49 protein-coding genes and 1 pseudogene (1 of these 50 running past the window's edge) are annotated in these 57671 nt (G+C 61.9%); 20 read left to right on the top strand and 30 right to left on the bottom strand.

Going from position 1 to position 57671, the window contains the following annotated elements; all coding sequences use genetic code 11:
- The 5 genes from FB009_RS03560 to FB009_RS03540 all read right to left on the bottom strand — a co-directional run.
- On the bottom strand, positions 1–649 hold the 5' portion of the coding sequence (locus tag FB009_RS03560; protein WP_018208854.1) for an HAD family hydrolase. 62 nt of this gene lie to the left of the window's left edge; only the first 649 of its 711 coding nucleotides appear in the window; it begins with the start codon at positions 647–649; the stop codon falls past the left edge of the window.
- Between the two features lie 15 nt (positions 650–664).
- On the bottom strand, positions 665–1984 hold the full coding sequence (gene waaA, locus FB009_RS03555) for a lipid IV(A) 3-deoxy-D-manno-octulosonic acid transferase (protein WP_011974628.1): 1320 nt from the start codon (positions 1982–1984) through the stop codon (positions 665–667).
- Positions 1985–2021: 37 nt separating this feature from the next.
- The gene (locus tag FB009_RS03550; protein ID WP_011974627.1) at positions 2022–2258 is read right to left on the bottom strand and encodes a DUF4170 domain-containing protein; all 237 of its coding nucleotides are present in this window, start codon (positions 2256–2258) and stop codon (positions 2022–2024) included.
- A 60-nt stretch (positions 2259–2318) separates the two neighbouring features.
- Complete coding sequence (locus FB009_RS03545) at positions 2319–3137, bottom strand: 3'(2'),5'-bisphosphate nucleotidase CysQ (RefSeq protein WP_011974626.1); 819 nt, start codon at positions 3135–3137, stop codon at positions 2319–2321.
- A gap of 156 nt (positions 3138–3293) precedes the next feature.
- Positions 3294–4640: a TldD/PmbA family protein gene (locus FB009_RS03540; RefSeq protein ID WP_011974625.1), complete on the bottom strand. Its 1347-nt coding sequence runs from the start codon at positions 4638–4640 to the stop codon at positions 3294–3296.
- Between the two features lie 153 nt (positions 4641–4793).
- Here FB009_RS03540 and FB009_RS03535 point away from each other — a divergent pair, with 153 nt between their 5' ends.
- Together FB009_RS03535 and FB009_RS03530 are read left to right on the top strand one after the other, a co-directional pair.
- A complete protein-coding gene (locus FB009_RS03535; RefSeq protein ID WP_024312313.1) occupies positions 4794–6626 on the top strand; it encodes a monovalent cation:proton antiporter-2 (CPA2) family protein in 1833 nt (610 codons plus the stop codon).
- A gap of 593 nt (positions 6627–7219) precedes the next feature.
- Complete coding sequence (locus FB009_RS03530; protein ID WP_145161448.1) at positions 7220–7897, top strand: outer membrane protein; 678 nt, start codon at positions 7220–7222, stop codon at positions 7895–7897.
- Positions 7898–8106: 209 nt separating this feature from the next.
- Here the strand turns inward: FB009_RS03530 and FB009_RS03525 are convergent, their stop codons facing one another.
- The 3 genes from FB009_RS03525 to FB009_RS03515 form a co-directional block, all read right to left on the bottom strand.
- Positions 8107–8991, bottom strand: coding sequence for a patatin-like phospholipase family protein (locus FB009_RS03525; RefSeq protein WP_011974622.1), 885 nt, complete (start codon positions 8989–8991; stop codon positions 8107–8109).
- Between the two features lie 89 nt (positions 8992–9080).
- On the bottom strand, positions 9081–9641 hold the full coding sequence (gene rsmD, locus FB009_RS03520) for a 16S rRNA (guanine(966)-N(2))-methyltransferase RsmD (RefSeq protein ID WP_011974621.1): 561 nt from the start codon (positions 9639–9641) through the stop codon (positions 9081–9083).
- Between the two features lie 6 nt (positions 9642–9647).
- Complete coding sequence (locus FB009_RS03515) at positions 9648–11378, bottom strand: pseudouridine synthase (RefSeq protein WP_011974620.1); 1731 nt, start codon at positions 11376–11378, stop codon at positions 9648–9650.
- Positions 11379–11451: 73 nt separating this feature from the next.
- Between FB009_RS03515 and FB009_RS03510 the strand changes: the two genes are divergently transcribed.
- Positions 11452–11901, top strand: a complete 450-nt coding sequence (locus tag FB009_RS03510; RefSeq protein WP_011974619.1) for a nucleoside deaminase — start codon at positions 11452–11454, stop codon at positions 11899–11901.
- Between the two features lie 496 nt (positions 11902–12397).
- Here FB009_RS03510 and FB009_RS03500 read toward each other — a convergent pair whose 3' ends face one another.
- The 5 genes from FB009_RS03500 to FB009_RS03480 form a co-directional block, all read right to left on the bottom strand.
- Complete coding sequence (locus FB009_RS03500) at positions 12398–12877, bottom strand: GNAT family N-acetyltransferase (RefSeq protein WP_011974618.1); 480 nt, start codon at positions 12875–12877, stop codon at positions 12398–12400.
- 72 nt (positions 12878–12949) lie between these two features.
- A complete protein-coding gene (locus FB009_RS03495) occupies positions 12950–13570 on the bottom strand; it encodes a hypothetical protein (protein WP_011974617.1) in 621 nt (206 codons plus the stop codon).
- A gap of 133 nt (positions 13571–13703) precedes the next feature.
- Positions 13704–16613, bottom strand: a complete 2910-nt coding sequence (gene ileS, locus FB009_RS03490; protein WP_018208858.1) for an isoleucine--tRNA ligase — start codon at positions 16611–16613, stop codon at positions 13704–13706.
- Between the two features lie 281 nt (positions 16614–16894).
- The gene (locus FB009_RS03485; protein ID WP_011974615.1) at positions 16895–17878 is read right to left on the bottom strand and encodes a bifunctional riboflavin kinase/FAD synthetase; all 984 of its coding nucleotides are present in this window, start codon (positions 17876–17878) and stop codon (positions 16895–16897) included.
- A 13-nt stretch (positions 17879–17891) separates the two neighbouring features.
- Complete coding sequence (locus FB009_RS03480) at positions 17892–18740, bottom strand: TIGR01459 family HAD-type hydrolase (RefSeq protein WP_011974614.1); 849 nt, start codon at positions 18738–18740, stop codon at positions 17892–17894.
- Between the two features lie 304 nt (positions 18741–19044).
- Here FB009_RS03480 and groES point away from each other — a divergent pair, with 304 nt between their 5' ends.
- Both groES and groL read left to right on the top strand, forming a co-directional pair.
- Complete coding sequence (gene groES / locus FB009_RS03475) at positions 19045–19341, top strand: co-chaperone GroES (RefSeq protein WP_011970827.1); 297 nt, start codon at positions 19045–19047, stop codon at positions 19339–19341.
- A gap of 77 nt (positions 19342–19418) precedes the next feature.
- Complete coding sequence (groL, locus tag FB009_RS03470; RefSeq protein ID WP_011974613.1) at positions 19419–21056, top strand: chaperonin GroEL; 1638 nt, start codon at positions 19419–19421, stop codon at positions 21054–21056.
- Positions 21057–21376: 320 nt separating this feature from the next.
- Here the strand turns inward: groL and FB009_RS03465 are convergent, their stop codons facing one another.
- The 5 genes from FB009_RS03465 to hisS all read right to left on the bottom strand — a co-directional run bounded on the left by FB009_RS03465 (position 21377) and on the right by hisS (position 26858).
- Positions 21377–22603: an NAD(P)/FAD-dependent oxidoreductase gene (locus tag FB009_RS03465; protein WP_153423362.1), complete on the bottom strand. Its 1227-nt coding sequence runs from the start codon at positions 22601–22603 to the stop codon at positions 21377–21379.
- An 81-nt stretch (positions 22604–22684) separates the two neighbouring features.
- Entirely contained in the window at positions 22685–23392 is a 708-nt protein-coding gene (locus tag FB009_RS03460) for a glutathione binding-like protein (protein WP_011974611.1), read from the bottom strand.
- Between the two features lie 120 nt (positions 23393–23512).
- Positions 23513–24208, bottom strand: a complete 696-nt coding sequence (hisG, locus tag FB009_RS03455) for an ATP phosphoribosyltransferase (protein WP_011974610.1) — start codon at positions 24206–24208, stop codon at positions 23513–23515.
- Positions 24205–25338 carry an ATP phosphoribosyltransferase regulatory subunit gene (locus FB009_RS03450; RefSeq protein WP_011974609.1) on the bottom strand — a complete coding sequence of 378 codons (1134 nt, stop codon included), beginning with the start codon at positions 25336–25338 and terminating at the stop codon, positions 24205–24207. The genes hisG and FB009_RS03450 overlap by 4 nt, the downstream gene beginning before the upstream one ends.
- Before the next feature lie 5 nt (positions 25339–25343).
- The gene (gene hisS / locus FB009_RS03445) at positions 25344–26858 is read right to left on the bottom strand and encodes a histidine--tRNA ligase (protein ID WP_024325488.1); all 1515 of its coding nucleotides are present in this window, start codon (positions 26856–26858) and stop codon (positions 25344–25346) included.
- Positions 26859–27086: 228 nt separating this feature from the next.
- On the opposite strand from hisS, the gene FB009_RS03440 reads away from it, so the two are divergent.
- The 3 genes from FB009_RS03440 to FB009_RS03425 all read left to right on the top strand — a co-directional run bounded on the left by FB009_RS03440 (position 27087) and on the right by FB009_RS03425 (position 30135).
- The gene (locus FB009_RS03440; protein ID WP_011974607.1) at positions 27087–27512 is read left to right on the top strand and encodes a hypothetical protein; all 426 of its coding nucleotides are present in this window, start codon (positions 27087–27089) and stop codon (positions 27510–27512) included.
- Positions 27513–28047: 535 nt separating this feature from the next.
- Complete coding sequence (gene copM, locus FB009_RS03430; RefSeq protein WP_011974606.1) at positions 28048–28428, top strand: CopM family metallochaperone; 381 nt, start codon at positions 28048–28050, stop codon at positions 28426–28428.
- A gap of 255 nt (positions 28429–28683) precedes the next feature.
- Positions 28684–30135 (top strand): NCS1 family nucleobase:cation symporter-1, encoded by a 1452-nt coding sequence (locus FB009_RS03425; RefSeq protein WP_011974605.1) that lies wholly within the window; start codon positions 28684–28686, stop codon positions 30133–30135.
- Positions 30136–30204: 69 nt separating this feature from the next.
- On the opposite strand, the gene FB009_RS03420 is transcribed toward FB009_RS03425, so the two are convergent.
- A complete protein-coding gene (locus FB009_RS03420) occupies positions 30205–30840 on the bottom strand; it encodes a DNA-3-methyladenine glycosylase I (protein ID WP_011974604.1) in 636 nt (211 codons plus the stop codon).
- A 279-nt stretch (positions 30841–31119) separates the two neighbouring features.
- Between FB009_RS03420 and FB009_RS03415 the strand changes: the two genes are divergently transcribed.
- On the top strand, positions 31120–31860 hold the full coding sequence (locus FB009_RS03415) for a L,D-transpeptidase (protein ID WP_011974603.1): 741 nt from the start codon (positions 31120–31122) through the stop codon (positions 31858–31860).
- Between the two features lie 189 nt (positions 31861–32049).
- Positions 32050–32742: a L,D-transpeptidase gene (locus FB009_RS03410; protein WP_024312368.1), complete on the top strand. Its 693-nt coding sequence runs from the start codon at positions 32050–32052 to the stop codon at positions 32740–32742.
- 124 nt (positions 32743–32866) lie between these two features.
- On the opposite strand, the gene glcF is transcribed toward FB009_RS03410, so the two are convergent.
- From glcF to FB009_RS03395, 3 genes are all read right to left on the bottom strand, one after another.
- Positions 32867–34159 carry a glycolate oxidase subunit GlcF gene (gene glcF, locus FB009_RS03405; RefSeq protein WP_011974601.1) on the bottom strand — a complete coding sequence of 431 codons (1293 nt, stop codon included), beginning with the start codon at positions 34157–34159 and terminating at the stop codon, positions 32867–32869.
- Positions 34160–34283: 124 nt separating this feature from the next.
- A complete protein-coding gene (glcE, locus tag FB009_RS03400) occupies positions 34284–35501 on the bottom strand; it encodes a glycolate oxidase subunit GlcE (RefSeq protein ID WP_011974600.1) in 1218 nt (405 codons plus the stop codon).
- A complete protein-coding gene (locus FB009_RS03395) occupies positions 35498–36937 on the bottom strand; it encodes an FAD-linked oxidase C-terminal domain-containing protein (RefSeq protein ID WP_011974599.1) in 1440 nt (479 codons plus the stop codon). The genes glcE and FB009_RS03395 overlap by 4 nt, the downstream gene beginning before the upstream one ends.
- A gap of 106 nt (positions 36938–37043) precedes the next feature.
- On the opposite strand from FB009_RS03395, the gene FB009_RS03390 reads away from it, so the two are divergent.
- Entirely contained in the window at positions 37044–37940 is an 897-nt protein-coding gene (locus FB009_RS03390) for a LysR family transcriptional regulator (protein WP_102045018.1), read from the top strand.
- 19 nt (positions 37941–37959) lie between these two features.
- Here FB009_RS03390 and FB009_RS03385 read toward each other — a convergent pair whose 3' ends face one another.
- Positions 37960–39228, bottom strand: a complete 1269-nt coding sequence (locus tag FB009_RS03385; RefSeq protein ID WP_011974597.1) for a DUF3422 family protein — start codon at positions 39226–39228, stop codon at positions 37960–37962.
- Positions 39229–39438: 210 nt separating this feature from the next.
- Here FB009_RS03385 and FB009_RS03380 point away from each other — a divergent pair, with 210 nt between their 5' ends.
- The 6 genes from FB009_RS03380 (at position 39439) to FB009_RS03355 (ending at position 45962) form a co-directional block, all read left to right on the top strand.
- Complete coding sequence (locus tag FB009_RS03380; protein ID WP_024325483.1) at positions 39439–40230, top strand: FadR/GntR family transcriptional regulator; 792 nt, start codon at positions 39439–39441, stop codon at positions 40228–40230.
- A 273-nt stretch (positions 40231–40503) separates the two neighbouring features.
- Positions 40504–41010, top strand: coding sequence for an NUDIX hydrolase (locus FB009_RS03375; protein WP_011974595.1), 507 nt, complete (start codon positions 40504–40506; stop codon positions 41008–41010).
- A gap of 202 nt (positions 41011–41212) precedes the next feature.
- On the top strand, positions 41213–42718 hold the full coding sequence (locus FB009_RS03370; protein ID WP_011974594.1) for an inorganic phosphate transporter: 1506 nt from the start codon (positions 41213–41215) through the stop codon (positions 42716–42718).
- Positions 42719–42736: 18 nt separating this feature from the next.
- Positions 42737–43474, top strand: coding sequence for a 16S rRNA (uracil(1498)-N(3))-methyltransferase (locus tag FB009_RS03365; protein WP_011974593.1), 738 nt, complete (start codon positions 42737–42739; stop codon positions 43472–43474).
- A 159-nt stretch (positions 43475–43633) separates the two neighbouring features.
- Complete coding sequence (locus tag FB009_RS03360; RefSeq protein WP_011974592.1) at positions 43634–45007, top strand: glutamate--cysteine ligase; 1374 nt, start codon at positions 43634–43636, stop codon at positions 45005–45007.
- 109 nt (positions 45008–45116) lie between these two features.
- Positions 45117–45962, top strand: coding sequence for a DUF937 domain-containing protein (locus FB009_RS03355; RefSeq protein ID WP_011974591.1), 846 nt, complete (start codon positions 45117–45119; stop codon positions 45960–45962).
- 303 nt (positions 45963–46265) lie between these two features.
- Here the strand turns inward: FB009_RS03355 and FB009_RS03350 are convergent, their stop codons facing one another.
- Positions 46266–46562: a DUF1127 domain-containing protein gene (locus FB009_RS03350; protein ID WP_011974590.1), complete on the bottom strand. Its 297-nt coding sequence runs from the start codon at positions 46560–46562 to the stop codon at positions 46266–46268.
- Between the two features lie 206 nt (positions 46563–46768).
- On the opposite strand from FB009_RS03350, the gene FB009_RS03345 reads away from it, so the two are divergent.
- On the top strand, positions 46769–47719 hold the full coding sequence (locus tag FB009_RS03345) for a LysR substrate-binding domain-containing protein (RefSeq protein ID WP_011974589.1): 951 nt from the start codon (positions 46769–46771) through the stop codon (positions 47717–47719).
- 83 nt (positions 47720–47802) lie between these two features.
- Here FB009_RS03345 and katA read toward each other — a convergent pair whose 3' ends face one another.
- On the bottom strand, positions 47803–49287 hold the full coding sequence (gene katA / locus FB009_RS03340) for a catalase KatA (protein ID WP_011974588.1): 1485 nt from the start codon (positions 49285–49287) through the stop codon (positions 47803–47805).
- A gap of 116 nt (positions 49288–49403) precedes the next feature.
- Between katA and oxyR the strand changes: the two genes are divergently transcribed.
- Complete coding sequence (gene oxyR / locus FB009_RS03335; RefSeq protein ID WP_011974587.1) at positions 49404–50357, top strand: hydrogen peroxide-inducible genes activator OxyR; 954 nt, start codon at positions 49404–49406, stop codon at positions 50355–50357.
- Here the strand turns inward: oxyR and FB009_RS03330 are convergent, their stop codons facing one another.
- The 4 genes from FB009_RS03330 to FB009_RS03315 all read right to left on the bottom strand — a co-directional run bounded on the left by FB009_RS03330 (position 50358) and on the right by FB009_RS03315 (position 54486).
- Complete coding sequence (locus tag FB009_RS03330) at positions 50358–51233, bottom strand: dienelactone hydrolase family protein (RefSeq protein ID WP_127582213.1); 876 nt, start codon at positions 51231–51233, stop codon at positions 50358–50360.
- A gap of 85 nt (positions 51234–51318) precedes the next feature.
- On the bottom strand, positions 51319–51735 hold the full coding sequence (locus FB009_RS03325) for an MAPEG family protein (protein WP_011974585.1): 417 nt from the start codon (positions 51733–51735) through the stop codon (positions 51319–51321).
- 77 nt (positions 51736–51812) lie between these two features.
- Positions 51813–53315 carry an IMP dehydrogenase gene (guaB, locus tag FB009_RS03320; RefSeq protein WP_018010861.1) on the bottom strand — a complete coding sequence of 501 codons (1503 nt, stop codon included), beginning with the start codon at positions 53313–53315 and terminating at the stop codon, positions 51813–51815.
- 190 nt (positions 53316–53505) lie between these two features.
- Positions 53506–54486 carry an MBL fold metallo-hydrolase gene (locus FB009_RS03315; RefSeq protein ID WP_011974583.1) on the bottom strand — a complete coding sequence of 327 codons (981 nt, stop codon included), beginning with the start codon at positions 54484–54486 and terminating at the stop codon, positions 53506–53508.
- 348 nt (positions 54487–54834) lie between these two features.
- On the opposite strand from FB009_RS03315, the gene FB009_RS03310 reads away from it, so the two are divergent.
- Entirely contained in the window at positions 54835–56247 is a 1413-nt protein-coding gene (locus FB009_RS03310; protein WP_011974582.1) for a DHA2 family efflux MFS transporter permease subunit, read from the top strand.
- A gap of 48 nt (positions 56248–56295) precedes the next feature.
- On the opposite strand, the pseudogene FB009_RS03305 reads toward FB009_RS03310, so the two are convergent.
- Positions 56296–57260, bottom strand: a pseudogene (locus FB009_RS03305) (IS110 family RNA-guided transposase).
- Positions 57261–57671: the final 411 nt, after the last annotated feature.

Genomic DNA, 57671 nt, shown 5'->3' with positions numbered 1-57671 from the left:
CGAGCGACTGGCGCGATCCGGTGCCGGTCAAAACGGCAACCGTCATGCCGACGCCGGCACTGCGGCCCATATGCATGTCGTGATTGTTGTCTCCGACAACGGCCACCTCATCGGGTGCAAGCCCAGTTGCGGCACAAAATCCGAGCACCATGCCGGGCTCCGGCTTTGTTCCGTAGCCGCTGTCGTAACCCGCGATATAGTGCAGGTAGTTCTCGAAACCGAAGCGTTTCGCCGTTTCGCGGATCGAGCGCTCGTTGTCGCTCGAAGCAACGCCGAGCCGGTAACCTTTTGCGTGCAGCCCGGCAAAAAAGGACGCCAGGTCGGTCACGGGCACAGCATAGTGCGCCGATTGTGCAAAGAGTCCGTCGAACAACGACGTCAGTTCTTCCACGGTAAATGGCGCGCCGGCGCCGACCATGCCGGTGGCAATCTCCACCGTATTGCCGGCCGCAAGCAGGCTGTCGGGAACGACATGTCCGGAATCCGGGTCCATGCCGCCGGCACGCAGGAGGACATGTGCGAGATCCTCATCGCCCTTGGCAGCGATCCGCGCCAGTTCGTAGTTCACCGGGACCCAGCTCTTCACATAATCGAGAAGGGTACCGTCCTTGTCGAACAATATGCCGGCGATCGGCTTCAATACGGGCATGGTCCCTTCCGGAAATCAGGCTTCGGGCTTTGGGCGCGGCTCCAGCCGCGCCTTCACTACCAGCGGGTTGATATAAGGCTCGAGCCCTTTCATCGTCGCCGAGAGCGCGCCGCGCATCTGTTGCACGGTTTCAAGACCGGCGTCGATCATCGAACGACGCATGTCGTCGTTGGCAAGCAGGTAGTTCACCCCCTTGGCCAGCATCTCCGTATCGCGCACGATCTTGGCACTGCCGTTCTTGGCGAGCATCTGGTAGGTCTCGCGGAAATTCTGAACGTTCCCGCCCGAAAGAACGGCGCAGCCGAGCATAGCCGGTTCCAGCGGGTTCTGCCCGCCTTCCGCGAAAAGCGAGCGTCCGACGAAAGCGACCTCAGTCAGTCTGAGAAAGAGCCCCATCTCGCCGATCGTATCGCCGAGGAGAATGTCTATGTCAGGCGTGACCGGATCGCCGCGCGTGCGGCGCGCGACCTTCATCCCCTTGGCAACCAGGGCCGACTCGATGGCATCGCAACGCTCCGGGTGGCGCGGGACGATGATCGTAAGCAGCCCGGTTCTTTCCTTCAGCGCCTGATGGACCGTCCCGGCCGCATTCTCCTCTCCCTCGAAGGTCGAGATTGCAGCCCAAGTCTTTCGCGCGCCGATCTGTTGCCGGTATTCGCGCAGATCCCGGGGATCGTGGGGCGGAGCCTCATTGTCCACCTTGAGATTGCCGGAAACGGTGACCGGGAGCGCGCCGAGCGTGCGAAACCGCTCCGCATCCACATCGGACTGGGCGATGACGAGCGCGAGGTTTTCAAAGAGAGCATCAGCCAAGGACGGGCGCCGCCGCCAGCGGGCGAAAGTGCGATCCGAAAGACGGCCATTGACCAGTACCTGCGGAATGTGGCGCCTGCCGAGTTCGATGATCGTCATCGGCCAGATTTCCGATTCGGCGATGATCGCCAGGTCCGGCTGCCAATATTCCAGGAAGCGGCTTACCGCGGGCTTGAAATCGAGCGGTACGTATTGATGCACGACGGCCGAGCCCAATCGCTCTGCCGCGACCCGCGCCGAGGTCGTCGTGCCGGTGGTCAGCACCACGGCTATGCCGCGACGACGGATTTCCTTGATCAGCGGAGTAACCGCATTCGTCTCTCCTACGCTGGCGGCGTGGAACCAGACGAGGGGACCCTGCGGACGCGGCGCGCTCGGATAGCCATAGCGCTCCCGCCTGCGTGCCGGGTCCTCCTTGCCCTTTGCCGCGCGCAGAGCAAGATAGGACCAGAAGAAGGGATAAATGGCAGTTCCAAGCCAGCGGTACCCAGCAAGTGCCATCCGTGCACGCACGCTACTCATGAACGCTCGTCCTCAGCTGCGTCCGGCGCCGTCGGCATCATTTGACTTCCGGATCGAGCAGCCGATGCATGTGAACGATGAAATAGCGCATATGCGCATTGTCGACGGTCATCTGGGCCTTGGCTTTCCAGACGGCGTGCGCGCTCTCGTAATCCGGGAAGATGCCGACGATATCCAGATTTTCGAGGTCGCGAAACTGCACGTCGGCGAGCGTCGCCAACTCGCCGCCGAAGACGAGGTGCAGCCGTTGTTTTTTCTCGGAGTCGTGAGCCATGGAATTTCCATCTGTGTTCTTACTGGTATGGGGGTGGTTTGCGGCATTCGCCCCTAAAGGTCAATGGGGCTCAAGAGGCCTGGAAGCGGCCAGCAAGGCCGGTAGCGCCGCCCCCGATGCCGCGGCAAGAACGCCGTGGGTGACGGTCGGGCGATTGTAGAACAAGGGCTCGTTGTCGAGACCGCAAAGCGCGCCGCCGGCGCGCGAAAGAATGAGGTCGGCGGCCGCGAGATCCCAATCATGCGAGTTCCGCTTGACGATCGTTCCGTCGATACGGCCGTCCGCGATCATCGCAAGCCGATAGGCGAGCGACGGTACATGTGATACGCGCATCATCGTCTTGCGATAGGGCAGAGCCAGCTTGCCCATGATATCCTCGGCCGCTGCCACCTTCAGCACCGCGCCCGAGGCCGTCTCCCGCACCGCGATCGGTTTGCCGTTCTTCCGCACTTCGCCGTCGCGGGTCGCCTGGAATATCTCGCCGAGGGACGGTGCATAGAGCACGCCAGCCACGGGAAGTCCGCGATGAACGACGGCGACGCTGACGCACCAGAGGTCCTTCCCCGCGATGAAGGCCCGGGTCCCGTCGATCGGATCGACAACGAAGACAGTCTCGCGAAGGAGACGGCTTTCATCGTCGTCGGTCTCCTCCGAAAGCCAGCCATAGTCCGGCCGGGCAGAGAGCAGCCGACTCTTGAGGATGTCGTTGGCGGCAAGGTCGGCCTCGCTGACGGGAGAGCGTCCTTCATTTTTCCAGCGAACGTCCAGCGTCTTGCGAAAATAGCCGAGCGCCGTGTCACCCGCCGCGACTGCTGCCGCAAGAATGAGCTCGAGATCCTGGCCCCAGGCGGGCACGATCGAATGGGCTGTTTCTGACATGCAACTCCTTACGAGCGGCGCCTTTAGATCACGATGTTTAGGTCGGATCGACCCAAAAAATGAGCGCGATCGATTCCAAAGAGTTTAGACGCGGGGCACGGGCGGAAAATCCGCGCACACTTCCCTCATCCCCATCATGCAACGCGCCGCCCACATTCATGTTCCGGCGAGCGTCATGCCTTCGATCGCGAGGGTCGGCGCGGCAATACCGAACTTCCTGTCGATGTCGTCGGCAGGCGTCAGGGCCATGAACATCTGCTTCAGATTGGAGGCGATCGTTACCTCGGACACGGGATAGAGGACTTCGCCGTTTTCGATCCAGAAGCCGGAAGCGCCGCGGCTGTATTCGCCCGTCACCATGTTGACGCCCTGGCCGATGAGCTCGGTGACATAGAAGCCCGTGCCGACGCCGCCGATCAGATCCTCGCGCGAAATTGAGCCGGGCTCGAGAGCGAGATTGGTCGAGGCCGGGCTGACCGACGGACCACCGCGAACGCCCCGCCCGTTGGTTTCGAGGCCAAGTTCCCTGGCTGCGGACGTGGACAGGAACCAATGGCGCAGCACACCGTCCTCGACCATCGACAGTTTCGAGCCGCTGACCCCCTCCCCGTCGAAGGGACGCGATGAGGCACCGCGGACGATCAACGGATCGTCGGTTACGGCAATACCCGATTTCATGATCTGCTTGCCCATCATATCGCGCAGGAAGCTCGTCTTGCGGGCGACCGACGCACCGTTGACGGCTCCTGCAAGATGGCCAACGAAACCGCGCGCGATGCGAGGATCGAAAACGACGGTCAGGTTCTTCTGCGTCGCGACGCGGCGGGGATTGATGCGCGCTGCCGCCCGCTCGCCCGCCACGCGGCCGATATCCTCGGCCGTGCGGAGCTCGTGGAAATAGAGACGGCTGTCGAAATCATAGTCGCGCTCCATCTTGGTGCCTTCGCCGGCAATCGCGCTGACGGAGCAGCCGAAACGGGTGGCCATATAGGACCCGGAGAAACCATGCGACGTGACGAGCACGAGCCCGCCCATGCCGGCCGATGCACCGGCCCCGCTCGAATTGGTGACGCCGGTGACCGAGAGTGCGGCCTCCTCTGCGGCGAGCGCCCTCTCGGTGAGGGTCTCGGTGGATACGTCGCGGCTGTCGAAAAGATCGAGATCCGGATAGGACTTCGCCAGGCGATCGGGATCGGCGAGAGATGCGTAAGGATCCTCCGGCGATGCTTTCGCCATCGCCACGGCACGCTCCGCAAGGAGCTTCAGATCGAAACCGGGATTGGCGGAAACGCTGGCGACGCGGCGCCCGACAAAGACCCGTAGCGAGAAATCGTCGCTCTCGGAAGCCTCGGTCGCCTCCACCTTGCCGAGCCGCACGGAAACGGAACGCGAGCGCCCGCGCACCACCACCGCATCTGCTGCATCCGCGCCAGCGCGGCGGGCCTGATCGACAAGCTCGGCGGCGCGCTGCTCGAGGACGGCGGAATCGATCGTCTCAGACATGATTTTGACCTTTCAATCCTGTCCCATTTATTGTGCACTGAAGCATGCATCAAGGGCATCATCATGATTCCCGTCCCAGCAGCAAAATGATACTCGGCCACATGCGCCCCTCTCCTAAGGGTGTCCCCGGCCGTTATAGCGGAAGCACCGAGCATGGAAACGACGACGATCATCTATTCGCAAGCGCTCATGCTGCTTGGAGGCGCCGTGATCGCCGCGCCGCTGTTCAAGCGTCTCGGGCTCGGCACCATTCTCGGATATCTCGCCGCCGGCATCCTGATCGGGCCCGTCGCCCAGCAGATCACCGAAGGCGAAGAGATCCTGCATGTCTCGGAGCTCGGCGTCGTCTTCCTGCTGTTCATCATCGGCCTTGAGCTAAAACCGTCGCGACTCTGGCAGATGCGACGCGATATATTCGGGCTCGGCACCGCACAAGTCGTGGTCACCGGCCTCGCTCTTTCGTTCCTGATCGCGCTCAGCGGTCTTCTCGAAGGCGCCGCCAGCGTTGTCGCCGGCTTTGGCCTGGCGCTTTCTTCCACCGCCTTCGCCATGCAGATCCTGGAAGAGAACAACGATACCAATACACGCTACGGCCAGCGCGCCTTTTCCATTCTCCTGCTCCAGGACCTTGCGATCGTTCCTCTGCTTGCAATCATTCCGTTGATGGCGGCGCAAGCGCCGGAGGATACGACGACGCCGCTCCAGGATTTCGCGATCGCAATAGCTGCCGTTGCCGCACTTTTCGCCGCCGGCCGTTATCTTCTCAACCCGCTCTTTCAGGTGATCGCGCGTACAGGCGCGCGCGACGTGATGATCGCAGCCGCGCTTCTCGTCGTGATGGGCGCGGCCACGATGATGCAGCTCGCCGGGCTTTCGATGGCAATGGGTGCCTTTCTCGCCGGCGTGTTGCTGGCCGAATCGTCCTATCGGCACGAGCTGGAAGCCGATATCGAGCCCTTCCGCGGTATCCTGCAGGCGCTTTTCTTCATGGCGGTTGGCCTGTCCCTCGAGCTCCACGTCGTGGCGGAGAACCTCCTGAACATCATGATCGCCGTTCCCGTTCTGATGCTGGTAAAAAGTCTCGTTCTTTACGGGCTTTGCCGGGCGTCAGGCTCACGGCATAACGACGCCGTCCGCATCGGCCTGCTTCTGCCGCAGGGCGGCGAATTCGGTTTCGTCCTCTTTACCGCTGCCGCTGCGGCCGGGGTCTTTTCGCAGGCGACCGCCTCGCTGCTGGTCGCGATCGTCACGCTCTCCATGGCATTGACCCCGGTTGCGGCCATGCTCTCCAGGCGTCTGATGCACCAGCAGGATGAAACGGCCGAGGAGATCGAAGAGAATTTCGAGGGCGCCGGCGCCGACGTGCTGATGATCGGCTTTTCCCGCTTCGCGCAGATCGCTTCGCAAATCCTGCTGGCCGGCGGACGCGAGGTGACGATCATCGACCATTCCGCCGCCCGCGTGCGCCAGGCCGCGACATTCGGATTCCGGATCTATTTCGGCGACGGCACGCGCCTCGACGTATTGAGGGCTGCCGGGATCGAAAAAGCAAAGATCGTCGCCGTCTGCACGCAGAAGAAGGAGGTCACGGACAGGATCATCGATCTCGTCCACACAGAATTCCCGAATGCACGCGTGTTTGCGCGCTCCTACGACCGCCAGCACACACTGGAGCTGCGCGCACGCGGGGTCGACTACGAATTGCGCGAGACCTTCGAGTCGGGTTTGCTGTTCGGCCGCAAGACGCTCGAAGCACTCGGCGTGAACGGCGACGAAGCCATCGGCATCATGGACGATATCCGCCGCCGCGACGAGGCAAGGCTGGTGCTCCAGGAAGCAGAGGGCATTACCGCCGGCCGCGACATGCTGCACTCAAGACCGGTACGGCCGGAACCGCTGGTCAAGCCGAAGCGCGAGGTCACTCACCCCGCCGATGCCCTGCCGGGCAACGTCGCCGGGAGCGAGACGTTGGAAAAGACGGAGTGAAACGGCTGTGTGTGTGACTGCGCTCACAACGTTGCTTGCCACCGGGCACGTTGACTGAAACATCACCCGGAATTGATTCCGCCCGCCTCGTCTTCATCGATGAGGCGGGAACGAACATGGGCTAGCGCGCGCCGTGCCCAAGCCGGCCAAGCCGACCGAGCGAACAGGCCGCGCGCTTCGGCCGACCCGTCGAGCCAGACATCTTTCAATTCAGACAGGAAACGCTCTATCTCCAGAAGGCTCTGGTGCCAGAACTCGATGCCGGCGCCGCCTGTCTTCCTGCCTGAATATTATTCCGAAATAACTGCGCTCGTAAATAACTTCGTCTTAAAGAGGGCGCCTCTTGTAATTGTATCTTTCAAAATACGGAACATACAGCTTAAAGTTTTACATAAATAATACTTCTTAAGGTAGTATATTATTGGTAACTAGTTATAAGTATAAGCAACTTATATAGTCATAAGCCTTCCTTAATTGTGGCTTTATCGCATCAATCTTAACTTTATGACAAAACATACTTGATAAAAATATTAAATTTCGCGATAAACGATTTAGGACGCTCAAGGAGGCGCCTTTGACGAGGGGACCATAGTATGAAAAGATATTTCTTAAGTGCGGCATTTCTTGCTGGAGCACTTTCACCTATCGTGGCCGCCGATCTTGCGCCGGTCGAGTCGCCGCCGGCCATATCCGCGCCGGCAGCGTTCGACTGGAACGGCTTTTATCTCGGCGGTAACGTAGGCGGCGGCCGTGCGGATGTGGATTGGACGTATCAGCCTTTCGGCGAGACGGCCCATCACGACGGTAAGGGATTTCTCGGCGGCGTTCAGGCGGGCTATAACTGGCAGATCGACGGCTTCGTCATCGGTGCAGAAGCGGACTTTCTGGGTTCCAGCATCGATGGAGACACGCCCTGCCCTAATCCGGCTTACTCATGCACGAGCGATACGAAATGGCTGTCCACCGTCCGCGCCCGCGCAGGCTACAGCTTCGATAACCTGCTTGTCTACGCGACTGGCGGATTGGGAATAGGCCGCTTCGAGATAAAAACGGATGACGGAGCCGGTACAAGCGGTAGCACCATACGCAACGACACCGGCTGGGTCGCCGGCGCTGGCGTCGAATACGGCTTCTCGCCGAACTGGTCGATCAAGGCCGAGTATATGCACCATGATTTCGGCGAGCGAACCTATACAGTCGATGGCGGCAATCCTGTCGATGCCGACTTCCGCTTCGATACGGGCAAGATTGGCGTAAACTACCGCTTCTGAGCATCCAATATAAGCGAAGCAGCAGACGCCCTCTCCAGGTGGCTAACGCCTGGTTCAAGCATCCATCAGCAGTCGGCGAGGACGGATTTCCTTCGTAATCGCCGGCCATCTTCGGCGGTCCATGAATGAGCCTGCTACGATTGGCCTGGCCGTCGCAAGCGCCTCCCCCTGATTACTGGTGCGGGCGCCCCATAGGGCTCATCGTCTGTCTACATTCCCTTCTTCCACTGTTCTATGCGTTCTGCCAACGCGCGCTTCGTTTCATCCTTGGTACGGCTGGTGGCGGTAAGCAACTCCTGCGCCCGCAGGAAATCGAGCACGCGGAACCGCCCCACATCGGGCCTGAGGAGAATGTCCGGAGCGCCGGCCTGCATCTTCATGGTGATGATCGACTGCATCATCAACTGGGTCGCGCCGAACAGGCTGTCGATGCGGCTGGGGATCGTCTCGCCATCCCCATCGGGCCCGCCGACGACATCGACGGCGATGACGATGTCGGCCAGTCCCCGCAAGTGATCGAAGGGAATTGGATTGTAGATCCCGCCGTCGATCATCACGCGGCCATCGATCTTCACCGGCATGAAAACCGCAGGTAGGGCGCAGGAGGCGGCAAGCGCCTTGTAAAGATCGCCGCTCTCGCAGACGCTTTCCGTCTGCCCGTAATAGTCCGTGACGATGATTTTCAAGGGGAGGGCCAGATCGGAGAAGCGGACGGGCACTGCGTCAGGCAGAAAGGCCTTCAGCACGCGCTCTATGTTGAACTGGCCGAAGCGGAAGCCGCTCGCCATGGCTTCAGCAAGACTTGCCGGCCTTAATCGCCACAGCCGGTTGAGCACCTCCCCGCGGCGACCGACGGTCGAAAGCACATGCTCGCGAATTTCCTTCCCGCTCATGCCGGCCGCCACGCCGGCTCCCATGAGCGCGCCGATCGACGAACCGGCGACCACCGCCGGCCGAAGGCCCATCTCGTCAAGCGCGTCGATGACGTGAATATGGGCAAGCCCACGGGCACCGCCGCCTCCCAGCGCAAGCGCGATGGTCGGCTCCCCCTTGTTCGCCGCAACCTTGCGAGTCGTGGATAGCTTCTGGTCCATCAGCATCCCTCCGTCACCGGCCATCCTGCACAATAGGCAGGCCGAGATCACGCGGAATCTGAGCAGCTCCGGCGGACTTTGCGCCGATCTCAGGCGCCGCGAAAGCGAAGAAAATGCATGAGCGTGTCGCCGAAGGCGCGTTCATCGACCGATTCGAAACTCTCGGAAAACTGCGGCCGGACATCCGCGCGTTCCTCCAGGATCGCAAGGGCGCCGGCAACGAGCCAACCGCCGCGGGCGGCCGCGATCAGAGCGCGCTCGCCAAGGCCTTTGCCATAGGGCGGATCTGCAAACACCAGATGAAATGGCTCCATCGTCCCGACGGGGCCGAGGTCGGTCGCGTCGCGACGGAAAATCTTTGCCCGCCCCTGAAGGCCAAGCGCCTCGATGTTGACACGCAGCAGTCCACGTCCCTCCACCCCCTGTTCGACGAAAAGAACCTGACGGCAACCGCGCGACAGCGCCTCGAAGCCCACGGCGCCCGTGCCGGCGAAGAGGTCGAGGACGCGCGTCCCGTCAAGGACCTCGGGATAGGCGTGACCGAGAATGTTGAACAGGCTCTCGCGCGTCCGGTCCGTGGTCGGGCGGATGTCGTTCGACTTCGGTGTGGCCAGCGTGCGGCCGCGGAATTCTCCCCCGACGATGCGCACGGCCGGCTACTTCCCCCTGCCCTGCGGTCCCTTGCCCGAGGATTTGCCGCCACCAGGGCGATTACCGGGTTTGCCGCCACCCGGGCGATTACCGGGCTTGCCTCCACCGGGCCGCCTGCCGCCGGAGGGTTTGGTGCCTGCGGGTTTTCCGGCGCGCGATTCGGACGAGCGATTGGCGGAGGGGTTTGCCGCCGCCGGCTTGCCGCCAGCGTTCGCCCGTGGCCGGTCGTCGGCAAAGCGCTTCTTGCCGTCGCCGCGCGGTGGCCGAGCGGTCTCCTTGCGGCCGCCGGAAGACGCGCGGTCATCGGCCGGGTCGCGTGCAGCCCGCTCCCCCTCCGGACGGCGCGGCGGACGATCGCCATGGTCGCGTGATTTCCGCTCTGCGCCTTCGAGCGGGCGACGCCTTTCGAAGCCACCGGCGGCGTCCTTGCGGCCGGCGGATTTACCCGCCTTGCCCTTACGCTCCTCATCAAAGCCGGCTGCCTTCGCCGTGGCGGGGTCCTTAGCACGGTCGCGGCGTTTAACGTCCGCCGGCGCGCGCCGCGTGGATTTCGGAGAAAGCTCGTCTTCCGCAGCCTTCGGCTTTTTCTCGACCGTCGGACGCGCACCCGGCGCCATCCAGACGTTGGAAGAGCGGTTGCGTCTCAGAGGCGGGCGAGCAGGACGTTCCTCCGCCTTTCCACGACTGCGGCCTCGGTCGTTCGGTCGGCCATCGTCGCGGCGGGTGTCGAGGCGGGCAAGAGCACGCTCGCGCTTGTCTCCGGCCTTCTCGCGCTTGCTGCCCCATTCCGCCTTGCCGTGATCGGCGACAGGCTCTGCTTCAGGCTCGGCAGCAGTCGACTGGTCGTTATAGATCGGCGCGTCGAAATTCGCTTTGGCGTCGGCGATCAGCCGGGGGCCCAGCTGTTCGCGCAGCGTTCGGCCGCGAATCTCCTGAACCTGACCAATCGGCAACTCGCCGAGCTGGAACGGACCATAGGAGATGCGGATCAGTCGGTTTACGTCGAGGCCAAGTGCGCCAAGGACGTTCTTGATCTCACGATTCTTGCCTTCGCGCAGGCCCATAGTGATCCAGACGTTCGAGCCCTGTACCCGATCCAGAGTAGCCTCGATCGCCCCGTAAAGGACACCTTCGACCGCGATACCCTCTTTCAGGCGGTCGAGCGCCGCCTGATCGATTTCCCCGTGTGCGCGCACGCGGTAGCGGCGCAGCCAGCCTGTCGACGGCAGCTCAAGCACGCGGGCAAGCCCGCCGTCATTCGTCAGGAGCAGCAGGCCTTCGGTGTTGATGTCCAGCCGGCCGATCGACAGAACGCGCGGCAGATCCTCGGGCAGGTTTTCGAAGACCGTCGGCCGGCCTTCCGGATCGGCATTGGTCGTCACGAGCCCGCCCGGCTTGTGATAGAGCCAAAGCCGCGTCCGTTCGATGCCGCGGATCGGATGGCCGTCCACTTCGATCCTGTCGGCGAGCGTCGCGTTGACCACCGGTGTGTCGAGCACGAGGCCATTGAGACTGACGCGCCCTTCCATGATCATCCGCTCGACGTCGCGGCGCGATGCAACGCCTGCGCGCGAGAGTATCTTCGAGATGCGCTGTGGCTGTTCCGCACCCGCAGCCGACGCGGCCGGCGCGCTACCGGCTGCCCGCACTGCAGCCTTCTCGCCGCCGGAATGAGGTTTCGTGTCGCGACCCTTGGCCTTGCCGCCGGGCCTCGTGGGCTTGTCTTTGGATGTCATTTGTGTTGCCTGCCTTTTGCGGCTGTCCTATCAGGTCGTAGGCCGTGGGTTAAGAGGAAATTGTCGAACGAAGATGACGGATACGGCGCCCTTCATGCAGGCGGCCCTTCAGGAGGCCCGAAAGGCCGCGGCACGCGGCGAAGTGCCGATCGGCGCCGTCATCGTGCATGAAGGCGAAGTGGTCGCCGCGGCGGGCAACCGCACCCGCGAACTCAACGACATCACGGCGCATGCGGAGATCGAGGCGATCCGCATGGCGGCGACGGCCATTGGCGGCGAGCGGCTCTCGGGAGCCGATCTCTACGTCACTCTCGAGCCATGCACCATGTGCGCCGCCGCGATCTCCTTTGCTCGCATTCGTCGCCTCTATTACGGAGCAGAGGATCCGAAGGGCGGCGCGGTCGACAACGGGGTCAGGTTCTATTCTTCTCCCACCTGCCATCATGTTCCGGATGTCTATTCCGGACTTGCTGAGCGGGAGGCTGCGGATATTCTGCGCGCATTCTTTGCCGCCCGGCGTTAAAGCAATTCCGCTCTCGATCACGTTGCGACGCGGGATGCGGGCGGAAAACCGCATACACTTTTCCTCATCCCGCCCTATGGGCTGTTGAGATTCGGGGTGCCCGCCGCGACTTGCTTGATTTCCTCATTCCTGTGCTCGTCACAGGCATCCAGCCAGACCAAGTCCTTGGGCTAAAAGAACTTCCCGCGCAGACGCGGCGCTGCTGGTTTTCTGTGACGAGCACAGAAATGAGGGAAGAAGAACGACCGCGGCCCTGCGATCCGTTTCCTACTGCATGTTTCCTTTAATCGGATTCGATTGAAGGACAAAACATGCAGCAGATCGAAGTGCTACAGCGACCTTTGTGCGTCTGATAAGACGCACGGCGCTGTAGGCCGCGCAGCCGGCACTCAAGGGAATTCTAGCGCATCGCCATACGCGCCGACAAACCAGAGCTCCAACGCCATCATCCATCGCACAGCAGCCGTGATAAACTCAAGATGAATCTCAACAGGCCCTAATCCGCAGCAAACGTCTCCAGCCCTTTGCCGGCAAGCCGGTAACGCGTCCATTCCGACATAGGCTCCGCCCCGACGGCCTCGTAGACGCGAATGGCGGGCTCGTTCCAGTCAAGCACGCTCCACTCGAAGCGACCGCAGCCTTCGGCAACGGCTGTCCGTGCCAGATACTTCAGCAGCGCCTTCCCAGCGCCCGAGCCACGAAATTCCGGAGAGACGTAAAGGTCCTCGAGATAAAGTCCCTTGCGCGCCTGCCAGGTGGAATAGCTGAAGAACCAGATGGCAAAGCCCGCGGGCGTGCCGTCGGCCTCGCAGATCACTGCGCGCGCAACCGCATCGGCTCCGAAGAGCGTCTCGTGCACGCGCTCAACGGTCGCCTCAACCTCGTGCGGCGCCTTTTCATATGTCGCGAGCTCCGTGATGAACCGGAGGATCGTCGCAGCGTCATCAGGAACGGCATCGCGAATGCTGATGGCCATGGCTTAGGATCGAGTCCAATATGTTAAAGCGGATGGGAGCGGAAAACCGCGGCCCAGTGTTCTGATTACGTCTTAAAACGGCCAGTACCACTTGGATCCGGAATTCTTGATCTGCGCCTCCTTCTTGCGGCGGCGCGCCTTGTCCTTCTCGGGCTCACCGAGATCGGCTTCGGCTCCTTCCGGCAAGCGGCGATATTCGAGCGGCGGATCGCTCAGGAAGCGGCGCTTATCCGAATAGGCGCCCTGCTCAATCTTGCGTGCCTGACGATAGGCTTCCTGCTGCTCCTTGGCCGAAAGGCGGCGGCCGTTGGCATTCGCTTTTGCCAGCGGCGAGACATAGTTGGGATCGTTCTTGTTGGCGTCCGCCTCTTCACGCAGACGCGCGCGCGTTTCCTCGGGAGACTCGACCCAGGCCGGATTTGCCTCGCGGCTCGCAAGCGACTGCTGCGGCTGTACGAGAGCCGTCTGCTGCTGTTCGGGGGGCAGTACCAGGCCGGGGCGCGGCTGATACTTGACCGGATCCCGTTTCGGCGGAGCGAGGCTGACGGCGCTGCCGAGGTCGTCGAGCAAATGCTCGCCAGCCGTCTTGTCCGTGCCGTAGGTCGGGCCGCCAATGCAGCCGGAAAGCACCAGCCCTCCCGCCAGGATGGCGGCAATGCCGGCGGCCACTCGCAACTCTCGCGTCATTCCCATGAGATTCCTTCCAGCCGGCCGCGTCTCGCATGCCGCGGCCACTCAGCGCCCCATGGCGGAAAATTCCGCCAAATTTCGGGCAGGTTTTACCGGATGAACGCCTTAAGTGCAATTCACCCGGTAAAGAGGTCGGTTACGGCTTGAAGCCGAGCTCCCGCAGGGCGGCCGCGTCGCGCGCGGAGACGTCCGGATAGAGCGGATCGGAGCCCACATCCGTAGTGATTCGCCAGGAGCGAGCGCATTTGCGTCCCTCGGCGAGTTTCGGCACGACTCTAACCTTGGCGACCTCCGGCAGCGTGAAGGCGCCTGCAGGACCTTCGCCCCCGTCGATCTCGATTGCCGAGGTGATGCAGATTTCGGCGAAGTCCTGGCCGTCGAGCGCTCCGAGCAGATCCGGGTCGGCGACGTGGACGACGGGAGCCGCCTCGAGCGAAGAGCCGATGCGTTTTTCCTTGCGCTCGATCTCGAGCGCGCCGGTCACGACTTTGCGGACCTCGCGGATCTTCCGCCACTTTTCGGCAAGCGCGTCGTTGCGCCACTTCGCGGGGACCTCGGGGAACTGTTCGAGATGCACGGAAACGGCTTGTGGATTGCGCGAAAGCCAGGCCTCCTCGGCAGTGAAGGGCAGCATGGGTGCAAACCAGGTCACCAGGCAATCGAAAACGGTGCGGATGACCTGCAGCGAAGCGCGGCGGCGCAGCGACGACGGAGCATCGCAATAGAGCGCATCCTTGCGGATATCGAAGTAGAAGGCGGAAAGTTCCACATTCGAGAAATCGATGAGCGACCGGGCGATCCTCTTGAAGTCGAAGGCATCGTAGCCTTCGCGAACCAGCCGGTCGAGTTCGGCAAGGCGATGCAGCATCAACCTTTCAAGCTCCGGCATTTCGGAAAGCGCAACGACTTCGCCCTTGTCGTGCGCGAGCGTGCCGAGCATCCAGCGCACGGTGTTGCGCAACTTTCGGTAGGCGTCGATATTCGTCTGGATGATGGTCTTGCCCAGGCGCTGGTCTTCCCAATAGTCCGTCGTCATGACCCATAGACGCAGGATGTCGGCGCCTGCATCCTTCATCACTTCTTGAGGCGTGACCGTATTGCCCTTCGACTTCGACATCTTCTCGCCCTTCTCATCCATGGTGAAGCCATGGGTGATGACGGCGTTATACGGCGCGCGCCCGCGGGTCGCGCAGCTTTCGAGCAGCGAAGAATGGAACCAGCCGCGGTGTTGATCTGAGCCTTCCAGGTAGACGTCAGCGGGCCATTTCAGGTCCGGGCGGTCCTCCAGCGTGAAAGTGTGGGTCGACCCGGAATCAAACCAGACGTCAAGAATGTCCATGACCTGGTGCCAGCGCGTATGATCGTGATCCTTGCCGAGGAAGCGTTCCTTCGCACCTTCGGCGAACCAGGCGTCCGCTCCCTCCTTCTCGAACGCATCGAGTATGCGGGAATTGACCTCGTCGTCGGCGAGGATCTCGCCTTCGTCGCTGGCGAAGATTGCGATCGGCACGCCCCAGGCGCGCTGGCGCGAAAGGACCCAGTCGGGACGCTGCTCGATCATCGCCCTCAGACGATTCTGGCCGGCGCCGGGGACGAAACGGGTTCCGTCTATGGCGTTCAACGCACGCGAACGCAACGTCGTGCCATCGCCGAAATCCTTGTCCATGTACACGAACCATTGCGGCGTGTTGCGGAAGATGACCGGCTTCTTCGACCGCCAGGAATGCGGATAGGAATGCTTCAATCGGCCCCGCGCAAAGAGCGCATGCCGGCCGATCAGGGCTTTTATGACTCGCTCGTTGGCATCGCCCTTCTTGCCCTTGTCGTCGATGACCCGGCCGGCGCCGCCTTCCGCATCCGGACCAAAGCCGGGTGCATCGGCCGTGAAGTAGCCCGCATCGTCGACCGTGAAGGGGATGGCAGAGGAGATGCCGCGCGCTTCAAGTGCCCGGGCGCTGTCCATCCAGGCATCAAAGTCCTCGCGGCCATGGCCGGGAGCCGTGTGAACGAAGCCAGTGCCGGCATCGTCGGTCACGTGATCGCCGTCGAGTAACGGCACATGAAAGGCATAGCCGCCGCCGAGCCCGTGCAACGGATGCGCGCAAGTGACCGCCCCGAGCTCGTCCGCCTCGATATCGCGTACGAACTTGAACGTCACCTTCGCCTTGGCAGCCGACTCCTCGGCGAGCCGCTTGGCGAAGATCAGCTTCTCGCCCGGCTGAGGACCATAATCGTTCTCGGCGGCCGCGACCTCGTAAAGCCCGTAGGCATAGCGTGACGAATAGGCGATCGCTCGGTTGCCGGGGATCGTCCAGGGGGTCGTGGTCCAGATGACTACAAAGGCGCCGGCAAGCGCATCGGGCCCCTGGGTTACCGGGAACTTCACCCAGATCATATCGCTTTCGACGTCGGCATATTCGACTTCGGCCTCGGCAAGGGCCGTACGTTCGACGACCGACCACATGACCGGCTTCGAGCCGCGATAGAGCTGACCTGACCTGGCGATCTTCATCAACTCGCCGGCGATGCGCGCCTCCGCGTGGAAGTTCATCGTGGTGTAAGGGTTTTCGAAGTCTCCCTCGATGCCGAGACGCTTGAATTCCTCCGTCTGGACACCGATCCAGCCGCTGGCGAATTCACGGCATTCCTTACGGAACTCGTTGACCGGGACCTCGTCCTTGTTCTTGCCCTTTTCCCGATATTTTTCCTCGATCTTCCATTCGATCGGCAGGCCGTGGCAGTCCCAGCCTGGGACGTAGTTCGCATCGAAGCCGCGCATCTGGAACGATCGGTTGATCACATCCTTGAGGATCTTGTTCAGCGCATGACCGATATGGATGTTGCCGTTGGCATAGGGCGGGCCATCATGCAGGACGAACTTCTCGCGGCCGGCAGCCGATGCGCGCAGCTTTTTGTAAAGCTCCATATTCTGCCAACGGGCGACGGTCTCCGGCTCCTTCTGCGGCAGACCCGCACGCATCGGAAAGTCCGTCTGCGGCAGGTAAAGGGTAGAGGAATAGTCGATCTTTTCAGCGGTCTCGGTCATGGTTTTCGCATTCGTCTTTTCCGCGCGGGGTCGTCACGCAGGCGGAAGGGTTCGGTAATCTCGAAGATGAATGGGGGCGCTGGAACGCCGAAATCCCGGACCTTCCGGCGCAGACTAAAGCGCGCGGAAAGCCGGGCCAATAATTCGCTGATCGATGATCACTCGATGGAACCGGGTCATTATGGCCGGTTCTTTAAGGCGTTTTCCGCCTTTTGAAAAGGTCCGCCGGAACGGCATGGCCGAATTCTTTAGGGTGCCGAATGGCAACCGCCTGATATCCCTCAGCCGAAAGTGAGCCTGCGGTCGATGTCGCTCAGGGGCTGAACGCCCGCAATCAGCGCGCGGGCCTCGCTCTCGTCGCTGCGCATCTGTACCATCAATTGCTCCAGGCCATCGAACTTGAGTTCGTCGCGCAAGCGGCCGAAGAAAGATACGGCGCAGATCTCTCCGTAGAGGTCAGCGGAAAAATCGAACACGAAAGTCTCGAGCAGGGCCTCGCCGTCACTGTCGACGGTCGGGCGCCGCCCGAAACTCGCAACGCCATCGTGGAGCGACCCGTCCGCCCGGCGGAAACGTACCGCATAGATGCCGCTTTTCAGCTCAGCCTCGGGCGGAAGGCGCATGTTCGCCGTCGGATAGCCGAGCGTCCGGCCGAGCTTCTTGCCGCCGATGACTTCCGCTTCGACCGTGTAACGGTAACCGAGCAGCCCGGCCGCGTGCGAAACATCCCCCTCGGCGAGCAAGGAGCGAATAAAGCTCGACGAAATGACGGCGGCATTTTCGTCGCGGAAGGCATCCACCAGGGTCACCCCGAATCCTTCCCGCTCGCCGGCCGCCATGAGGAAGGCGGGCCCGCCTTCCCGCCCCTTGCCGAAATGGAAATCGAAACCGGTAACGACATGGGAAGCGTGCAGCCATTCGCGCAGAATGCGATGAATGAAGTCGAAGGCCGAAAGCTCCGAAAAGCTCCGGTCGAAGGGATATTCGATGACGGCGCCGAAACCCATTCCCTCGAGGATACGGGCTTTTAGCGGTGCCGGGGTTAGGCGGAACACCGGCGTCTCGGGTCGGAAAACCGTGCGCGGATGCGGTTCGAAAGTGAGCACCAGCGCCGGAACGCCACGCTTCACCGCCTCGGCCAGTGCGCGGTTCAGCACCGATTGATGGCCGCGGTGCACGCCGTCGAAATTGCCGATGGCGACCACCCCGCCGCGAAGATGGCCGGGGAGCGGATCACGGGTCTCGTTGCGATGAAAAACCGTCATGCCGATCTTCCCGTCATGCCAGCCGCGGCATCCACCATTTCGGCGTTGCCCCGTTCTGTCTGAGAAAGGCCATCAGCTTGGCTTCGTCGGTGCGGCTTTCGTGCATATAATCCTGCGCATGTATGCCCGCGCTGATATAGAGCAGATCGAAGCCTGCATCCTGCGCACCTTTCACATCCGTGGGCATGCCGTCGCCTATGGCAACGACGCGCGAAAGGTCGAACGCGCCCCTGACCGCCTTCGCCTCGGAAAGAGCGGTGCGATAGATGGAGATATAGGGTTTTCCGGCGATCCGGGCCTCGCCGCCGAGCTCTTCATAAAGCTTGGCAATGGCGCCGGCGCAGGGGATCAAGCGATGCCCGCGCTCGACAACGAGATCGGGATTGGCGCAGATGAACGGAACGTTCCGATTGGCAAGTGCCGTCAGCGTTGCCCGGTAGTGCTCGGGCGTCTCGGTCTCGTCATCGTAGAAGCCGGCGCAGACGATCGTCTCGGCTTCGTCGGCGGAGACGATCTCGGTGCCGAGCCCTTCGAGCAGCGGCAGATCACGATCGGCACCGATGAAGAAGATGCGTTTCTCGGCCTTGGCGATCAACGCGCGCGTCACATCGCCCGAGGTGACGATACGGTGATAGGCTTCGTCCGGAACTCCAAGGCCGCGAATCTGCACCGTGACGCCTGGATGCGGCCGGGGCGAATTGGTGACGAGAACGACGGTCAGCCCTTGGGCGCGCGCCTCGGCAAGCGCTTCACAGGCGGATGCAAAGGCTTGAATGCCATTGTGAAGCACGCCCCAGACATCGCAAAGGACCACGTCGTAACGGCCGGCGATTTCCCGAAAACTGTTGATCCTGATGGCCATGCTGGCTTCCTGCAAACTCGGCTTTCCGGCTGACATCGCAAGGAAGGAGCAAGATTACAAGCCTCGCGGAGAGAAAAACGCTGCCCTTCCAATGGAATTCGGCGTTGTGCAACAGCACCGTCACAGAAGCCTGAGAAGCTGACACGGGACAGCCGGCGCGGCCAAAATTCTCGCAGTCGATCCTTGACTCGTTCAGCAGCCGGCCTTATCTCGGCTGCGCTAGCACTCAAATGAGAGGAGTGCTAACACCCATCCGGCGGGTCCATCCGCGACCCGCAGTGTCATTTGATCGAGGGATTAGACAATGGCAAGCACCAATTTCCGTCCGCTGCACGACCGCGTCGTCGTTCGCCGCGTCGAATCTGAAGAAAAGACCAAGGGCGGCATCATCATTCCGGACACCGCGAAGGAAAAGCCTCAGGAAGGCGAAATCGTGGCTGTCGGTTCCGGCGCCCGTGACGAAAGCGGCAAGGTTGTTCCGCTCGACGTCAAGGCCGGCGACCGCATCCTGTTCGGCAAGTGGTCCGGCACCGAAGTCAAGATTGACGGCGAAGACCTTCTGATCATGAAGGAAGCCGACATCATGGGCGTCATCGGCTGATAGGCCGACAACCCTTCCAAACTTCCGCAATTTGAAACCGGATCCGTTCCGGAATTTCGAAACCAGGAGCTTTCAAAATGGCAGCTAAAGAAGTCAAGTTCGGCCGTAGCGCGCGCGAAAAGATGCTGCGCGGCGTCGACATTCTCGCCGACGCGGTCAAGGTGACGCTCGGCCCGAAGGGCCGTAACGTCGTCATCGACAAATCGTTCGGCGCACCGCGCATCACCAAGGACGGCGTTTCCGTCGCCAAGGAGATCGAACTCGAAGACAAGTTCGAGAACATGGGCGCCCAGATGGTCCGCGAAGTTGCTTCGAAGACCAACGACATCGCCGGCGACGGCACGACGACCGCAACCGTTCTCGCTCAGGCAATCGTTCGCGAAGGCGCGAAGGCCGTTGCCGCCGGCATGAACCCGATGGACCTTAAGCGCGGTATCGACCTCGCCGTCGCTGAAGTCGTCAAGGACCTGCTCGCCAAGGCCAAGAAGATCAACACCTCGGACGAAGTCGCCCAGGTCGGCACGATCTCGGCAAACGGCGAAAAGCAGATCGGTCTCGACATCGCCGAAGCGATGCAGAAGGTTGGCAACGAAGGCGTCATCACGGTTGAAGAAGCCAAGACCGCCGAGACCGAACTCGAAGTCGTCGAAGGCATGCAGTTCGACCGCGGTTATCTGTCGCCCTACTTCGTCACCAACCCGGAAAAGATGGTCGCCGACCTCGAAGACGCTTACATTCTCCTGCACGAGAAGAAGCTCTCCAACCTTCAGGCGATGCTCCCGGTTCTCGAAGCCGTCGTCCAGACCGGCAAGCCGCTCCTCATCATTGCTGAAGACGTCGAAGGCGAAGCTCTTGCAACGCTCGTCGTCAACAAGCTGCGTGGCGGCCTGAAGATTGCTGCCGTCAAGGCTCCGGGCTTCGGCGACCGTCGCAAGGCCATGCTCGAAGACATCGCCATCCTGACGGGCGGCACCGTGATCTCGGAAGACCTCGGCATCAAGCTCGAAAGCGTCACGCTCGACATGCTCGGCCGTGCGAAGAAGGTTTCGATCACCAAGGAAAATACGACGATCGTCGACGGTGCCGGCCAGAAGTCCGACATCGAAGGCCGCGTCGCCCAGATCAAGGCCCAGATCGAAGAAACCACTTCCGACTACGACCGTGAGAAGCTGCAGGAGCGCCTTGCCAAGCTCGCTGGCGGCGTTGCCGTCATCCGCGTCGGCGGTGCGACGGAAGTCGAAGTGAAGGAAAAGAAGGACCGCATCGACGACGCTCTCAACGCGACGCGCGCTGCAGTTCAGGAAGGCATCGTACCGGGCGGCGGCGTTGCTCTGCTGCGTTCCTCCGTCAAGATCACCGTCAAGGGTGAAAACGACGACCAGGATGCCGGCGTCAACATCGTTCGCCGCGCTCTGCAGTCTCCGGCCCGCCAGATCGTCGAAAACGCTGGCGACGAAGCATCCATCGTTGTCGGCAAGATCCTCGAGAAGGACACCGACGACTTCGGTTACAACGCACAGACCGGCGAATATGGTGACATGATCGCCATGGGCATCATCGACCCGGTCAAGGTCGTTCGCACCGCGCTTCAGGACGCAGCCTCGGTTGCTTCGCTGCTCATCACCACCGAAGCCATGATCGCCGAGCTGCCGAAGAAGGACGCTCCGGCAATGCCTGGCGGCATGGGCGGCATGGGCGGCATGGACATGATGTGATAAGGCGACAGCCTTAGCACAGCAGGTTCATAAAGCTTCGCCCATACACTTTAAGTGGTTCAGCGCGCCAAGCGCGCTGAACTGGCGGCATGGACATGATGTGATAAGGCGACAGCCTTAGCACAGCAGGTTCATAAAGCTTCGCCCATACACTTTAAGTGGTTCAGCGCGCCAAGCGCGCTGAACTGGCGGCATGGACATGATGTGATAAGGCGACAGCCTTAGCACGATTAGATCCATCCGGATCAAAGGGGCGGCTCTCGAGCCGCCCCTTTTTGATTTATGGTGCTGGCCGTAGCGGCCGCAGCATACCCCGGGTGCTATGCCAGCAATGTCTTGAGATCGACCTGGGGATCCGCCAACAGCGCTCGATTGGGCGTCACTCCCTGCTCGAGCAGCTTCTTGCCGGTGACGTAGGCCTTGGCGTCGTTTATCGCGTCGACGGCGATCAGCTTGCCCTGGCGGAAATACCAGACCGATACGCTGCCTTCGCGCTGGCCCGGCCGAACCAGCGTTTCGTCATGGCCGAGACCGAAACCGGCGATCTGCAGTTTGACATCGTACTGGTCGGACCAGAACCAGGGTTTCGGTGCATAGGGAACGCTGCTGCCGGCGAGGACCGCGGCAACCGCCTCTGCCTGGTCGACTGCATTCTGCACGGATTCGAGGCGGATACGCATGCCGTCCCATGGCAGTACAGCGCAGTCTCCCATGGCGAAGACAGCGGGATCGGATGTTCGCCCATGGCTGTCGACGACGATCCCGTTGGCCGTTTCGATACCGGCGTCGTGCGCCAGGTCATCATTGGCCGTCACGCCAATTCCGACGATCACGATGTCGACGGGAATGACGGAACCGTCGGAGAGCTCCGCCGCCGTGACGCGTCCGTTATGGCCGATCAGACGGTGGAGCCCCGTGCCTTCCCGTATATGCACGCCGTGCGCGCTGTGAATTTCGCGCACGATCGCCGAGGTGGCGGCCGAGGCGACGCGCTGAAGGATGCGGTCGGCCATTTCGATGACGGTCACCTCGAGCCCTGAGATGCGGGCAACCGCTGCAGCCTCGAGCCCGATATAGCCGCCGCCGACGACCAGCACTCGCCGGCCGGGCTGCATTTCCTCCGCCAGCAGGTCGGCATCCCTGAAGTCGCGCACCACATACACGCCGGCAAGATCGCCACCCACCGCAGCCGGCAGCCGTCGTGGCGTTGCGCCGGTTGCGAAGGCAAGCGTCTCATAGCCGAGCGTCAAACCATCGCTGAGCACCACCTGCCGTGTGGCACGATCGACCCGCGTGACCGTCGTCGAAAGACGGATATCGATCTCGTGCTCCGCATACCAGGTCTCCGGCCGGTAAAGCAGGCGATCGAGCGTCATTTCGCGCAACAGATATTTCTTGGAAAGCGGTGGCCGCTGGTAAGGCAGGCTGGCTTCGGCCGCGACGACGGTGATCGGACGCATGTCCTTGAGGGCGCGAAGCTTGGCGACCAAAGCGAATGCGGCTTGACCGCCACCGACAACAACAAGTCTTCCCGACACCTGCTCCATCCGTCTCAAAAGGTTCGTGTTGATCGCTATCCTCCCGGCCCGTGGCCGGTCCATCTCAGGCCGGAAGGTTCCCGCTGCAAATCACTCCTTGCGCGGGATCTCCATGCCCTTCTGCGTGGCCGGGCGCGCCAGGCCGCGATCCACCCATGCCATGACCTTCGGGAAGCTCTTATAGTCGAGCACCTCGGCTCCACCATAGAATTTGCGTGCCCCCTCCACCCAGGGATAGGTCGCGATATCGGCGATCGTGTACTCCTCTCCCATCAGCCATTGCCTGCCTTCGAGCCTCGCTTCGAGAACGCCGAGAAGACGTTTTGCTTCGTCTCGGTAACGCTGAACGGGATAGGGATTGTTCGCGACCTTGTCGGCCGCGAATTTGAAGAAATGGCCGAACTGCCCGAACATTGGTCCGACGCCGCCCATCTGGAACATCACCCAGGACAGCGTCTCATAACGGCGGGCCGCATCCGCAGGAATGAGCTTGCCGGTCTTTTCTGCGAGATAGATCAGGATCGCGCCCGACTCGAACAGGCCGATCGGCTTACCGTCCGGCCCGTTCGGATCGATGATCGCCGGAATGCGGCCGTTCGGATTGAGGGAGACGAATTCGGGCGACTTCTGCTCGTTGGTATCGAAGGAAATGCGATGCGCCTCATAGGTCAGGCCCAATTCTTCGAGAGCAATGGAGACCTTCACGCCGTTCGGCGTCGGAAGCGAATAGAGCTGGATGATATCGGGATTTTTCGCCGGCCAGCGCGACGTGATCGGAAAGGAGGAAAGATCAGCCATAATGGATGCCTCTAGGTGGGATATCGAAAGGGTGTCTGCCGCCCCAACATAGGGAGTGCCGGTTGCGTTTGTCAGGGCCGAAGGCGAATTTGCGAGCCCTCACCTTGCCGATCTCCATCGTCAAAGCGCAGAACGTACGGCCGCGAGAATCCGGTCGATCAGTGGATTGCCCCCATGCTCCGCCTTTCGCGCCCGTACGAGGCAGGCCTCTGAGCGAAGGATCACGCCATCGGAGAGAATCTTCAGATGGTTGGCCTTGAGCGTCGAGCCGGTCGAGGTGATGTCGACGATGATGTCGGCTGAGCCGGATGCCGGCGCACCCTCGGTCGCTCCCAGACTCTCGACGATCCGATAGAGCTGAATGCCGTGGCTGCCCGAGAAGAATTGCTGCGTCAGGCGCCAGTATTTGGTAGCGATGGCGAGGCGCCGGCCGTGGCGCGCGCGGAAATCTGCGGCGACGTCGCCGAGGTCAGCCATGGTGTCGACGTCGTACCAGATTTCGGGTACCGCGACGACCACATCGGCATGGCCGAAACCAAGCCTGGCGGCAAACTCGACGCGTGCATCGGCATCCGCCAGGCCTTCTCGCACGAGGTCCTCTCCCGTAACGCCGAAATCCACTGCGCCGCTGCCGATTTCACGCGCGATTTCCGAGGCCGACAAAAAGGTTATCTCGACGTCTTCCACGCCTTCCACGCGGCCGCGATACGATCGGTCGTTGCCAACCGCCGTGATCCTCATGCCGGCGCGTTCGAAAATAGCCGAGGACTCATCCTTCATCCGCCCCTTTGAGGGCAGCGCAATAGTGACGGTCATTTCTCTCTCCCCGCAGCCTGTTCTATCCGGTCGAGCCAAAGAGAAAAGCCGACGGCCGGAATATGCTCACGAGCGCCGAGCAAGGTGAGGAGGCGGTCGAACCGGCCGCCGCCGGCGAGCACTGCGGGGGTGCCTTCGACGTGGATTTCGAAGACGAGGCCCGTGTAATAGTCGAGCGGTCGTCCGAAGGCGGCGCGGTAACGCATCGGGCCGGGATCGGCGCCCGCCAATGCGAGCGCAGCCACGCGCGCATCGAAGAGTTCCAGCGCGTCGTCGATCCTCAGACGCGCCTTGCCGGCGAAGCTGTGGAGCGCGGCCGGAGCGTCGGCGAGCGGCAGATCAAGAGCGAGGAACGCGCGCATGACGGCAAGCGCTTCCTTGTCCAGCCGGGTGGCTGCAAGTTCGACCTTTTCCTTCAGGCGCCGGGCGATATCGCGGGGCGAGCGGCTGGCATTGGTCGAATAACCGGTCGCCTCCATCGTCTCGCCGATATGAGCGACGAGCCGCTCTTCGTCGTCGAGCATGCCCAAGGCTGCGACGCGCTCGACGTCGTGGCCGAAGACGCCGGGCGATTTCGGGTCGGCCAGCTCGGCCAAGAGCCTGTCCAACTGCTTCTGATCCCCGAAGGCATGAATGAGCCGTTTCTGCCAACCGCCGGGCAGGCCACAGGCGGCAATCACCGCTTCGAAGACCGACTGGTCGCCAAGCGTGACCTTCAGCCGCTCGCCCGGCAGTCGATTGGAAAGGACGAACAAGGCATCACCGACCACCCGCGCATCAGCGGCGGCCGTATCCGGATCGCCCAGATCTTCGATGCCCGCCTGGTAGAACTCGCTCGATCCGTCGCGGCGCTGCCGGAACACCTCGCCCAGATAGGCGTAGCGTTGCGGCGTTCCGGTTGCGGTCTCGATATGTCGCAGGCAGACGGGGATGGTGAACTCCGGCCGCAGGCACAGGCTCTCGCCGGTTTCGCTCTCGGTCATGAAGATCCGCCGGCGCAGGTCTTCCCCGGCCATGTCGAGGAAAGGCTCGGCAGGCTGGATGACCGGCGTGTCGACGCGCAGCGTGTTCCGGCGTTCGAAATCCGCAAGGAGGTCGCCGGCGAAACCGGGAAGATCAATGAGAGGCATCGCGGTCAACCCGCCCTTTTCCGGTCCTCGGCCTGGTCCGCGAGAATTTCGCGAATCTTAACGACGAGTTCGCCTTCCGGGACGGAAATCTGAGCGGCACGCGCCTCGCGCCAAGCGACATTATCTTCGATTTCGCCAGAGAGCCGCTTGCCTTCGATCAGGTCCTTGATCTGTACGACGCCGGAAGCGCGCTCGTCGCCGCCCTGAATGACAGCGATCGGCGAACCGCGACGATCGGCATATTTGAGCTGGTCGCCGAAGTTCTTCTTGTTGCCCTGGTACATTTCGGCGCGGATGCCGGCATGACGCAGATCCTGCACAAAGCGCTGGTAGCGCCCCATGCTTTCGATGTCGCGGTCCATGACGCAAACGACGACCGGCGCGGTGACCTGTTCTACGCCCAGTTTGCCCAGATTCTTGAGCGCCGTCATCAGCCGAGACACGCCGATCGAAAAGCCGGTCGCCGGCACCGGCTGTCCCATGAAGCGCGACACGAGACCGTCATAGCGGCCGCCTCCGCCGACGGAGCCGAAGACGACCTTCTCCCCCTTTTCGTTGGTGACGGCGAACTGCAACTCCGCCTCGAAAACGGGACCCGTATAATATTCCAGACCACGCACGACCGAGGGGTCGATCTTGATGCGGTCCGCCTCGTAGCCGGCGCTGAGCACAAGGCTGCGGATCGTGTTCAACTCATTGACGCCCTCGGCGCCCCGGGCCGTCCCGGCGACGAGTGCCGCCAACGCGTCCGCGCTCTCGGCATAGTCGGTGATGCCGACAAAGAACAGGATCTTGCCGATCTGCTCATCGTCGAGCCCGGCGCCCTTGGTGAAGTCGCCGCTCTCGTCCTTGCGTCCTTCGCCCAGCAACAGCCGCACGCCTTCCGGGCCGAATTTGTCGAGCTTGTCGATGGCACGCAGCACCGTCAGGCGCGTATTCATCTGCTCGCCGCCGCCGAGACCTATCGCCTCCAGAACGCCGTCGAGAACCTTGCGGTTGTTGACGCGGATCACGTAGTCGCCGCGGGCAATGCCGAGCGCCTCCATCGTGTCGGCCATCATCATGCACATTTCGGCATCGGCCTGCACGCCGGCGGCACCCACCGTATCGGCATCGAACTGCATGAACTGGCGGAAACGGCCCGGCCCCGGCTTCTCGTTGCGGAAGACGTAGCCGGCGCGATAGGTCCGGTAGGGAAGCTGGATCTCGTTGAAATTCTCGGCCACGTGGCGCGCCAGCGGCGCCGTCAGGTCGTAGCGAAGACTAAGCCACTGGTCGTCGTCGTCGGTGAGCGAGAAGACGCCTTCATTCGGCCGGTCGCTGTCCGGCAGGAATTTTCCGAGCGCGTCAGTATATTCAAAAAGCGGGGTTTCCACCGGATCGAAGCCGTAGCGTTCATAGACCTCGCGGATCTTCGAAACCATCTCGTCCACGGCGCGGATGTCCGCGGCCGGACGATCTACGAAACCACGCGGCAAGCGCGCCCTGAGCTTCTGCGTTTTCTTCTGTTTTTCATTCATGGAAAGCATTCCGGACTTCGTGCTTGGTCGGTGCCTTCCCTACCGGATCATGGCAGAAGCGGCAAGGGCGACCGCCCTCAGGCCTCGCCCATAGGCTCCCTTTCGGAACATAGCGCCGCCGCCTCCGTTCCGGGCCAACGGCGCGGCTACAAATGACTTGATTGTGAATTTCGCCGTCTGCGCGTATAGGTTAAGTTGGAGATCGAGGGCAATTCGGGGACGAGCGGAATGCTGAACTTCATGACACCGGGATCCGGAGCGGTAAAGCCGTTGAGTTTGGAGGCCCACGAAGCCTGGACCCGCCGCGTCTCGCAGGCGGGTTGCCTGGTGGAACCGTGGCGTTGCGACCTTTCCAGCGGCGCCTTCGTCGTCGGTTCCAGGACGCTTGCCGTTCTTGGCCTGCGGCGCAACCCCTGCGGGATCATCGACCTCGTAAGGGCCTATGACGAAGGTGATCGATCCACCATCCTGAACATCCTGGAAAGGGCGACGGAAAGCTCCTCATCCTTCTGCTTTTCGACAACGATCCGCAGCGGGACTGGGCATCCTTCCCCACTCTATTGCATCGGCAATTCGACGCTTAGGGAAAGGGGCGCAGAAGGCTCGCTCGAAGGCGTATTCGCCCTGCCGGAGACCGGGAAACTGAGCGCGTGAGTTCTCCGTGCCGATCTTCGCTCGCGAGCTCTTCTCATCTGAGGCGGAACACCCTACCTTCAACGCATGCTGCGCTGGCTCGCCATCATGCTCGTTTTCCTGTCCGCGCCCTTGAGCGGCGGGCTTGGTGCGGCCGCGCAGGCCCGGGACTTAGCCGTCCGGGCGAGTGATCCGCATCATGTTGTTTTGCTGACCGAACGCGGCTCCCACGGCGCGCAGATACCTCATACGGCTTGTGAAGATTCGCGGCATTGCAAGCACCCCGCAAAGCCCGTGCACCCGTTTCTCTGCTCCGCCTGTATAGCAGTTGGCGTCACCCTGCCCAGTCTGGTCCGGACCTATAGCTCCTCCGAAAGACTGGCCCCTGGTCGCGACGACGAGCTCCGCGCGCTGCGTCTGAAGCCTCGGTACCCCCCGCCCAAACCGCCCTCGTCGCGTGCTTTCAGGAAAATCGCGTAACGGTTTTCCGTCCGAGACTTCAATCTCGGCGCGACCAACGTTCGCGCCACCAAGACAATGATCGAAAGGAAATATCATGTTCCTCAAATTCTTGACGGCCGCCCTTCTGCTGGCCTCATCCGCTGCTCCCGCGCTCTCGCAGGAGACCGACCACGGCAACATGCATCACGGGTCCGTGGAAAGTGGCGCGTCGGCTGCCACATCACCGTCGAGCAAAGCCTTTGCGGAGGCGAATGCCAAAATGCACAAGGATATGGACATCGTCTTCAGCGGCAATACCGATGTCGACTTCGTGCGCGGCATGATCGCTCACCATCAGGGGGCAATCGACATGGCCAGGGTCGAACTCCAACACGGCAAGGATGAAACGATCCGCAAACTGGCGGAAGACATCATCGCGGCGCAGGAAAGCGAGATCAAGATGATGAAGGAGTGGCTGGCAAGGAACGGCGGCTAAACCATTGTGATCTCAGGTCCAGCCGACCTGAAATCATGAACGTGGCGGATTTCGCCAGCGAGTCTGGAGCGGGATGGGCGGAGTACCGGAACCGTTCCGCTCCGGACTTGGTGCGAAACTGTTTGCATCAACAATTTGGTCCATTGACGAAAAGCCTTTTTCCCTCTCGATATGGTGATGTCGCCCGCGTGCTGACAGAAGGTCGCAAGCTCGCCTTCCACCGGCACAGGTGCCAATCCGTCACGAGGGGAAACCATGACGATACCACCCGGTGCATCTCCACAATTGTACAATGAAGACCTCGCGCCCGCCAAAGAACGCAATTGGGGCGCATTCTCGATTTTCAACGTCTGGACATCGGACGTGCACAGCCTTTGGGGCTACTATCTCGCCGCCAGCCTGTTTCTCTTCTGCGGCAGCTTCATGAACTTCCTTCTGGCCATCGGCATCGGCTCGCTTATCATCTTCTTCCTGATGCAGCTTGTCGGGCTTGCCGGTGTACGCACCGGCGTACCCTTCCCGGTCCTCGCCCGGGCATCCTTCGGTATCTGGGGAGCGAACTTTCCTGCCATCGTCCGCGCTATCGTCGCGTGCTTCTGGTATGGCGCGCAGACGGCGGCGGCCTCTGGCGCCATCGTTGCGCTGCTTATCCGCAACGAGAGCCTGCTTCAGTTTCACCAGTCGAGCCACATGCTCGGTCATTCCACCCTGGAGCTGATCTGCTACGTCGTCGTCTGGGGTCTTCAGCTGCTGATCATTCAGAACGGCATGGAAACGGTCAGAAAATTCCAGGATTGGGCCGGGCCGGCTGTCTGGGTGATGATGCTGCTGCTCGCGGTCTATCTCGTCGTGAAGTCCGGCGGCTTCTCGTTCAGCCACACAATCCCGATGGACGTGCTGCTGGAGAAGACAAAGAATGCCGGGGTGCCCGGCGTTCCGGGATCACTCGCCGCGCTCGCTGCGGTAGCGGCGATCTGGGTCACCTATTTCTCCGCGCTTTATCTCAATTTCTGTGATTTCTCGCGCTACTGCCCGAGCGAACGGTCGCTGAAGGTCGGCAATCTGTGGGGCCTGCCGGTCAACCTCGTCCTGTTCTCGCTGGTGGCCGGCATCACCACCATCGCAGCCTACAATGTGTATGGCGAGGTGCTGTTGCATCCCGACCAGATCTCGGCGAAGTTCGACAGCTGGTTCCTCGCGCTGGTCGCAGCCCTCACCTTCGCCGTGGCGACGCTCGGCATCAACGTCGTTGCCAATTTCGTGTCGCCTGCCTTCGATTTCGCCAATGTCTTCCCCAAGCATATCGACTTCAAGAGGGGCGGCTATATCGCCGCGCTGATCGCCCTGGCGCTCTACCCCTTCGCGCCATGGGAGGGCGGAGCTGCGCACTTCGTCAACATGATCGGCAACACGATGGGTCCGATCTTCGGCGTCATGATGGTCGACTACTATCTTATCCGAAAGGGCCGCGTGGACGTGGACGCGCTCTACCGGGAGGACGGTGAGTTTCGCTTCGAGAACGGCTGGCACGTCAACGCGCTCATTGCCGCCGGCATCGGCATCGTCTTCTCCTCGATTCTGCCGGGGCTTACATCCGTCATGCCGACCTGGTGGGGTGTCTACGGCTGGTTCTTCGGGGTCGCCATAGCCGGTGCGATATATTACGCGCTACGCTCCTTCAGATCAGCCAGGCCCTACCCTGCCTGACCTGGTGCCTTTCCCACCAAAGCGCCCTCCTCCCGTTGGGGAGGGCGCCGCTCGTCTCCGACGCGCCAATCATGCCGCCGGGCGTGTGAAGCGGCGGCGAAGCTCCTCTATCGGAGCACGGCAGAAACAGCCCTCTATGTGGTCGTTGACGAGGCCCATCGCCTGCATGAAAGCATAGACGGTCGTCGGACCGACGAAAGTCCAGCCGCGCTTCTTCAGATCCTTCGAAATCCTGATCGATGCAGGCGTCGTCGGATTGGCGATGAGCGCGGCCTGATCGACGACTGCCGGACGCTCGCTGCTTTCGGGTTCATGCGACCAGAAATAGGCCGCGAGCGATCCGAATTCCGAACGCAGCTCCTTTGCACGGCGAGCATTATTGATGGTCGAGACGATCTTGCCGCGGTGGCGGACGATGCCGGCATCGGCAAGGCATCGCTCGACGTCCTCCTCTCCGAACTCGGCAACCCTGTCGAAGGCGAAGCCCGCGAATGCGGCGCGAAACGCCTCGCGCTTTCTCAGGATCGTCAGCCATGAGAGGCCCGACTGGAAGCCTTCGAGGCAGATCTTTTCGAACAACCTATGATCATCGGCGACAGGCCGGCCCCATTCCTCGTCGTGATAGCGGCGGTAATCCTCCAGATTGCCATGCCAGGCGCAACGATCGAGCCCGTCATCCCCCGTAATCAAACCCTTTGCTGCCATCCTCCGCCTCTCTCCGTTGTTTCCATTTTGTTCTGTTTACCATCTGCAAACCACATCGATAAAGGGGCGAATAACCCTACCCAGAGCTTTATTGCGCCGGCCCGCCTTCGGCGTCGTTCCGTTTACCATTCGGTCGCAGACGGATGAGAGCATCGCGCCATTGCCGGAGTGAGAAATGCGAATGCGAATTCCCGCAGCCGCACTCCATGAAAAAAGGTCCCGCCGGAGGCAACTCCCTGGACTTAGAAATTGATTTCGGCCAAGTAGCGAGTCCGTCCGATGCTGAAGAAATCCCTTATCCTTGCCGCGTGCTTTCTCACGGTCTTCTCCGGGGCCGCAGGTGCGCAGGATCGTTATCAAAATCGCCCGCCTGTCATCGTCAGCCCGGATCTGACCGCCCCCTGGGTGATGCAGCTGACCGGTGAGCGCGTGGTCTACCGCCAGCAAGTTCCCACAGCCACCCGAAAGCAGCAGGGACGGCGCGGGCTTGTTCGTCGTCCGGCCGATGCAGCCGCACAGCAAGCCTCTATCGCCCGCAGGCAGAAGCCGGCAAAATCGAGTATCGATCCGCAGTTCCTGCCGCAGATGGTCGCTTACGCGACCAGGGAAAAGCCCGGGACCATCGTCATCGATACCAACAACCGCTTCCTCTATCTCGTCACCGGCAAGGGAGAAGCCCGGCGCTATGGCGTCGGAGTCGGCAAACCGGGCTTCGAATGGGCCGGAGAGCACAGGATCACGCGAAAGGCCGAGTGGCCAGACTGGACGCCGCCGCAGGAGATGATCGCGCGCGAGGCAGCCCAAGGCCACTATCTGCCGGCCCGCATGGACGGCGGTCCGCAAAATCCTCTCGGCGCCCGCGCCATGTACCTAGGCTCGACGCTCTATCGCATCCACGGAACGAATGCTCCGTGGACGATTGGCTACGGCGTTTCCTCCGGATGTATTCGCATGCGCAACGAGGACGTGGTCGATCTCTACGAGAGGGTGAAAGTCGGGACAAAGGTCATCGTGATATAGCGACTTGGAGTCTTACAGTACTTCTCCGCCTGTTATCTCTTCATCTGCCGAAATCGTGGTTTTGAAGCAACAGATGTTCCAAGAGATACAAGAACGGCCGATATCGTTTCACTATCGAATGTATCGCAGGCGAGCACTTGCGGTTAAATCGCTTGGCTTGCTTGCAACGAGGGTTCAGAGGGATTGATAATGAGACTTCACGTCACGGGGATGGCCGTACTCACAGTCGCGGCCGCGGCTCTTCTTGCCGGAAACGCCGCGGCATTCAGCCCGGCAGATGTCGCCGGCGCGGGCGCCGAGCGTTCCGAAATCATACAGGTCGCGCAGCCGAAGAAACCCCCGCAGAGATATTGGCGCACCAAGGTCCGCTTCCGCACGGACGAAGCTCCCGGCACGATCATCGTCGATACCAACAGCAAGTATCTCTATTACATCGACGGTCGGAACCGCGCGACGCGCTACGGCATCGGCGTGGGCCGGGACGGCTTCGGCTGGTCTGGTGTCGTGAAGGTTGGTCGGAAAGCCGAGTGGCCCAGCTGGACGCCGCCGGCCGAAATGCGCGTGCGCGAGAGAGCGAAGGGCAGGATCCTGCCGATCACGCAGCCGGGCGGCATCGACAATCCGCTCGGCGCCCGTGCGCTCTACCTCTACAAGGGCGGCCGAGACACGATCTTCCGTATCCATGGTACCAATCAGCCATGGACGATCGGTCAGAACATGTCGTCGGGCTGTATCCGGATGATGAACGAGGATGTCGAACACCTTTATGAGCGCGCCGGTATCGGCACGAAGGTCATCGTCATCGGCCCGGGCAGCAAGCCCGGAGACACCTATTTCGATGATCGCGGCGTCGATATTTTCCGCACGATTTTCGGTGGATGACGTCCGGATCCCTTGGAGTTGCGATGACGCCGCGTGCGGCCTCTCATGCGGCTGTCACGATCTTCTCCCCGTCTGACGGGGAGAAGATGACGGCAGGCGGATAAGGGCCTTGCCAAAACCCTCGTCAGAGCCCCACCGGTTTCGAGCCGCCATAGGCCCAATCGAGCAGTTCCACCGTGTGCAGGATCGGGATCTCCGTCCCGCTGGCGATCTGCGTGATACAGCCGATATTGCCGGTGGCGATGACGTCGGCCCTGGTCGCCTCAATGTTCCGGACCTTCCGCGCCTTCAGCTTCGCAGATATCTCCGGCTGCAGGATGTTGTAGGTCCCGGCCGAGCCGCAACAGAGATGGCCCTCGGCCGGCTCGCGCACCGAGAAGCCGGCGCGTTTCAGGAGCTGCTTCGGGGCCGCGGCGATCCTCTGTCCGTGCTGCATCGAGCAGGCGGAGTGATAGGCGACCGTAAGGCCACGCGGCTCGCGCTCCGGCAGGTCGAGGGTCGCGAGATATTCGGTCACGTCCTTCGCCAGTGCGGAAACGCGCGCGGCCTTCTCCGCATAGGTCGGGTCGAGCCGCAGCATGTGACCGTAATCCTTTATCGTGGTGCCACAGCCGGAAGCGGTGACGATGATTGCGTCGAGGCCATCCTCCTCCGCCACCTTGAGCCATACATCGACGTTGTGCCGGGCGGCCTGCAGCGCCTGCTCCTCCCGTCCCATGTGATGGACGAGCGCTCCGCAACAGCCCTCTCCCGCCGAAACAACCACCTCGACGCCTTGTCCGGTGAGGAGACGGATGGTCGCATCGTTGATCTCCGGCCGCAGCACCGGCTGAGCGCAACCGGTCAGCAAGGCGACGCGCGCGCGCGGCGTGCCCTTTGCAGCGTAGACAGCCGGCCTTGCCGCCCGCGATACCGGTAGCGCGGCCGGCGCCAGATCCAGCATGATGCCGAATGTCCTGAGAAAGGGCACCCTTTTCAGCAATCCGGCAAGCGGCCGTGCAAGACCCGCGGCCCCGAGGGCCAGCCGGAAGCGGGACGGATAGGGAAGCGTCGCGGCAATGACGGAACGGGCGAGCCGATCCTTGAACGGCCGCTTATACGTCTTCTCGATGTGAACGCGGGCATGGTCGACGAGATGCATATAGTCGACGCCCGAGGGACAGGTGGTCATGCAGGAAAGACACGACAGACAGCGGTCGATATGGGTAACGGTTTCGGTATCCGCGGCACGGCCGTTTTCGAGCATGTCCTTGATCAGGTAAATCCGTCCGCGCGGACTGTCCAGTTCGTCGCCAAGAACCACATAGGTAGGACAGGTGGCCGTGCAGAAGCCGCAATGCACGCATTTGCGCAGAATCGTTTCGGATTCGGCGACATGCGGGTCGGCGAGTTGCTCAGGGGAGAAATTGGTCTGCAACCGAGTACTCCATTTGACGCCTTGCGGCCTTGGGATAGATCTGATCCCCGTTGCACTGTTCGGAAATTGCCATACTCGTCTTAGGCCGATCTTTAAGACCGCACGATGGCAGTCGGCACTTTCGCTATTTCCGGGTCAAAGGTGCTACGCGCCCCGGGTTCAAGATGCCCGACGGGTCGAATTTCGCACGGACGCGTTCCGACAACTGCGCCACGGCCGGGGGCTGGGGTTCGAAGGCCGGAATGCGGCCGCGCGCTTCCTCCTCGGCACGCAGCAGCGTCGCATGGCCGCCACCGACTGCTCCGATATAGCGGCGCAGCAACTCCGCCTCGGGATCAGCCTCCATTCGCAGCCAGACCAGACCGCCCTGCCAGTCGTAGAACGCATCGACGCCGGTCTGCAGACGCAATGCGGCGATGAGCTGATGGCCCGCGGAAGGGGCGACTGACACACGCCACAAAGGCCGTCTGCTACCGTCGGCATAGGGCTTCACGTCGCGGATTTCCGCCCAGAGCGCCATTGTCTCGGCCTCGCCGAGTTGGGAGACCCGCCCGAAGCGCGTGAGCTTTTCGCCAAGCTTCTCCGTCCGGACGGCCACCGACGCCGCCAGTCCCTCCAGCCGCAGCGCCGTTGCGGCGCCATCGGGTAGATTGCCGTCCAGAAAGCGGCCGCGCACGCTTTCCGGCAGATGTGCCGCACCCGAGACCTCCACCGGCTGCGCCATAGCCTCGGCCATCACCGCGGCGGCTTCGGCATCGTTCAGTCCGGAGACGATGACGGTCGCGGCGGCTGGCGGAAGCGGCAGCACCTTGAAGGTGACTTCGGTCAGAATACCGAGCGTTCCGTAGGACCCGGCCATGAGCTTGACGAGATCGAGCCCGGTCACGTTCTTCATGACCCTTCCGCCGGCCTTGATGAGTTCTCCCCGACCGTTGACGAAACGCACGCCGAGCAGGCTGTCGCGAGCGGCGCCGGCGACGTAGCGACGCGGCCCGGAGGCATTGGCGGCAAAGACGCCGCCGATCGTCGGTTCGCCCGCCGTCCCTGATATCGGCCGATGATCCATCGGCTCAAACGAAAGCATCTGGCCCTTTGCGCGCAATGCCGCCTCGACCTCTGCGAGCGGCGTTCCTGCAAGCGCACTCATGGTCATCTCGGCCGGATCGTAGGTGCCGATACCGGAAAGACGCCTGGTCGACAGCGTTCTGTCCGCACGCACGGGATTGCCGAGACCGGCACGCGTGCCTCCACCGACGACCGCGAGCGTGACGCGCTCGGCCGCCGCTGAACGAACGACGGAGGCAATCCCTTCTTCGCTTGCCGGGTCGAAATGGACGATCATGCCGCGGGCCGCCCTTCGAGCGGGAAGACCTTCGACGGGTTCAGGAGCCATTGCGGATCGAAGGCAGCACGCGCGCCCATCTGCTGGTCGAGATCGGCCTTGCTGTACTGAAACAGCATCAGGTCACGTTTCTCGATGCCGACCCCGTGTTCCCCGGTGAGGCAGCCGCCTGCCTCGACGCAGAGCTTCAGAATGTCGTTGCCCGCCTCTTCCGCCCGGGCCGCTTCATCCGGATCGTTGATATTGTAGAGGATCAGCGGATGCATGTTGCCGTCACCTGCATGGAAGACATTGGCAACGCGCAGGCCATAGCCGGCGACGATCTCGCCGGTCCGGCGCAGGACATGGGAGAGCTGGCTCAGCGGCACCGTTCCGTCCATGCAGATATAATCGGCAATCCGGCCGGTAGCGCCGAAGGCCGATTTCCGCCCCTTCCAGATCAGTGCCGCTTCGAGCGCCGATTGCGATTCCTTGATCGTCATCACACCGTGGCGGCGGGCAATCCCGATGATGCCTGCGAGCATCGAATCCATTTCAGCCTCGGAACCTTCCACTTCGACGATCAGCAATGCTTCGACGTCGAGCGGGTACCCCGCATGCGCGAAGGCTTCGCAGATTTCGATTGCCGGTTTGTCCATGAATTCGATCGCAACCGGAATGATGCCCGATCCGATGATATCGGCGACGCAGCTCCCGGCGGATTCTGAAGTGGCAAATCCGAAAAGAACGGGGCGCGCGCCTTCGGCCTTGGCAATCAGCCGCACCGTCGCTTCCGTAACGATACCAAGCTGCCCCTCGGAACCACAGATAAGGCCAAGCAAGTCATATCCCGAGGCGTCGAGCGCCTTGCCACCAAGTTCGATCACGGTGCCGTCGAAAAGCACCATCTTGACGCCAAGAAGGTTGTTTGTGGTCACCCCGTATTTCAGACAGTGCGCGCCACCGGAATTCATCCCGATATTCCCGCCGATGGTGCAGGCGAGCTGCGAACTCGGATCCGGCGCATAGAAGAATCCATCGGCCGAAACCGCGTCGGAAATGTTGAGATTGGTCACGCCCGCCTGAACCGTCGCCGTCCGGTTGAAGAGGTCGATATCGAGGATGCGCGCCATCTTCGACAGGCCGACGACGATCGCGTCTTCCTGAGGAATGGCCCCGCCGGAGAGGGAGGTGCCGGCACCCCTCGGGACAATTGGAATACCGTAGCGGCTACAGTATTTGAGGACCGTGGCCACCTGTTCCGTCGTCTCGGGGAGAACGACCGCGAGCGGCATCCGCCGGTAGGCGATAAATGCATCCGTCTCGAATGGCTTGAGGCCACGTTCGTCGCTGATGAGGCAACCTTCCGGAAGCAGATCACCGAGGTCGGCGACGATTTCCCGCCGACGATCGAGAACAGCCTGCCTGGGCTTCAGAAAGCCTATCGTCTCCGGCATGAGGGCCTCCCATTCGCAGCAAAGTGGTATTTTTTGCTTACCACTAGGACCGACCCCCGGCAAATGTTAATGATCTTTTCGCCTTTGGAAACAATGATCAAGATTGATGACGCATTTAGGCGATCTCGAGATTTTTGTGCGGGTCGTGTCGACCGGCAGCATGTCGGCCGCAGGACGGGCGCTCGGCTTCTCCGCAGCCGTGATTTCGAAACGCATCAAGCGGCTCGAAGACAGGCTCGGCACGCGCCTGCTGCAGCGGACGACGCGGCAGATCTCGATGACAGAGGCCGGCCAGGGTTTCTACGACCGCGTTCTCGGCATCCTCGCCGGGCTCGAGGAAGCCGAGGCCTACGCCTCGGGCCGTTCTTCCCAGGTTCGAGGAACGCTGCGCATCTCCGCGCCGACCTCGTTCGGGCGTTTGCATATCGCGCCTCATCTGACCGGCTTCATGAAGGACCACCCAGACCTGAAGCTGCACATCGTGTTGACCGACGATTTTACCGATATCGTCGCAGAAGGATTTGACCTCGCGATCAGAATAGGCGAACTCAGCGACTCGAGCCTCGTCGCCCGCAGACTCGCGCCGGTGCGCCGGCTTCTCTGCGCGGCACCAAGCTATGTCGCCAGTCATGGGACGCCCAAGGACATCGGCGAACTCGCGAGCCACATCTGCCTCCCGGCGCACAACAACGACAACTGGAAGCTGGAGGGGCCGGAGGGAAATCTGTCCTATCGTCCGGAAGGGCCTCTCGTCACCAATTCGTCGGAGATCATACGCGAAGCGGTGATTGCCGGCGCCGGCATCGCGTTGCGTTCCACCTGGGATATCGGCAGGGAACTCCGGGATGGGCGCCTCGTTCAGGTGCTGCCGCAATGGGAAGGATCGCACAGGCTGACGCTTTCGGCCGTCTATCCGAGCCGGCAATTCCTTCCGGCCAAGGTCCGGATGTTCATCGATTACCTCGCCGCACTCTACGGCCCTGTGCCCTATTGGGAGCAATAGGGCGTCAGCGGGCGCACCACTACCGATGCTCGTCGTGACGCCGCCGGATGCGCCGTACCACCAGCCAGACCCCGGCAACAGCGAAGGGAACAGCGACGCCCGTCAGCAGGCCCGGATCGACCGGAACCTCATGACTGACGGCTTTGGCGACATAGCCGAAGAGACCCACCACGTAATAGGAAATCGCAGCAACCGAGAGGCCCTCGACGGTCTGCTGCAGGCGCAATTGCAGCTTCGCGCGGCGGTCCATCGAGTTCAGCAGATCGCTGTTCTGCCGCTCGAGCTCGACGTCGATCCAGCTTCTCAACAGCGCTGTGGCGCGGGCGAGCTTGCGAGAAAGGTTCGCCTGCCGCTCCTCGACCGACTGACAGGTGCGCATTGCGGGCGCCAGCCTGCGCTCGAGAAAGGTGCCGATGGTTTCGTATCCGGGCACCGGGCTTTCGGAGAGCGTGCGGATTCGCTCCTGGACTATGCCGTAATAGGCGCGGCTGGCGCCGAAGCGATAAAGGCTGAGTGCAGCGCCGGCCTCGAGATCGGCGGCCAGCCGGGTAATCTCCGCCAGCATCTCGTCGGCCTCTTCGCGGACGTTCTCCTTCATCCGCTGCGTCACCGCCGTCAGGCCGTCCTCGGTGCGGCGGATCTCGGGCGAGAGCGACTGTGCAAGCGGCAGGCCGAGGATGGCGAGCGTGCGATAGGTTTCGATATCGAGCAGGCGCTGCACCAGGGCCCCTGTTCCGGCCTCCGTCATGCCGCGATCGATGATCAGAATCTGCGTCAGCCCGTCGCCGTTCTGGCGGAAGTCGGTGACGAGCACCGCCTGACCGTTCTTGGTCTCGCTGTAACAGAGGCTCGTCGGATCGAATGCACCGATCGCCTCGCGCGTCTCCGGCGTATCGGGACGGATTTCCAGACGAATTCCGGAAATCAGAGAGCCCGGCGGCGAAAAACCGTCGCCGAACGGATGAATCGGCACCTGGCCGCCAAAGCTCTCCGGCGCGGGAGCGTCCCAGAAATAGGTGGAGAATTCCGTGTGCCGCTCCCATCGCAGCGTTCCCTGCCCCCACGGCATAGCGTGGTGACTGGCGTCGCGGCCGGGCGGAGCGATGCCGCGCGAGCGTGACAGCTCGGACATCACGGCGTGGTCGACGATCGAACCGCCCTCCGTCATGAAGGCGAGTTGAAAGATGACGCGCGGAGTCGTGACCAGGGCATAGGGCCGCGAATGGACCTCGCCGAGCGCCTGGGCGCGCAAGGGCGCCACCGGAAATGCAAAACTGCCCTTTGGCATCAAGCGCTTCTTCCCCTCACGCGTTCATCATCACCTTCTTATCAACGGATAAGTTAAAATGAACAGGACGCTTTGACGCAGATCGATCTTTGTCAACACCCGTAAGTGGACAATCAATTTGACCACTTGATGGGTCCTGTTAGATTGCCGCGTGGAAGCGGATGCGGGCGCACCCTGAGCATTATGCCCGGCGCTTCGGGAGATATGGCCGTGACCGAAGACCAGGACGACCTCTACGCCCGCATCAGCCACAGCCGGACGGCAGACGAGGTCGTGCAGCAGATCGAACTTCTGATCCTGGAGGGCATTTTGCGCGATGGCGACCGCTTGCCGGGCGAGCGGGACCTCTCCCGACGGTTCGAGGTGTCGCGCCCCATCCTTCGCGAGGCACTGAAAGAGCTCGAGGCGCGCGGCCTCGTCGAGAGCCGGCATGGCGGCGGCACATTCGTCGCCGACGTGGTCGGACAGATCTTTTCCAAACCCCTGATCGAGCTCATCGGGCGCCATCACAAGGCCACGCAGGACTATCTCGAATTCCGGCGTGAACTCGAGGGCCTGACGGCGGAACTTGCGGCGACCCGCGCAACCGACTTCGACCGCGACATCCTGACCCGCGTCATCGAGCGCATGCGCGCCGCGCATGCGAGCGGCAGCTTCGACGACGAGCTCGAAGCCGATATCGAGCTGCACAACGCTATCGGCGAAAGCGCTCACAATATCATTCTGCTCCACACGCTCCGGGCTTGTTACAGGCTTCTCACCCGGGGGATCTTCTTCCACCGAAGTGCCGTCTTCGGCGCCCCCGGCGCACGCGCGCTACTGCTTGCACAACACGAGGCGATCTACGCCGCCGTTATGGCTCGCGACCCGGTGGCAGCCAAGATGGCCGCGCAGGACCACATCGATTTCGTCGCAGCCGCGGCGCAGGAGGTGGAGCGCAACGGCGAATGGTCCCGCATAGCGCGTCTGCGCCTTCAGCAGCGCGACCGTTCCGGCGCTTGAGGCGAACGGACAGCATCGGCCACGCACCGTTGCTCCAAGGCGGATCCGGCACGTCTCCGCACCCAGCACCACCCTCCAGACTGCGAGCGAATGGCAGGTCTATGCACATTTTCTGCCCGGTTTCCTATATAGTCGCATTGAAACTTCGATTCTGAAGGAACCGCGACTCCGCAGTTTGCGTTAGCTGGCCAGCTAACCATTTACGGCTCGAATGAACGGTTCATACTTGCACCGGGCCGTCAGCCACTGATTCGTTGAGGAGTATCGGGAATCTTGAACTTTCTGCACCGGCTAGCTTCTGATGTGCAACTGATGCTGCGCCGCCCGGCGCGAATGCAATACGCGGCGCTGTGCTACCGGTTTACGGCGAAAACGAAGGCGCTGGAGATCCTGGTGATCACCAGCCGCGATACCGGCCGTTGGGTCATCCCCAAGGGATGGCCGATGCAGGGAAAGCAGGCACACGAAGTCGCCGAGCGCGAGGCCTATGAGGAGGCTGGAGTGAAGGGCAAGGTGCAGAGGGCCGCCGTCGGCGCATATGTCTACCAGAAGCGGATGGACCACGGCCTCGAGATTTCCTGCAAGGTTCAGGTGCACGCCCTCGAAGTCGAGGCATTCTGCAAGAAATTCCCGGAGAAAGGCACCCGGCGGCTCGAATGGGTCGACTATAAGGAGGCGGCAAAGCGCGTTGCGGAGCCCTCACTGAAAGAGCTTATTCTCGATTTCGGCAAACGCGTCGACCCCGCCGCGGAGCAGCGTCCGAAGGAACCCAGCAGCTGACAGCGAGGGCGGCAAGCACCGGTTGCTGCGCCAGTCAAACGCTCAAAGGGGCCGCTACGAGCGGTGACAGGCCGGATGATCCTCTGCGTCCGGACATTCGTCTACCAGCCACGTCAGGCCAAACCCTCGCCCTTCCCTTCATACCGCTTGAATACCCGCGTTTGTGCCGTTACTGGCGAATGTTAGATTTGGAGAACAGTTCTTGGCCAAGCCGCGACCGCGCCTCGAGAAGCTGACGATCGACAAGGATCTCGACAAGCTCAGCCTTGCCGAGGAGGCTTCGCATCACGTCATGCGCAAGCTGGCGGCTCCCGGCCTTGCGGCGCTCTTCCTGATCCTCAGCATGGGCTTTGCGGCGAGCTATGTCACGGGTGCCTCCGGTGCGGCCGTCGTCGTGGCCGCAGCTGCGGTTGCAGGCTACATGGCGATGAATATCGGCGCCAATGACGTGACCAACAACGTGGGCGCCGCAGTCGGTGCGAAGGCTATCTCGATGGCTGTGGCGCTTGGGATCGCCGCCGTATTCGAAATCGCCGGAGCGTTGACCGCCGGGCGAAAAGTCACACTCACCATCGAAGCCGGAATCATCGACGGCACGCAACTGGTCGGCGCCGAAGCCCTGGTCTGGGTGATGCTTTCGGCGCTCGTCTCATCGGCGATCTGGATCAATGTCGCGACCTATTCGCGCGCGCCCGTTTCGACGACGCATTCGCTGGTCGGCGGCATCATCGGCGCAGGTGTCGCAGCCGCCGGGCTTTCCAGCGTCAAGTGGTGGGCTATCGCCGGCATAACGGCGAGCTGGACGATTTCGCCCCTGCTCGGCGGCGCCGTTGCCGCACTCTTCCTTGCTTTCCTGAAGGAGTTCGTCATCTACCGCGAGGATAAGATCGCAGCCGCGCGGATCTGGATGCCCGTTGTCCTCGGCGTCACGGCCGGCTCGTTCACAGCCTATGTGGCGGTCTTTGCCCTCGACCATCTGGCCTCTATCCCGCTTCCGACCGGCCTGTTGATCGGAGCGCTGGCTGGAACTGCGTCGTACCTGTCCTCCAAGCCGTGGATCCGCCGGCAATCGGCAGGCCTCGAGAACCGCAACCAGTCATTGCGCAAGCTCTTCCGCCTTCCGCTTATCGTCTCGGCGGCTATTCTCTCTTTCGCACACGGGGCGAATGACGTTTCCAACGCCATCGGGCCCCTGTCGGCGATCGTCTCGGCTGTCGACGGCGTCGTCTCGACCGCGGATTCGGAAGCGCCTTTCTGGGTGCTCCTCATCGGTGCTCTCGGTATCTCGGTGGGACTGCTGCTCTACGGTCCGCTGCTGATACGCGTGGTCGGCGAGGAAATCACACGCCTCAATCCGATGCGAGCCTTCTGCGTGGCGCTCGCGACCGCAGTGACGGTGCTGCTCGCCTCGGCACTCGGCCTGCCGATCAGCTCCACACACACGGCGGTCGGCGCGGTCTTCGGCGTCGGATTCTTCCGCGAATGGTACACGCGCCACTCGCAACGGCGGCTCGAATATGTCCGGCGCAAGACCGGCCAGACCGAATTCATGGAGAGGAGCGAAACGAATTTTGCGGAAGTGCGCCGCAGGCGCCTGGTGCGGCGTTCCCACTTTCTGACGATCGTCGCCGCCTGGATCATCACCGTTCCCGTCTCGGCGCTGCTTTCGGCATTCGTCTATTTCGTTCTTTCAAGCCTGTTTCTCTAGAAAAGCGGCCGATCCAAAATGCGCGCCAATTTCCGCATGCAGCGTCTCTTCGTCGAAAGCCCACTGCACAATGGGGCGAGCCACCAGGCAACGCGGGAGCAGTTTAACTATCTGATCAACGTGCTGCGCTTGGGCGAGGGCTCGTCACTTCTGGTGTTCAACGGCCGGGATGGCGAATGGCGGGCGGAAATCTCCATGCCGTCCCGCAAGCAGGCGGTCCTCGTCGCCGTCGAACAGACGCGACCGCAGCCTGCCCCTTGCGATCTCGTCTATCTGTTTGCACCCCTGAAGACAGGGCGGCTCGATTATCTCGTGCAGAAGGCGGTGGAGATGGGTGCCGGCGTCCTGCAACCTGTCATAACGCAGCATGTACAGGGGAAGATCGGCAGCCTCGAACGCATTCGCGCCAATGCCATCGAAGCGGCCGAGCAGTGCGGCGTCCTCGGCATCCCGGCTGTCGAGGAGCCGCGTAGGCTCGAAGACCTTCTTGCGGCCTGGCCGCGCGACCGGCGCATCGTGTTTTGTGACGAGGGAAACGAGAGTCAGAATCCCTTGCCTATCCTCAACGAATTAGCCGAGCACCGGCTGGCACTTCTGATCGGCCCGGAGGGCGGTTTTTCCGAGACGGAGCGAGATCTTCTGCGAAGCCTCGACTTCGTGACGGCAATCCCTCTCGGGCCGCGCATCCTGCGCGCCGACACGGCGGCCGTGGCAGCAATGGCCGTCATTCAGGCTACGCTCGGGGACTGGCGTTGAGCTGACGCTTGAAGCACGGAGTTTTTTTGACGGCATCTTGAAAGAAATTGACTTGCGCCGCACTTGATTACGGTTCAAGCACTCCATCCACTCCTGCTAAACTGCCCTCCTGCTGAACTCCTGCTGAATGCATGAGCCGCTGAGACAAAGAAGACGAACATGGCCCGAGATACCACCGACCAGACGCCGGTTACCTCTGTCGCTGAACTGACCGCCTATCTGGCATCGGGATCGAAGCCAAAGGAAAATTTCCGGATCGGCACAGAGCACGAGAAGTTCGCCTTCTTCAAGGCGGACAACAGTCCGGTCCCCTATTTCGGCGAGGCCAGCATTCAGGCGCTTCTGAACGGGATGGCCCAGCGGAACGGCTGGGAACCGATCATGGACGAGGGGAACGTCATCGGCCTGGCCGAACCCTCGGGCAACGGAGCGATCTCACTCGAACCCGGCGGGCAGTTCGAGCTTTCCGGGGCGCCACTCGAGAACCTGCATCAGACCTGCAAGGAATCCAATCAGCACCTGGCCGTCCTTCGGGAAATCGCCGAGCCGCTTGGCATTCGTTTCCTCGGCATCGGCGGCAGCCCTAAGTGGACCTTCGCCGAGACGCCGCGCATGCCGAAGTCGCGCTACGCGATCATGACGCGCTACATGCCGAAGGTGGGCACTCAGGGCCTGGATATGATGTACCGCACCTGCACGATCCAGGTTAACCTCGACTTCTCCTCGGAAGAGGATATGCGACGGAAGATGCAGGTCTCCTTGAAACTGCAGCCACTCGCGACCGCTCTCTTTGCAAGTTCCCCCTTCACCGAGGGTAAGCCGAACGGCCTGCTCTCCTGGCGGGGAGACATCTGGCGTGACACCGACAACCAGCGCGCAGGCCTGTTGCCGACGGCATTCAAGCCGGATTTCGGGTTCGGCGACTACGTCGAATGGGCGCTCGAAGTCCCCATGTATTTCGTCGTGCGCGACGGGCATTATCATGATTGTACCCATGTCACCTTCCGTCAATTCATGAACGGAGCGCTAAAGGGTGAGATCGCCGAGTGGCAGCCGACGATGGGCGACTGGACCAATCACCTGTCTACTCTCTTTCCCGACGTCCGCCTGAAGCGCTTTCTGGAAATGCGCGGGGCCGACGGCGGACCCTGGCGGCGGATCTGCGCCCTGCCGGCGTTCTGGGTCGGCCTGCTCTACGATGACGAAGCCCTGTCGGCGGCGGAGGAATTGACGCGCGACTGGAGCTACGAGGAAGTTCTGGCGCTCAGAAATGCCGTTCCAGCAAAGGCGCTAGCAGCCGAGTTCCGGTCGAAGTCGCTCTTCGATGTCGCCCGCGAGGTTCTCGCCATTTCGCGCAACGGCCTCAAGCGCCGCAATCGGCTGAACGGGGACGGCATCGACGAAAGCCAGTTCCTGGCACCGCTCGATGAGGTGCTGGCGAAGAAGGCGACGCTCGCGGAAGACATGCTCGCGCTCTACCATGGCCGCTGGAAGGAATCGGTCGAGCCGGTATTCGCCGATTACCAGTATTGATCGGCCGGCGTATACCCTCCTGCCGGACACGTTATAAAAAGCGGTTCTCAGCCCTTCAATTCCCGTTATAGTGCAAGGACATGCGTCGCTTGCCCGGGAAGGAACGCCAATGGCACCGCTTTTTGACATGTTCGCGCAGGCGCAGAACGGCAACGCCATCGAACTGATGGCGAAGCAATTCGGGCTCGCACAGGAGCAGATGGCCAAGGCCACGGCGGCCTTGATGCCCGCCTTCTCCACCGGCTTCAAGCACAACACCGCTAACCCCTATGACTTCGGCGCGCTCCTGACCGCGCTTTCGACCGGCAATTACGCCAGGTATTTCGAAGACATGCGCCAGGCGTTCACACCCCAGGGAGTCGCCGACGGCAATGGCGTTCTCGGCCAGCTTTTCGGCTCAAAGGAAATGTCGCGTGCGATCGCGGCGCAGGCCGAACAGATGACGGGAATCGGTCAGGAGATCTACAAGCAGATGCTGCCGGTGATGGCGAGCACGCTGATGGGCGGGCTCTTCAAGCAGACCACGGGGCAGATGAGCGGCGGCCTGGCCGACAATCCGATGATGACGCTGATGCGGCAATGGATGGAGGCGACGGGCCTCGCAAAGAAGGCCGAGCCGCAGCCCAACCCCTTCGATAACCCCTTTACCCAGGCGATGCAGGGATTTTTCGGCATAGGCAAGGGGGAAACGGGCAAGGCAGGCGAAACGGGCAAAGCGGACGAGAAGAATGCGGCCGACATGTTCGCCGCCAATCCGTTCTTCAAGGCCTATCAGGAGATGATGAGCAACGCCGGCAGCGCGCAGAAAGCGTCGGCCGACAACCCGGCATTTGCCCAATTTTCGCAGGCGATGAACAGCCTGTTCGATAGCGGATTGGAGATGCAGAAGGAATACCAGAAGAACATCGACGCGCTGTTCGAAAGCTACAAGGGCGGCCCGGGCGGCAAGGCATAGCCGCGAAATTCTGCCTGCAAAGCATTGGCAGCTTTGATGGCGCGGCGCTTGCCGGTGTCCCTTCGCCCCACTTGCGGGGGAGGTGCCGGAAGGCGGATGAGGGCGGCCCCGCCACGCTACAAAAAAGCCCGGTACATGTCTTGGCATGTACCGGGCAAGCAGCAGGGTCTATTGGCTCATACCCTGCGGGGAACGCTCGGTGCCGTGCGCACCATCAGAATTTCGCGACATGATCCGCACGAGGGCGAAAGCAGATCATGTCGCGATGGCGCATCCGAGGCGGCCGGATGCGCCATGGAGAAGTCAGTCGTGACGTACTCCCCTGTAGAAGAGACTTGCCCGGTTGCGCGACGCGCGCGTCAGGTAAGTGCCTGGATTCTCGAAGGATGCCGATGTCAGTGCCTCGTGCAGGTCTTCACGTTTCAGCCCCATGTCGAGTAGCTGGCGGTCGTCAAGATCGTGCAGACGGGCGATCTGGCGGCGGTTTCGGTACAGATGCCAGACGGCCGACAGCATGCTGGCGATTCCCGTTGCGCGGAATGCAGGCGATTGCCCCCTTGCAACCAAGCCGCAGCCGGAGACGTGTTCGGTCCTGTGCATGACGGAACTCCTTTTCGCAGGCACGAAGAAACCTTCTCTCGCGCAAAAGTCTACGCGGGAGCAGGTCGAGAAAATCTGGCAGAACGGCGACTGTTTCGCCGAGAAGATTGACGTGATTTGCGGATTATCATTCGCAAATCCTTATTGATCAGTCCAACGAATGTTTTTAATGGTATTCATCAAACAATTTTATAGGTATTCCGGCCATGTCCGCACCGCTCGATATTGACCAGCTGCAAACCTTCGTAGCAATCGCAGATACGGGCAGCTTCACGAAGGCGGCCGACCGAGTCTTCAAGACTCAATCCGCCGTGTCGATGCAGATGCGCCGCCTGGAAGAGCGGATCGGCAAGCCGCTTTTCATGAAGGACGGCCGGGGCAACCGGCTGACCGTCGAGGGTGACAGGCTCCTCAACTTCGCCCGGAGGATGATTCGCCTCAACAACGAGGCGATTGCCTCCTTCGACGACAACCGACTCGAGGGAACGCTGCGGATCGGCACGCCGGACGACTACGCGGACCGCTACATGCCGGAGATCATCGTCCGCTTCGCCAAGACACATCCGAATGTCGAACTCTACATCGTATGCGAGCCTTCGGTCGACCTCGCCGAAAAGCTGGCGAAGGGCGACCTCGATATCGCGCTCGTCACGCACAATCCGCGCGCGCGTGCCTCGGACGTCGTCCGCACCGAGCCGCTCTGCTGGGTGAGCTCCATCAACCATCCGCTGCCCGAGAACGCGCCGATCCCGCTCGCGGTCGGCCGGCGCGACTGTCAGTGGAGGCAGGCTGCCTGCGCGGCACTCGACGCGACGGGCAAGGAATATCAGATCCTGTTCACAAGCTGGTCGTCGACGGTGGTTGCGGCCGCGGTGCTGGCCGGCATGGCGGTTTCCGTACTTCCGGAATCGGCGCTGCGCCCGGGTATGAAAGTGCTGACGCTGGCGGACGGCTTTCCGGCACTGGCGCCGGTTCAGATCGGCATCATGAAGCGCCCGGGCCTGTCGCCTTCGCTGTCGAATGCGATTACCAACCACATTTGCGCCTGCCTGGACAACATCACGCCGATCACAGTCAATGATGACCTCGAAGGCGATCTCAAGAGCTATCCGCGTTATCCGCGCCTGAGACAGAGCCATATGCTGCCGGGCTGGTGACCTCCCTACCTGCCTCCTCTCCTCAATGACGAAGGCCACGTCCTGCATGGGCGTGGCCTTCGTTTTTCGCCGACCGGCGCCTTTTACTCGGCAGCCGTACTGATCGTATCCGCCCCGTAGCCGTGGGCGGCCTTCAACGCCGCGCGAACGCCTGTCTCATAGTCCGGATGAACCCGGGCGAAATGAATGAGCTGCCGCTCGATGATCTCGCTCGGAACGCCGCCCATCGCAGCTGCGATGTTGGAGAAGAGGCGCGACTTCTGCCCTTCGTCGAAGAGGTTGAACAAGGCGCGCACCTGGACATAATCGTCATTGCCCACGCGGTGATCGTAGCGCGACATGTCGCCGTCCACCTTTAGCGGCGGTTCCTTGGCAAGCGGTTGTTCCGCCGGACCATCGAAGGAGTTCGGCTCGTAATAGGCCTCCGGGTTGCCGGTGCGAATGCCGCCATAGGTGTTCATCTGACCATCGCGATGATAATGGTGAACCGGGCAGCGCGGCTGGTTGACCGGGATGTTTTCGTAATGGGTGCCGAGGCGATAGCGGTGGGCGTCCGCATAGGAGAACAGTCGCGCCTGCAGCACTTTGTCCGGCGAGAAGCCGATGCCCGGAACGATGTTGGAAGGCGAGAAGGCCGCGTTTTCGATCTCGGCGAAGTAATTTTCGGGGTTGCGGTTGAGTTCCAGCACGCCGATCTCGATCGGCGGGAAATCGGCGTGCGGCCAAACCTTCGTCAGGTCGAACGGGTTGTACGGCGTCTTTTCGGAATCGAGCTCCGGCATGATCTGGACCTGCACGGTCCAGCGCGGAAACGCGCCGTTCTCTATGGCGTAAAACAGCGCCTCCTGATAGCCCTCGCGGGTCTTGCCTATGACCGCTTCGCCTTCTTCATTGGTAAAGAACTTGTGGTCCTGCTGTGTCTTGAAGTGGAACTTGACCCAATAGCGCTCGCCTGCGTCGTTCCAGAAGGAGTAGGTGTGCGAGCCATAGCCGTTCATATGCATCGGCGTCTGCGGCAGGCCGCGATCGGACATCAGGATCGTCACCTGATGCAAGCTTTCCGGCGAGAGTGACCAGTAGTCCCACATGGCGGTGGCGGAGCGAAGATTGGTCTTCGGATGCCGCTTCTGCGTATGGATGAAGTCCGGGAACTTGTAGGGATCCCGGATGAAGAAGACGGGCGTGTTGTTGCCGACGAGATCCCAGTTCCCCTCCCCGGTATAGAACTTCAGCGCGAAACCGCGGACGTCACGCTCGTGATCGGCGGCGCCCTGCTCGCCGGCCACGGTCGAGAAGCGGGCAAGCATCGGCGTTTCGGCGCCGGGCTGGAGACACATTGCCTTTGTATATTCCGAGATGTCGCCCGTGATCTTCAACGTCCCGAAGGCACCCCAGCCCTTGGCATGCACGACGCGTTCCGGAATGCGCTCGCGGTTCTGGTGCGCCAGCTTCTCGATGAGCTGGTAGTCCTGCATCATGATGCCGCCGCGCGGCCCCGCAGTCAGCGCGTTCTGGTTGTCCGGCACCGGTGCACCGGCGGTCGTGGTCATCGTCGGACGATCTGTCATTACATCCCTCATCTTTCAACGTTTCGGCACGGCAAATGCCTTGCGTCGTTTTCTCCCACCCGTCGGCAATAATCTCCAATTGTATTTTCTGCTATATACGATAGGTTTTTCTTATCATGTTGACACTCAGGCAGATGCGCTATTTCGATGCCCTCGCGACCACGCGCCATTTCGGCAAGGCCGCCGAACTCACCCATGTCAGCCAGCCGGCCTTGTCCGCGCAGATTATGGAAATGGAAGCGCATCTCGGCGTGAAACTGGTGGAACGGAGCCGTTCCGGGGTTTTCCTGACCGGCAAAGGCGAGGAGGTGCTGGAGCAGGTTCGCTCGATCCTTGCGGATGTCGGCAGACTGGAAGAGAGCACCCGGATAAATTCGGGCACCCTGGAAGGACGCGTGCGCCTCGGTGTCATCCCCACTCTCGCGCCCTACCTCGTTCCGCGGCTCATCCCCTATCTGCGCGAACGATACAGGACGATCGAAATCGAGTTGAGGGAATCTGTTACAGACCGGCTCCTCGTCAATCTCGGCGACGGCAGGCTCGACGCGGTCGTGGCGGCGCTGCCGGTCGAGCCCGACGGCATCGCCACCCGATCGCTGTTTTCCGATCGTTTCTATATGGCCGTAGCGGAGAACGACCGGACCGTACTCCTGTCGCCGATTACCGAAAAGCAGATGGATATTTCCCAGCTCCTGCTCCTCGAGGAAGGCCATTGTCTGCGCGACCAGGCTCTTGCCGTCTGCAGTAGCGCCGGCAGGCGGCAACTTTTGAGCTTCGGCGCAACATCCATGGCGACGCTCCTGCAAATGGTTGCAAACGGCATGGGAATGACGCTCATCCCGGAGATTGCGATCCCGAGCGAAGCCGCGCGCAACGCGATCCGCATCGTGCCCTTCGCCGCCCCTGAGCCCTCTCGCGAGATCGGTCTTATCTGGCGGGCAAGCAATCCGCGCCCACGCGACATGGACGCGCTTGCAGACGCCATATCGACCTGTGCCCGCGAGGTCTCGCAGGGCGCTATCCCGGCCGATAGAGGCGCAGTGAAATCTGCGCCCAAACCGGCCGTATGACTAAGCGAGCTTCGCCTTCAGGAATTCGACGGTCCGCTGCCAGGCAAGGTCGGCCGCCTCCTTGTCGTAACGGGCTGCCGAGGTGTCGTTGTTGAAAGCGTGGTTCACGCCCTCATAGACGTGAATCGTGGCGTCCTTGCCGTTTTCCGTCAACGCCTTGCGGTAGGCCTCGATGCCGGCATTGATGCGCTCATCGAGCCCGGCATAATGCAGCAGCAGCGCAGCCTTGATCTTCGGCACGTCCTCGGCTTTCGGCTGGGCGCCGTAATAGGCGACGCCGGCCTTGAGGTCAGGCGCGTTCACGGCAAGCCTGTTGACGAGACCGCCGCCCCAGCAAAAGCCGATCGCCCCCACATTGGCGGTGCTTTCCGCATGACCCTTCAGGAAGGCCACTGTGGCGACGGCGTTGGCATTCGTAGCGCTTGCATCGAGCGCGCCGATCATCTCGCGCGCCTTGTCCTCATCGCCCGGGGTTCCCCCCTCCGGCGAAAGGAAATCGGGAGCAAGTGCCAGAAAACCTTCGAGCGCCATGCGGCGTGCAACGTCTCTGATGTGCGGATTGAGGCCGCGATTCTCGTGGATGACGATGACGGCGGGAAGCTTGCCGGACATTACGGCGGGCTTCACGAGATAACCCTTCATTTTGCCATCGCCGCCAGGATAGGTGATGTCCTCGCCTTTGATTCGCTCGTCCGTTTCGGCGATTATTTCGGCTTTGGCGCTGTTGGCAGCCAGCATCGGCGCGATTGCAGCGGCGGCGGCAGCCGTCCCGGCAAGCGCCGTCAGTTTCTCCATGAAGCGGCGGCGGTCCAAGGTGAGATGCGTATACTCGTCATAGGCATCGATCATCGCCTGGGTAATGACAGGTTTGTTCATGACGCTCTCCTGGGCTGTGGCAGATGAAAGCCGCTGGACAGAATAGGTCAGCGGCGCGGTCACGGACTTACAAAACTGCGTTACCTCAGCTCATCGCCATCCAGACGGAAAGCCAGGTCCACATCGCGACGAGCACAAGGAACCCCGCCATGAAGAGCGGCCGGCGATAACGCAGCCGATTGCCGGTGACATGGATTACCGCGTGCGCGTAGCGGAGCGCCACGAAGAGCCAGGCGAGACCAAGCGAGAGAATGTTGTCTGCCTCGGTCACGTAAAGCAGCACACAGCAGAGGTGGAACAGCACCGGCAACTCGAACTGGTTCGCGATGCTGTTTCGCACAACGAGGCTCTCGTCCGGCTCGTCGCGGTTTTCCCGGAATACGGAAGCCTCGATCTTCCCCGCCTTGACGAGCGCAACCCGACGGGCGGAGAGGAGCGCATAGAGCGCGAAAACAAGCGCGACATGGGCCACCATCGGCCAGAAGATTTCAAAGCCCGTCATCGGTGCTCTTCAGAAATTGAGGGAGAAGGCGCAGGGCGCGCAGGTTCCCCGGAGGAAAGGCGCCCTGCAAAATAGCATCAGGCGCCGCCCGGATAGTTCGGGCTCTCGCGGGTGATCGTTACGTCATGGGCGTGGCTTTCGCGCAGACCCGCGCCGGAAATGCGCACGAAGCTGGCGCGCTCCTGATAGTCCTTGATCGTCGCACCGCCGACATAGCCCATGGAGGCGCGGAGGCCGCCGGCGAGCTGGTGCAGGACGCCGGAGACCGGGCCCTTGTAGGGCACCTGGCCTTCGATACCTTCCGGAACGAGCTTCAGCGTGTCGCGGACTTCAGCCTGGAAATAGCGGTCGGCCGAACCGCGGGCCATGGCGCCGACGGAGCCCATGCCGCGATAAGCCTTGAAGGAGCGGCCCTGGTAGAGGAATACCTCGCCCGGGCTTTCCTCGGTGCCGGCGAGGAGAGAGCCGATCATCACGGCCGAAGCGCCAGCGGCGATGGCCTTGGCGAGATCGCCCGAATATTTGATGCCGCCATCGGCGATGATCGGGATGCCGGCGGCCTGCGCGGCCTCGACGGCCGACATGATCGCGGCGAGCTGCGGCACGCCGACGCCGGCGACGATGCGGGTCGTGCAGATAGAGCCCGGTCCGATGCCGACCTTGACGGCGTCCGCACCGGCATCGATCAGCGCCTTGGTGCCGTCGCCGGTCGCGACATTGCCCGCCATGATGCGCACCGAATTGGAGAGCTTCTTCACCCGGCCGACCGCATCGAGCACGCGCTGCGAATGACCGTGGGCGGTATCGACGACGATCATGTCCACGCCCGCATCGATCAGCCGCTCGGCGCGTTCGAAGCCGTCGTCACCGACGCTGACAGCGGCGGCGGCGCGAAGCCTGCCCTGGGCGTCCTTGGAGGCGTTCGGGTTCAGCTGCGACTTCTCCATGTCCTTGACCGTGATCAGGCCGACGCAGCGCCCATCCTGATCCACGACGAGGAGCTTCTCGATCCGGTGCTTGTGCAGCAAGCGCTTGGCTTCCTGCTGATCGACGCTCTCCTTCACGGTGATGAGGTTTTCCCGCGTCATCAGTTCATAGATCTTCTGGGAAGGATCGGAAGCGAAGCGGACGTCGCGGTTGGTGAGGATGCCGACGAGGCGACCCTGCGTCTGCCCCCCCAACCCGCCGTTTTCAACGACCGGGATGCCGGAAATGCCGTGCGTCTTCATCAGGCTCAGAGCATCCGCAAGCGTCGCATCCGGTCCGATCGTCACCGGATTGACGACCATGCCGCTTTCGAATTTCTTGACCTGCCGGACTTCTTCCGCCTGTTCGGCGGGTGTCAGATTGCGATGGATGACGCCGATGCCGCCGGCCTGCGCCATGGCGATCGCGAGCCGCGCCTCGGTAACGGTGTCCATGGCGGCCGAGAGGATAGGAAGGTTGAGGTCGATGTCCTGCGCGATGCGGGTGGCGATGTTCGTCTGGCCGGGCATGACTTCGGAATGCCCCGGCTGGAGCAGAACGTCGTCGAAGGTCAATGCCTCCAGACCGGTTGCCGTCTCAATGATGCGCGCCATGGCCAATTCCTCTTCAAATATACGAAAATCCCCGGGGACGTTCAGCGACTTGTCCGGCCGGGTGACTTCAAGGCTTGTCTTGGAAGTTGGCGAGGGCTGGTAACACGGATATGTCGGAATGGAAATAGCCGGAGGCCCGAATCTGTCAGGGCCCCGGCGAAATGTTGTCGCAGCGCAACAAGCCGCTTCGTCAGATGTCGAACTGATAGCTCGCCGGTACGAAGCGATAGCCCTGATCCTGACGCTCGGCAAAGCCGACGGCCGGGAAAGGCATGTGATAGCCGATGAAGGGCAGCCGGTCGGTCGCGATCATGTCGAAGACCATTTTCCGGCTCGCGCTTGCGCCCGACTTGTCCATATCGAAGCGAACCTCCCAATCGGGCCGCTGCAGCGACAGCACATAATGGTTCGCGGTGTCGGCAGTCAGGATCATCGCCCTGCCGTCAGACTCGAGCCGATAGATCATATGCCCGGGAGAATGGCCGAAAGCGGCCATCGCTGAGATACCCGGAACCACTTCCCCGCCATCCGCGATGAAGGTGATCTTTTCCGCCAGCGGCACGACCTTCGCCAGCACCGCCTTGTGTCCGTTTTCGGCAGCTGTGCCGACGCGTGCGGCGTCCTTCCAGAAGTCGTACTCCACCTGGCCGGTGACATAGCGGGCATTGGCAAAGGCCGGCTTTCCGCCCTCTGTCAGTCCGCCGATATGATCGCCGTGCATGTGGGTGAGGACGACGACGGTCACCTGATCGGGAGCATAGCCTGCCGTCTTCAGTCCTTCGGCAAGTTTGCCCATCCCGGCCTCGCGGCCACCCTCGCCAAGCCCCGTATCGAAGAGAACGACCTCGGATCCGGTATCGACCAGGACCGGGGCAAAGCCGTTGACGAAGCCGTTTGTCGGCAGGAAATTCTGCTCCAGAAGGGTAGCGACCGACTCTGCGGGCTGATTGGTGCCGAATATCTCATGCGGATTATCCGAGGCACGCGTCCCGTCGCTGATCACCGTCACCTTGAAACTTCCAAGTTTCAATGTCTTGAAGTCCACGCCTTTGGCCATACCGTCCTTTTCCATCGTCTCCTGAGCACCGGCAAGGCCCGCCAAGAGGCTTGGCGCCGCCAAGGCGCCCGCACCTGCCGAAAACAATGTCCGCCGCTTCAATTGAAAAGCCATCGTAATTCCCTCCGTTTGATGGCCCTGCCCTCGCGCCGGCCACAACAGGCGAGAAGTAGCGCCTTGACGGAAATAGACAGGAGGGATCACACGCTTTTGATCTTCAATCTACGGCTTCGCCCTGACAAAACCACAGGAAGCCCTTAACGGCGCGCCAGCGCGCATTCCGAGTTGCCCCATGATTTTGTTCTCAGATCGTTTCCCGATGCGGCGAACGCCCGCTGTGCTAGAGCAATTCCAGGAAAAGCGTGTAACGGTTTTCCGTCCGGAATTGCGGCAATACAAAGGGTTAGAGAGTTTCCGCGATTCGGAGAAAAGCGGAAGTGCTCTAACCCCCAGGCATCATTCATGAACCGCATCGTCCCGATGATTCTCGCCATCGCCCTGTTCATGGAGCAGATGGATTCCACCGTCATCGCGACATCGTTGCCGGCGATCGCGCGCGACATAGGCGTCGGTCCGATCACGCTCAAGCTCGCGCTCACCTCCTATATGGTGGCGCTCGCGATCTTCATTCCCTTGAGCGGCTGGATGGCGGATCGGTTCGGCGCCAAACGCATCTTCCGCGCGGCCATCCTCGTCTTCGTCGCAGGCTCGGTCTTCTGCGCGGTCGCGGACAGCCTCTCCGCCTTCGTCCTCTCACGCTTTTTGCAGGGCGTCGGCGGCGCCATGATGACGCCGGTGGCGCGTCTCGTTCTCGTCCGCAGCGCGCCGCGAAGCGAACTTGTCTCGGCGATGGCGCTGTTGACCATTCCGGCGCTGGTCGGCCCGCTTGCAGGCCCGCCGCTCGGCGGCTTTATCACCACCTATTTTTCGTGGCACTGGATCTTTCTGATCAACGTGCCGGTCGGGATCGTCGGTTATTTTCTCTCCGGCATCTACCTTCCCGAGATGGAAAGGCGAAACCCCCCGCCCGTGGATATTGTCGGTTTCCTGCTCGGAGGGACCGCTGCCGCCGGTGTCATCTTCGGACTTTCGGTCATCAGTCTGCCGGCCCTGCCGCCGGCAATCGGCATCGCATCCGTCTCAGCCGGCATAGCCGCCTCGTTCCTTTATATCTTCCATGCGCGCAGGCATCCGGCGCCCGTGCTCGACCTCAAGCTGTTCCGCGACGGTGCCTTCCGCGCCGCGTCGATCGGCGGCACCATCTTCCGCATATCCGTCGGCGCGGTGCCATTCCTGATGCCGCTGATGCTGCAGGTCGGCTTCGGTCTGGACCCGTTCCAGTCCGGCCTCATCACCTTCGTCGGCGCCGTCGGCGCCATCACGACGAAATTCCTCGCGCGCCGCGTGCTCGCTTTCGCCGGCTTCCGCACGACGCTGCTCGTTGCGGCCGTGATCGCCGCCGTCACGACATTCGCCAACGGCTTCTTCACGCCCGCGACACCCTATCTCGTGCTGATCTCGGTCCTGCTGATCGCCGGTTTCGCGCGCTCCTTCTTCTTCACCGGCGTCAACGCGCTCTCATTCGCCGATATCGACGATGCGGATGCGAGCAAGGCAACATCGATGAGCGCCGTGCTGCAGCAGATCAGCCTCGCATTGGGGGTCGCGGTCGCAGGCGCCATTCTCGAGATCGAGACGGCAATCAGCGGCAAGCCGCTGGAGCTTGGAGACTTCCACACGGCCTTCATGATCATCGCCATCGCCAACCTGCTGGCCGCGATCCCCTTCATCGCCATGGCGAAGAACGCCGGCGCCTCCGTTTCGGGCCACCGTCTGGCGATCCGGGAAGTGGAGACGAGGGCAGCAGGCAAGTGAGGGCTCACGAGGCGCCGCGTTCTTCTACTCTCCCCTCACCAAGTCAGTTTAAGCGTGAATTTCTGTTGTTTCGTTTTGCTGATTTAAAGCGTCCCTGATGCGGGCGTTTGCGATGGTGATGATCTTACGCATGATGGCGGTAAGCGCGACGCGTTTCGGTTTTGCGGTGTTAAGCAGTGCGTTGTAGGCGATGGCGAGATGATTGTCGCCACGGCAGGCGGCGAGAGCGGCGATAAAGAGTGCCGGTCTGATCTGGCGGCGTCCGCCGGTGGTACTGCGGTGCCAACTGGCCTTGCCGCTGTCCTTGGGATGGGGGGCGCAGCCGGCAAGGCTTGCGGCCTGCCTGCGGTTGAGGCTGCCGAGTTCGGGCATGACGGCCAAGAGCAGCGACACCAGCACCGGTCCGATGCCGGGCACCGAGCGCAACGCCTTGGCTCGCAGCGCCAGGTTATGGCTTTCGGCGATCAGGGTGCCGATCTGTGCATTGAGAGTTTCTATAGGGCGGTCCGGTTCGGCGAGACGGGCCGAGATATTGTCGGCGATCAGGCGGCTGCGCGGGGCTTTCATTCGGTTTTTCTCCTGCACTCGCATGGCGACGAGGTCGAGACGGCGGGCGACGAAGAGCGCAAATTGCTGCTGGCAGGGATCGGCCGGCTGCCAGCGCGGCAGGACTGCGGCACCGTCTCGGCCATAATGGGACAGCCAGCGGGCATCGATCGGATCGGTCTTGGCGCGCTTGCCGAAGGATCCGATATAAGCCTTGACCTTGGCGGGATCCGCGCGATGGGCGGGAATAGCCAGTTCCAGCAGCGCGCCGAGCAGGGTGTCCTCATGGCCGCCGGTCGCTTCGCACACCGCGAGCGTGGCGGTGCCCCTGGTACGGTTGCAGTGCTGTGCGCAGTGCATCGGCGTCGTTGGCGACGGTCAGGGTGCAGGTCGTCATACAGGGTGACGGTGTTGCAGGAAACGTCCAGGCCGAGGACGAACTGGATTTCGGTGTGTTCTGCCGTCATAATCGGGTTCCATGCTTCGAATTGTCTGCGGGCGTGTCCAACGGATAGCCCATTCAAGTCAGCAAGCGATGCGAAGCTGGAGCGGCAAAGTCCCTTCATGAGGTCGGTCGTTGAAACCTATTCCTGTACGGGCGCCTTGCCGCGCCAGCCCCGGAATGGCCATTCCGGGCTCGCGCCCAGCTTCCCCAACAGTAAACCATAAATTTGAGAGACAATTCCTGTGCTCGTCACAGGAATCCTGTGTGTCGAAACTGTGCTTATATGGGTGCGGGCGGAAGGCCGTCGGAATCCTGGTCTTTAAAGACCGTGTGCTGGCCTCTGGTCCTCCGCCCGCTTCGAATCCCTAACCTGAACAGTTGACGGAGGCCGTCACAGCGGACCTCGCATCACAGGATAAGGCAGTCCCATGAT

It is taken from the genome of Sinorhizobium medicae, assembly GCF_007827695.1.
Classification (GTDB): Bacteria; Pseudomonadota; Alphaproteobacteria; order Rhizobiales; family Rhizobiaceae; genus Sinorhizobium; species Sinorhizobium medicae.
The sequence above is the reverse complement of the archived record's forward strand: the minus strand, read 5'-3'. Positions and strand labels throughout refer to the sequence as shown.

What these genes read in the sequence shown, in the direction of transcription:
- waaA (WP_011974628.1), bottom strand. Translation starts at nt 1,984, where the DNA reads ATGAGTAGCGTGCGTGCACGGATGGCACTTGCTGGGTACCGCTGGCTT.
- FB009_RS03550 (WP_011974627.1), bottom strand. Translation starts at nt 2,258, where the DNA reads ATGGCTCACGACTCCGAGAAAAAACAACGGCTGCACCTCGTCTTCGGC.
- FB009_RS03545 (WP_011974626.1), bottom strand. Translation starts at nt 3,137, where the DNA reads ATGTCAGAAACAGCCCATTCGATCGTGCCCGCCTGGGGCCAGGATCTC.
- FB009_RS03540 (WP_011974625.1), bottom strand. Translation starts at nt 4,640, where the DNA reads ATGTCTGAGACGATCGATTCCGCCGTCCTCGAGCAGCGCGCCGCCGAG.
- FB009_RS03535 (WP_024312313.1), top strand. Translation starts at nt 4,794, where the DNA reads ATGGAAACGACGACGATCATCTATTCGCAAGCGCTCATGCTGCTTGGA.
- FB009_RS03530 (WP_145161448.1), top strand. Translation starts at nt 7,220, where the DNA reads ATGAAAAGATATTTCTTAAGTGCGGCATTTCTTGCTGGAGCACTTTCA.
- FB009_RS03525 (WP_011974622.1), bottom strand. Translation starts at nt 8,991, where the DNA reads ATGGACCAGAAGCTATCCACGACTCGCAAGGTTGCGGCGAACAAGGGG.
- FB009_RS03515 (WP_011974620.1), bottom strand. Translation starts at nt 11,378, where the DNA reads ATGACATCCAAAGACAAGCCCACGAGGCCCGGCGGCAAGGCCAAGGGT.
- FB009_RS03510 (WP_011974619.1), top strand. Translation starts at nt 11,452, where the DNA reads ATGACGGATACGGCGCCCTTCATGCAGGCGGCCCTTCAGGAGGCCCGA.
- FB009_RS03500 (WP_011974618.1), bottom strand. Translation starts at nt 12,877, where the DNA reads ATGGCCATCAGCATTCGCGATGCCGTTCCTGATGACGCTGCGACGATC.
- FB009_RS03495 (WP_011974617.1), bottom strand. Translation starts at nt 13,570, where the DNA reads ATGGGAATGACGCGAGAGTTGCGAGTGGCCGCCGGCATTGCCGCCATC.
- ileS (WP_018208858.1), bottom strand. Translation starts at nt 16,613, where the DNA reads ATGACCGAGACCGCTGAAAAGATCGACTATTCCTCTACCCTTTACCTG.
- FB009_RS03485 (WP_011974615.1), bottom strand. Translation starts at nt 17,878, where the DNA reads ATGACGGTTTTTCATCGCAACGAGACCCGTGATCCGCTCCCCGGCCAT.
- FB009_RS03480 (WP_011974614.1), bottom strand. Translation starts at nt 18,740, where the DNA reads ATGGCCATCAGGATCAACAGTTTTCGGGAAATCGCCGGCCGTTACGAC.
- groES (WP_011970827.1), top strand. Translation starts at nt 19,045, where the DNA reads ATGGCAAGCACCAATTTCCGTCCGCTGCACGACCGCGTCGTCGTTCGC.
- groL (WP_011974613.1), top strand. Translation starts at nt 19,419, where the DNA reads ATGGCAGCTAAAGAAGTCAAGTTCGGCCGTAGCGCGCGCGAAAAGATG.
- FB009_RS03465 (WP_153423362.1), bottom strand. Translation starts at nt 22,603, where the DNA reads ATGGAGCAGGTGTCGGGAAGACTTGTTGTTGTCGGTGGCGGTCAAGCC.
- FB009_RS03460 (WP_011974611.1), bottom strand. Translation starts at nt 23,392, where the DNA reads ATGGCTGATCTTTCCTCCTTTCCGATCACGTCGCGCTGGCCGGCGAAA.
- hisG (WP_011974610.1), bottom strand. Translation starts at nt 24,208, where the DNA reads ATGACCGTCACTATTGCGCTGCCCTCAAAGGGGCGGATGAAGGATGAG.
- FB009_RS03450 (WP_011974609.1), bottom strand. Translation starts at nt 25,338, where the DNA reads ATGCCTCTCATTGATCTTCCCGGTTTCGCCGGCGACCTCCTTGCGGAT.
- hisS (WP_024325488.1), bottom strand. Translation starts at nt 26,858, where the DNA reads ATGAATGAAAAACAGAAGAAAACGCAGAAGCTCAGGGCGCGCTTGCCG.
- FB009_RS03440 (WP_011974607.1), top strand. Translation starts at nt 27,087, where the DNA reads ATGCTGAACTTCATGACACCGGGATCCGGAGCGGTAAAGCCGTTGAGT.
- copM (WP_011974606.1), top strand. Translation starts at nt 28,048, where the DNA reads ATGTTCCTCAAATTCTTGACGGCCGCCCTTCTGCTGGCCTCATCCGCT.
- FB009_RS03425 (WP_011974605.1), top strand. Translation starts at nt 28,684, where the DNA reads ATGACGATACCACCCGGTGCATCTCCACAATTGTACAATGAAGACCTC.
- FB009_RS03420 (WP_011974604.1), bottom strand. Translation starts at nt 30,840, where the DNA reads ATGGCAGCAAAGGGTTTGATTACGGGGGATGACGGGCTCGATCGTTGC.
- FB009_RS03415 (WP_011974603.1), top strand. Translation starts at nt 31,120, where the DNA reads ATGCTGAAGAAATCCCTTATCCTTGCCGCGTGCTTTCTCACGGTCTTC.
- FB009_RS03410 (WP_024312368.1), top strand. Translation starts at nt 32,050, where the DNA reads ATGAGACTTCACGTCACGGGGATGGCCGTACTCACAGTCGCGGCCGCG.
- glcE (WP_011974600.1), bottom strand. Translation starts at nt 35,501, where the DNA reads ATGATCGTCCATTTCGACCCGGCAAGCGAAGAAGGGATTGCCTCCGTC.
- FB009_RS03395 (WP_011974599.1), bottom strand. Translation starts at nt 36,937, where the DNA reads ATGCCGGAGACGATAGGCTTTCTGAAGCCCAGGCAGGCTGTTCTCGAT.
- FB009_RS03390 (WP_102045018.1), top strand. Translation starts at nt 37,044, where the DNA reads ATGACGCATTTAGGCGATCTCGAGATTTTTGTGCGGGTCGTGTCGACC.
- FB009_RS03385 (WP_011974597.1), bottom strand. Translation starts at nt 39,228, where the DNA reads ATGCCAAAGGGCAGTTTTGCATTTCCGGTGGCGCCCTTGCGCGCCCAG.
- FB009_RS03365 (WP_011974593.1), top strand. Translation starts at nt 42,737, where the DNA reads ATGCGCGCCAATTTCCGCATGCAGCGTCTCTTCGTCGAAAGCCCACTG.
- FB009_RS03360 (WP_011974592.1), top strand. Translation starts at nt 43,634, where the DNA reads ATGGCCCGAGATACCACCGACCAGACGCCGGTTACCTCTGTCGCTGAA.
- FB009_RS03355 (WP_011974591.1), top strand. Translation starts at nt 45,117, where the DNA reads ATGGCACCGCTTTTTGACATGTTCGCGCAGGCGCAGAACGGCAACGCC.
- FB009_RS03350 (WP_011974590.1), bottom strand. Translation starts at nt 46,562, where the DNA reads ATGCACAGGACCGAACACGTCTCCGGCTGCGGCTTGGTTGCAAGGGGG.
- FB009_RS03345 (WP_011974589.1), top strand. Translation starts at nt 46,769, where the DNA reads ATGTCCGCACCGCTCGATATTGACCAGCTGCAAACCTTCGTAGCAATC.
- katA (WP_011974588.1), bottom strand. Translation starts at nt 49,287, where the DNA reads ATGACAGATCGTCCGACGATGACCACGACCGCCGGTGCACCGGTGCCG.
- oxyR (WP_011974587.1), top strand. Translation starts at nt 49,404, where the DNA reads ATGTTGACACTCAGGCAGATGCGCTATTTCGATGCCCTCGCGACCACG.
- FB009_RS03330 (WP_127582213.1), bottom strand. Translation starts at nt 51,233, where the DNA reads ATGAACAAACCTGTCATTACCCAGGCGATGATCGATGCCTATGACGAG.
- FB009_RS03325 (WP_011974585.1), bottom strand. Translation starts at nt 51,735, where the DNA reads ATGACGGGCTTTGAAATCTTCTGGCCGATGGTGGCCCATGTCGCGCTT.
- guaB (WP_018010861.1), bottom strand. Translation starts at nt 53,315, where the DNA reads ATGGCGCGCATCATTGAGACGGCAACCGGTCTGGAGGCATTGACCTTC.
- FB009_RS03315 (WP_011974583.1), bottom strand. Translation starts at nt 54,486, where the DNA reads ATGGCTTTTCAATTGAAGCGGCGGACATTGTTTTCGGCAGGTGCGGGC.
- FB009_RS03310 (WP_011974582.1), top strand. Translation starts at nt 54,835, where the DNA reads ATGAACCGCATCGTCCCGATGATTCTCGCCATCGCCCTGTTCATGGAG.